Genomic DNA, 57,166 nt, shown 5'->3' on the forward strand with positions numbered 1-57,166 from the left:
GCGGCCTGTAAGCCGTTGTTCCGTGTCAGTGGAGGCGCATTATAGGGAGTTCTCCGACGTTGACAAGCCCTGTTTGCAAAAAACTTTTCAACCGCTCAGTTTGCCATCATCACGGTGATTTTATCCGCTATTTGCTGCTCATTTGTGCGATCTCTCGCGCAAAATTAGCGACCTGCTGCCAATCGGTATAGACCACTTCTTTACTGGTATCCGTTTCACCGCCGGTCATCTTCATAATCAGGCGGATCATTATGCGGTCGTACCAGCTATAGCGCGGATAGCGCAGCGCCCCGGCAAACACCGCGCTACGCTGCGGCTGCCACGGTGAACCGAGCAGAAACTTGCGCGTATAGCTATTGGTTTGCGGAGTACGCTTCTCTGGTTTACGCGCCACGAGGTTAACCGAAAAAAACGCACCGGGCAGCGCGTTCAGCGACTGCAGGTGCTTCTTCACGAAGCGGTCAACCGCAGGATGGAAGTGGCCATAGCGAATAGATGCCCCAATCACCACGCGATCGTAGTCGTGCCATGCAACCGCATCGGCGCGGTTAAGGTTGAGGGTGTCCGCATCGACGCCCAGCTCTTTCAGCTCGGATGCCAGAAAGGAGGCAATTTCACGAGTCTGCCCGTCACGGGTGGAAAATAGAATCAACGTTTTCACAAATACTCCAGCTATTCACGCCAGAAAGTGGGAGTAAACAGCACCAACAGGGTGAATACTTCCAGACGACCAAACAGCATATTAGCAATCAGGATCCATTTTGCGACCGGATTCATCGTCGCAAAGTTATCCGCCACGACGCCCAGGCCCGGCCCCAGGTTATTTAAGGTTGCGACGACCGAAGCAAATGCGGAGAAGTCATCGACGCCGGTAGCAATAATCGCCAGCATACTAATGATAAACACCAGCGCATAGGCGGAGAAGAATCCCCATACTGCTTCGAGGATGCGTTCCGGCAGCGCGCGGTTGCCCAGCTTGATGCTGTACACCGCATTTGGGTGTACCAGGCGTTTCAGCTCGCGGTTCCCCTGCTTAAAGAGCAGCAGGATACGAATAACCTTCAGACCACCGCCCGTCGAACCGGCACAGCCGCCGATAAATGCCGAGCACAGCAGCAGCACCGGAAGGAACAGCGGCCAGCGCGCAATGCTATCGGTGGTGAAGCCTGCCGTCGTGGCCATTGAGACAACCTGGAAGAACGCCTGGTTCAAGGTGGTTAACGCGGAGCTATAGACATCATGCAGCCACAGCACCAGCGTACAAATCACCACCAGCGTCAGCTGTACGCCAATAAACATGCGGAATTCGGGATCACGCCAGTACACCTTCAGGCTTCGTCCGCTGAGTAATGAAAAGTGCAGGCCGTAGTTACAGCCGGAGATCAGCAGGAAGACCGCGATAATCGAGTTAATCGTCGGACTGTCAAAGTAGCCGACGCTGGCGTCATGCGTGGAGAAGCCGCCAATAGCGATGGTCGAAAAGCTGTGACCGATGGCGTCAAACGCCGGCATCCCGGCAAACCACAGCGCCAGCGCGCAGGCGACGGTCAGCAGAACGTAGATGAGCCACAGCGTTTTTGCCGTTTCGGCAATTCGCGGGCGCATTTTGTTATCCTTCAGCGGCCCGGGCATCTCCGCCCGGTACAGCTGCATCCCACCGACGCCGAGTATCGGCAGGATCGCGACCGCCAGCACAATGATCCCCATCCCGCCAAACCACTGCAGCATCTGGCGATAGAAAAGGATGGCATGAGGCAGCGAGTCGAGGCCAACCAGCGTGGTTGCGCCCGTGGTGGTGAGGCCAGAGAAGGATTCAAAAAATGCATCGGTTACCGTCAGGTTTGGCTGCTCGGCGAAGATAAACGGTAGCGCACCGACGCTGCCCAGCACGGTCCAGAAGAGGACGACGATCAGGAAGCCCTCGCGGGATTTCAGCTCACCCTTTTCACGGCGGTTCGGCCACCATAGTAGAGAGCCAATAGCTAAAGCGGCGAAAAAGGTCTGGGTAAACGCCCGCCCGGCACCATCACGGTATATCAGGGCCACTAATCCCGGGAGGATCATGGTCCCCGAAAATAAAATGACCAGCAGTCCAACGATTCGGGTAATCGCGCGAAAATGCATCTCTGGCGCTTCCTTTGATATGCAAAAAATCAGGTGGGGATTATTCGTCAATCTTCAGTAATTGCAACGAGCCACGGCTAAAATCAGCCAGTTTTGCTGAAAATGACGCCACTTCAGCTTGAGGAAGCGCAACACGCAGCTGGACGAACGCCTGATATTCGCTTTCGACAATGTGCCCTGCGAACTGGGCCAACAGCGCTTCAACACCGGCTAATTGCCCGTATTCACACTGCAAAGTATATGCGGTCAGCGGCGTCTTGCGCTGCGTTGTCAGCTGAGCAAGCGCCTGGTGTACGCCACCGCCATAGGCCTTCACCAGACCACCGGTACCCAGCAGAATACCGCCGTAGTAACGCACTACGACGGCAGTTATCTCACCGACACCGTTGCCCATAAGCTGTGCCAGCATCGGTTTACCTGCCGTTCCCGCCGGTTCGCCATCGTCGGAGAAACCCAGCTGCTGTGAATCATTCGGCGGCCCGGCCACCCACGCCACGCAGTGGTGGCGAGCGTCCGGGTGATCCGCTCTTACTGATTCAACAAACGCCTTTGCCGCCATTACGCCATCGGTATGCGCCAGTAGCGTAATAAACCGGCTCTTCTTAATCTCTTCGACAAAGCTCACCGGCGCGGCCGGTATCAACCAGCTGTCCATCAGGCCAGCTTCAGATCACGCGTCATATTTTCGACACTGCTTTCATGGATAACGACGTTATCTTCGATACGAATGCCGCCAAACGGTTTCAGCGCTTCAATTTTCTGCCAGTTGAAGTGCTTGCTGAACTGCCCTTCGCGCCACGGCGCCAGCAGGGATTCAATAAAGTAGATACCCGGCTCGATGGTCAGCACCATACGCGGCTGGATCACGCGCGTGCAGCGCAGGTACGGATATTTAGACGGCGCCGCCAGATGGGTACCGGAATCATCCTGCATAAAGCCGGCGACATCATGCACCTGCAGGCCCAGCGGGTGGCCGATGCCGTGAGGCATAAACGGCCCGGTCAGGTCGTTTTCGACCATCGCCTCTTCGCTCATGTTGGTGACGATCTGATGTTTACGCAGCAGCTTAGCAATGCGCTGATGGAACTGGACGTGGTAATCCACGTAGCTGGTGCCGACTTTCAGCGTGCTAATCAGCGCCAGCTGCTCGTCATTAACGTCCTTAATCAACTGGGCAAAGTCGCTATCGCCGTGCGCGGCCCAGGTGCGCGTGAGATCCGCCGCATAGCCGTTATATTCCGCACCGGCATCGAGCAGGAAGCTGCGCGCTTCCGCCGGCGCGCGGTGATCCAGTTTGGTGTAGTGCAGCACGGAGGCGTGCTCATTGATCGCCACGATGTTGCTGTACGGTACATCGGTATCGCGGTGGCCGGTCGCGGTCAGATAGGCCTGGTTGATATCGAACTCGCTCATTCCGGACAGGAAGGCTTCATGCGCCGCCCGATGACCGTTGATCGCTGATTTCTGCGCTTCGCGCATGCAGGCCAGCTCGTAATCCGTTTTATAGGAGCGGTAGTAGTGCAGATAGTCGATAACCCCTTTCGGGTTGATTTTATCCGCGGCGATCTCTAACCCCAGCGCGCGCTCAGGGACCGGGCCGATATAGCCGATGTTGCCGCGCGCCGCCGGGAGCTGGCTACCGATACCATCCGCCTTCGGCAGCGCAATCACGTCCACCTCTTCGGTCCAGAATGAAGTCGGCAGCGGCTCAACGTTATGCCAGTAATCAACCGGCAGGTAGAACCACAGCTTCGGCTTATTGACGCCATCCACCAGCAGCCAGCAGTTAGGAACCTGCGTGACGGGCACCCACGCTTTAAACTGCGGATTGACCTTGAACGGGTAGGGATGATCGTCAAGAAAAACGTTAACCAGCTCACCGGAGTGAATCAGTAAGGCATCGAGCTTAAAGCGAGATAAAACATCACGGGTACGTTCTTGTAGGGTAGCAATATGGTTTTTATAGAGCACGGCTAGTGATTCCATCTATTTATCCTTTGATTTTATTAGATCGTGACTCTCCGCATCTTAGCACATCGACTTCAGGCAGGGCGATTTCCGCCGGGTGTGATCCGACCAGCATTTATTTAAAGACTTGTTTGCAATTCTTTAACATAAATCCCACACTCCGATTCATCTGGTACGACCAGATCATATTGCTGGATTCAGGAGACTGACATGCTCTACAAAGGCGACAACCTGTACCTCGACTGGCTGGAAGATGGCATTGCCGAACTGGTGTTCGATGCCCCCGGCTCGGTGAACAAGCTCGATACCGCAACCGTAGCCAGCCTCGGCCATGCGCTGGACGTGCTCGAAAAGCAAACAGATCTTAAAGGGCTGCTGCTGCGCTCTGAAAAAGCGGCCTTTATCGTCGGTGCCGATATAACCGAATTTCTCTCCCTGTTCCTGGTCCCGCAGGAGCAGCTGAGCCAATGGCTGCATTTTGCCAATAGCGTTTTCAACCGCCTCGAAGATTTACCGGTGCCCACCGTTTCAGCGGTCAACGGCTATGCGCTGGGCGGCGGCTGCGAGTGCGTGCTGGCAACGGACTATCGTCTGGCCACGCCGGACCTGCGCATCGGCCTGCCGGAAACTAAGCTGGGCATCATGCCGGGCTTCGGCGGTTCAGTGCGTATGCCGCGTCTACTCGGCGCCGATAGCGCGCTGGAAATTATCGCTGCCGGCAAAGACGTCGGTGCGGATCAGGCGCTGAAAATCGGCCTCGTCGACGGCATCGTCAAGCCAGAGAAACTGCGCGACGGCGCGCTCAGCATTTTACGCCAGGCCATTAGCGGCGATCTCGACTGGCAGGCGAAGCGCCAGCCGAAGCTGGAGCCGCTGAAGCTCAGCAAAATCGAAGCAGCCATGAGCTTCACCATTGCGAAAGGCATGGTTGCCCAGACCGCCGGGAAACACTATCCGGCGCCGATGACCGCCGTCAAAACCATCGAAGCTGCCGCCCGACTCGGCCGCGATGAGGCGCTGAAGCTGGAAAATCAAAGCTTCGTCCCGCTGGCGCACACCAAAGAAGCCCGCGCGCTGGTCGGCATCTTCCTCAACGATCAGTACGTCAAAGGCAAAGCGAAGAAGCTCACCAAAGACGTTGAAACCCCGAAACAGGCCGCCGTGCTGGGCGCCGGGATTATGGGCGGCGGTATCGCCTATCAGTCTGCCTGGAAAGGCGTGCCGGTCATCATGAAGGATATTAACGACAAATCGCTGACGCTCGGCATGAATGAAGCCGCCAAGCTGCTTAACAAACAGCTTGAGCGCGGCAAGATTGACGGCCTGAAGCTGGCTGGCGTCATCGGCACCATTCAGCCAACGCTGGACTACTCTGGCTTTGAGCGCGTGGACGTGGTCGTTGAGGCCGTTGTCGAAAACCCGAAAGTGAAAAAAGCGGTGCTGGCTGAGACCGAAGGCAAAGTGCGCCCGGATACGGTGCTGGCTTCCAACACCTCTACGATCCCGATCGGTGAACTGGCGGACGCTCTGCAGCGTCCGGAGAATTTCTGCGGTATGCACTTCTTTAACCCGGTGCACCGTATGCCGCTGGTTGAAGTGATTCGCGGCGAAAAAACCTCGGACGAGACGATTGCCAAAGTGGTGGCCTGGGCCAGCAAGATGGGCAAAACGCCGATCGTGGTTAACGACTGCCCCGGTTTCTTCGTCAACCGCGTGCTGTTCCCCTACTTCGCCGGCTTCAGCCAGCTGCTGCGCGATGGCGCGGACTTCCGCAAGGTCGATAAGGTCATGGAGAAGCTGTTCGGCTGGCCGATGGGCCCGGCGTACCTGCTCGACGTGGTCGGCATCGATACCGCTCACCACGCGCAGGCGGTGATGGCCGCCGGCTTCCCGCAGCGCATGCAGAAAGATTATCGCGATGCGATTGACGCCCTGTTCGACGCAACCCGCTTCGGCCAGAAAAACGGCCTTGGCTTCTGGCGCTATACCCAGGACAGCAAAGGCAAACCGAAGAAAGAAGAGGACGCGGCCGTTGACGGCCTGCTGGCGGACGTAAGCCAGCCGAAGCGCGATTTCAGCGACGAAGAAATTATCGCCCGCATGATGATTCCCATGGTCAACGAAGTGGTGCGTTGCCTGGAAGAAGGCATTATCGCCAGCCCGGCGGAAGCGGATATGGCGCTGGTTTATGGCCTCGGCTTCCCTCCATTCCACGGCGGAGCCTTCCGCTGGCTGGATACGCTGGGTAGCGCAAAATATCTCGATATGGCACAGCAGTATCAGCACCTCGGCCCGCTGTATGAGGTGCCGGAAGGTCTGCGCAGCAAAGCACGCCATAACGAACCGTATTATCCTCCGGTAGAACCAGCCCGCCCGGCGGGTGTTCTGAAAACGGCTTAAGGAGTCACAATGGAACAGGTTGTCATTGTCGATGCAATTCGTACCCCGATGGGCCGTTCAAAAGGCGGCGCGTTTCGCCACGTGCGTGCGGAAGATCTCTCCGCGCACCTGATGCGTAGCCTGCTATCGCGTAATCCAGCGCTCGACGCGACCACGATTGACGATATCTACTGGGGCTGCGTACAGCAAACGCTGGAGCAGGGTTTTAACATCGCACGTAACGCTGCACTGCTGGCGGAGATCCCGCACTCGGTGCCCGCGACAACGGTTAACCGCCTGTGCGGTTCATCGATGCAGGCGCTGCACGATGCGGCGCGCATGATCATGACCGGCGATGCAAGCGTATGCCTGATTGGCGGCGTGGAGCATATGGGCCATGTGCCGATGAGCCACGGCGTCGATTTCCACCCGGGCCTTAGCCGTAACGTCGCCAAAGCGGCCGGCATGATGGGCCTGACGGCAGAGATGCTGGCGCGTCTTCACGGCATCAGTCGCGAAATGCAGGACCAGTTTGCCGCACGCTCCCACGCTCGCGCATGGGCTGCGACGCAATCCGGCGCCTTTAAAAATGAGATTGTCGCCACGGGCGGTCACGACGCCGACGGGGTACTGAAATCATTTAACTATGATGAAGTCATTCGCCCGGAAACCACCGTAGAGGCGCTGGCCGCGCTGCGCCCCGCCTTTGATCCGGTCACCGGCACCGTCACGGCAGGCACCTCTTCCGCCCTCTCCGACGGCGCTGCCGCCATGCTGCTAATGAGCGAGAGCCGCGCCCGGGAGCTGGGGCTGAAACCCCGCGCCCGCGTACGCTCAATGGCCGTTGTTGGCTGCGATCCGTCCATCATGGGCTACGGACCGGTTCCGGCCTCAAAGCTGGCGCTGAAAAAGGCCGGACTGAGCGCCAGCGATATCGACGTTTTTGAAATGAACGAAGCGTTTGCCGCGCAGATCCTGCCGTGCATAAAAGATCTGGGCCTGATGGAGCAGATCGACGAAAAGATCAACCTTAACGGCGGTGCGATCGCCCTGGGCCACCCGTTGGGCTGCTCCGGCGCGCGTATCAGTACCACGTTAATTAATCAGATGGAGCGCAAAGACGCGCAGTTTGGGCTGGCCACCATGTGCATTGGTTTAGGTCAGGGGATTGCGACGGTATTTGAGCGGGTTTGATTAAAGAGTTAATCCCTGAATAATTCCTGCGGCATCGCGGCGGTAACCAGGTAAATCCCCGGCAGCATAGATAACTATGTGACCGGGGTGAACAAGGCCAGCCAACAAAGAGACCGCGTGAATTATGACGGGGAGGGGGTTTAGTTGCCGTTCTTCCCGCCTGTCAGGGGCGGGTTTTTTATTTCTGCAATTCACCATCAGCCGCCCCTTCCCGTAAGAACGGGGCGCCGATAATCAGATAAACGCGAAGGCATCGCCAAACAGGCGATCTTCACGCGCCTGACGCTCGTTACAGAACAGGTCGCGGGCAATTTTAGCCATCTCGAAGCGACCGGCGATGTAGATATCATGCTCCGCCAGGGTGCCGTAATCCTGCAGCACCGCGGTCAGCACGGTTCCGGAACGTCCGCGCCACTCCTCTTCCGGCTGTTCAACAACCGGCTCGATGCGCAGGCCAGGATGCTCAATGCTCAGCGCTTCCAGCTCAGACAGGTCGTAGAGGTGCTTCGCCTCGCGGCCGCCCCAGTAGATGGCAATATCGCGATTCGGATTGCGGGCCAGAGCCGTTAACAAAATGGAACGCACGTATGAAAAACCGGTTCCCCCGGCAATGAGAATGAGCGGACGATCCTCATCTTCACGCAGCCAGGCTTCGCCATGCGGGATATCAACCTCGATCTCACGCTCTTTCAGGATGCGATCCATGACCGCCATCGCATACAGGTTTAGCTCAGAAGCGCCGATATGCAGTTCAATAAACTCCTGTTCCGCTGGCGTAGAGGCCATAGAGAACGGACGCTTATCGCGCTCATCCATTACCACCATCAAATACTGGCCGGCGCGGAAAGAGAAAGCCGCTTCTGGCACTAATCGAACGCGATACACGGTATCGGTAATCGCCTCCACCGAGGTCACTTTACAGCTTAAGGTTGTCATGCGTCCCCTCTGTCGGGTCTATAGAGCAAAACAGCGGCGTTAGCCCCGCTTACTGTTATTTAAAGATAGCCAGCTCGTCCCAGATGGCGTCGACGCGCGCCGTCACCTCAGGATCTTTTTTGATTGGGCGGCCCCATTCTCGCTGGGTCTCGCCTGGCCATTTGTTTGTGGCATCCAGCCCCATTTTTGAACCCAGGCCGGAAACCGGCGAGGCAAAATCCAGATAATCAATTGGCGTATTTTCTACCAGTACCGTATCACGAGCCGGGTCCATCCGGGTAGTAATCGCCCAGATCACATCGTTCCAGTCGCGCGCGTTAACGTCATCATCGCAGACAATAACGAATTTGGTGTACATAAACTGGCGCAGGAAGGACCATACGCCCATCATCACGCGTTTAGCATGTCCGGCGTACTGTTTCTTCATCGTGACGACCGCCAGGCGGTAGGAGCACCCTTCCGGCGGCAGGTAGAAATCGACAATTTCCGGGAACTGCTTTTGCAGAATCGGCACAAAGACTTCGTTTAGCGCCACGCCTAATACGGCAGGCTCGTCGGGCGGTCTTCCGGTGTAGGTCGAATGGTAAATGGCATCTTCGCGTCGGGTGATATGGGTCACCGTAAACACCGGGAAGCTGTCCACTTCGTTGTAATAGCCGGTATGATCGCCATACGGCCCTTCCGGCGCCATTTCACCCGGTTCAATATACCCTTCCAGCACAATTTCAGCGCTGGCGGGTACTTCCAGATCGTTAGAAATACACTTCACGACTTCCGTTTTCGTTCCGCGCAGCAGGCCGGCAAAAGCGTACTCTGAAAGGGTATCGGGAACCGGCGTCACTGCCGCAAGAATGGTCGCCGGGTCGGCGCCGAGCGCCACGGAGACCGGGAAACGCTCTCCCGGATGCGCCGCACACCACTCCTGGAAATCCAGCGCGCCGCCGCGATGGGATAGCCAGCGCATAATCAGCTTATTTTTGCCAATCAGCTGCTGGCGATAGATGCCCAGGTTCTGCCGCTCCTTATGCGGGCCGCGGGTGACCGTCAGCCCCCACGTAATCAGCGGCGCGGCATCATCCGGCCAGCAGGTCATAATCGGGATCTGCGTCAGGTCGACGCTCTCGCCTTCGATAATTTTCTGCTGACAGGGAGCGCCGCGCAGGCGCTTAGTCGGCATGTTCAGTACCTGCTTGAACTGCGGCAGCTTATCGAAGAGATCGCGAAAGCCTTTTGGCGGCTCAGGTTCTTTGAGGAAAGCTAACAGCTTGCCCACCTCCCGCAGCGAGCTAACGTCTTCCTGCCCCATGCCCATCGCCACGCGCTTAGGCGTGCCAAACAGATTACACAGCACCGGCATGGTGTAACCTTTAGGATTTTCGAATAGCAGAGCCGGGCCGCCGGCACGTAAAGTGCGATCGGCAATTTCGGTGATTTCCAGATGAGGATCGACCGGCAGGGATATCCTTTTCAGTTCCCCCTGCTGCTCCAGTAATGTCAGAAAGTCGCGTAGATCGTGGTATTTCATGGAGTTGTTATTGACCTCTATACAGGCGGCTGATTATACGGTGTTCGCCGGTGCCATGCTGTACTTTTGTTAAATTAGCGTGAAAGAATATAGAATTTTAGTTTTCACTTATAATGGCTTTCGCGATCGCTCCAGGCTTTTGTTATGCTTGCTACTAATCGAGTGGAAAGAGTTATTATGCAAGCCTGGTATTTACTGTATTGCAAGCGTGGGCAGCTTCAGCGCGCCCAGGAACATCTCGAACGGCAGGCGGTCAATTGCCTGATGCCGACGATCGCACTGGAAAAAATCGTCCGCGGTAAACGCACTACGGTCAGCGAACCCCTGTTCCCTAACTATCTGTTTATCGAATTCGATCCGGAAGTTATCCATACCACGACCATTAGCGCTACGCGCGGCGTGAACAGCTTCGTTCGTTTTGGCGCCCAGCCGGCTACCGTACCGTCGGCGGTTATCCATCAGCTCTCTATCTATAAACCGGAAGGCATTACGGATCCGGAAACGCCGCATGGCGGCGATAGCGTGCTGATTACCGACGGCGCGTTCGAAGGCCTGCAGGCGATCTTCAGCGAGCCGGATGGCGAAACGCGCTCTATGCTGCTGCTGAACCTGCTTAACAAGCAGGTGCTGCAGAGCGTCAAAAATACCGACTTCCATAAAATCTGACCGCGCGGCTAAAAGCGAACGCCAAAGAGCGTTCTGGCGTTGGCATCCGTCACCGCCTCCAGCCGCTGAGCCTCCTCCCCGCGCCAGCCCGCAACTCGGGTCAGAATGTGTGGCAGGTGCACGGGCTCATTGCGCCGGGAATTGGGTTTAGGGCTCAGGTCTCGCGGCAGTAGATAGGGCGCATCGGTCTCAATCAGCAGGCGATCGGCCGGGATTTCCGTCAGCAGATTGCGCAGCTCGAGGCCGCGACGCTCGTCGCATACCCAGCCGGTGATCCCGATATACAAACCTCTCTTCAGACACGCGCGTACTTCATCACGGCTGCCGGTAAAGCAGTGCAGCACGGCGCCGGGCAGCTTATCCAGCCACGGCGAGAGCAGCGTCAGAAAGAGCTCGTGGGCGTCGCGGCAGTGCAAAAATACCGGCAGCGAAAGCTCGGCCGCCAGCGCCAGCTGGGCGCTAAACGCCGCTTCCTGCTCCGCCGGAGTCGAAAAGTTACGGTTGAAATCGAGACCGCATTCGCCGATTGCCACCACTTCCGGCCTGCGCGCCAGCTCGCCGATCGCCGCCGCGACCGACTCCGTCCAGCAGCTGCTGTCATGCGGGTGCACGCCTGCGGTTGACCAGCAGCGGGAATAGCGCCGCGCCATCTGCTGCGCCTGTTCACTTTCATGGAGATTGGTGCCGGTCAGCAGCATGCCGGTCACGCCGGCTGCCTGAGCGCGGGCAACGACCTCATCACGATCGCGAGAAAACTGTGAACTGGTCAGATTTACGCCAATATCAAACATCGCCCCTCCCATATGACAACCGCCCTGACGGGCGGTTAGTTACTCTTCTTTACTGCCCGCTTCTTCGGCGGCGGCATCTTCATCGCGCGTCAGGCGTTTTCCGGTGTAGAAGCGGGCGAAGAAGACTCCAACTTCAAACAGGCAGTACATCGGAATCGCCAGCAGCGTTTGCGAGAATACGTCCGGCGGCGTCAGCAGCATACCCACAACGAAGGCGCCGACCAGCACATAGGGCCGTTTCTTGCGCAGATCGTCCGGCGTGGTGACGCCCATCCAGCACAGCAGCACGATGGCCACCGGCACTTCAAACGAGACGCCAAAAGCGATAAATAACGCCATGACGAAGTCGAGATAGCTGCGGATATCGGTGGAGACCTGCACGCCTTCCGGCGCCGCGTGCGTCAGGAAGCCAAACGCCAGCGGGAACACCACAAAGTAGGCGAAGGCCATACCGATGTAGAACAGCAGCGTGCTGGAGACCAGCAGCGGCATCACCAGCCGGCGTTCATGCTTATACAAGGCCGGCGCCACAAACGCCCAGACCTGATAAAGAATGACCGGCACCGACAAAATGACCGAGACCATAAATGTCAGCTTGATCGGCGTAAAGAAAGGAGAGGCTACGTCCGTGGCGATCATCGTCGCGCCAACCGGCATCTGCCGGATAAGCGGGGCCGAAACCAGCTGATAGATGTCGTTGGCAAAGTAAACCAACGCCAGAAAAATCACCAGAATCGCGAGAATGCTGTTGATCAGACGCTTACGCAGCTCAATCAGATGCGAAATTAGCGGTTGAGTATCGTCTACGCCCATGTTTACGGTTTATCACTCGATGCGGGGGAGGAATCGGTAGCTTTTACGGCAGCCTTTTCTTTGGCTTCAGGAAGCTCACTCGACGGCGTCAGCGGCTCATCGACAGCGCTGGCTGGCGCATGAACCGGTGCGCTGGCCTGGCGTTCAGCCGTCGCTGGCGTGATGTCCTGGCGCTGTTCTTCGCTGCCTTTCACCACCGGGTTATGGATAGTGTTCGCTTCGTCGCTGGCTTTCTCAGGATCGTGCGCGGAATAGGAGCGTTTCATGGATTCGGCGGCTTCACGCAGCTCGTCCATTGAGGCCTTCAGCTCAGGCGTCAGGTTATCCAGGCTCGCCTTTTCGACTTTCTTCAGGCTCTCCTGAAACTCCTGCAGTTTTAGTTCCTGAGTGATCTCATTTTGCACGGTGGCCGCCAGCGACCGCAGCGTGCGGATCCAGCTAGCCACCGTTTTTACCGCTACAGGCAGTCGCTGTGGCCCCAGTACGATGAGGCCAATCACAAACACCAGCAGTAGTTCACTAAAACCGATATCGAACACGAATTACACCTGCTCTTTGTCGTGGCGTTTTGTCTCGTCTTTTTTCGCATCATCCTGTTTATCAGCGATAGATTTCGCCGCGAAATCCGCGTCCGGAGTCCCGTTTTCAGCTTTTTCATCATCACTCATAGCCTTTTTAAAGCCCTTGATGGATGCGCCTAAATCCGATCCCAGCGAGCTCAGCTTTTTTGTCCCAAAAAGCAGAACGACGATGACGACAACAATTAATAACTGCCAGATACTGATACCACCCATACACATTCCCCTATGACAGATGATGAATTAATGGGACGCATTATACACGTCATCCTGCGGGCTGCCTCTTCGTCAGGCCGCTCGCATGACTTCGCGCAACAACGAATGCGCCGTGATGGAGGCCATACCGCTTAGCGCGTTTTCCGCCAGCCAATCAGCCAGGTCACAACGCCACCGACCATTAGCCAGCCGGGCATCAGGCCCCACTCCGGCCGGTGGATAAATAACAGCGTACCGCTGAGTAATAAAACGGCGCCTATACCAAACAGATAACGGGACTGTCCCTGGCGAGCGTGCCGCACCTGGATGTCGCGGACAATCGTATCAACGCTGTGCTGCAGCTGTTTGCTCTGCTGCAGGCTTTGGTACACCAGCTCCGGTATCTCCGGCATTCTTTCAATCCAGAACGGCGCTTTTTCTTTAAACGCGCGTACCAGCGCCGGAATGCCGACCTGATCTTTAATCCACGACTCAAGGAAAGGCTTCGCCGTTTTCCACAAGTCTAACTGAGGATAGAGCTGGCGGCCTACCCCTTCTACGTAAAGTAATGTCTTCTGTAGCAATACCAGCTGCGGCTGCACTTCCATATTGAAGCGCCGGGCGGTATTGAACAGGTTCAGCAGTACGTGCCCAAAGGAGATTTCAGCCAGCGGCTTTTCGAAGATAGGTTCGCAGACGGTGCGGATGGCAAACTCGAACTCTTCAACGTTTGTATCCGCAGGCACCCAGCCGGAATCGACGTGCAGCTCGGCAACTTTGCGATAGTCACGGTTGAAGAAGGCGATGAAGTTTTCCGCCAGATAGCGCTTATCTTCTTTATTCAGCGAGCCCACGATACCGCAGTCAATGCCGATATATTTCGGGTTCTCCGGATGCTCATAGCTGACAAAAATATTGCCCGGGTGCATGTCCGCATGGAAGAAGCTGTCGCGGAATACCTGGGTGAAAAAGACCTGCACGCCCCGCTCTGCAAGCAGCTGCATGTTGGTACCCTGAGCTTCCAGCGCCTCGACATCGGAAACCGGGATGCCGTAAATCCGCTCCATCACCATCATGCCTTCGCTACAGTAATCGGAGTAAACCTCCGGAACGTAGAGCATCGGGCTATCTTCAAAATTGCGCCGCAGCTGGATGGCGTTTGCCGATTCGCGCAGCAGGTTGAGCTCGTCGAGCAGCGTCTTTTCATACTCGCGCACCACTTCCTGCGGGCGCAGGCGGCGGCCGTCGGGCAGCAGGCGAGGTACCCAGCGCGCCAGGCGATAGATAAGCTTCATATCCGCTTTGATAACCGGCACGATGTCCGGGCGGATAACCTTAATCACAATCTCTTTGCCGTTCTCTTTCAGGCGCGCGGTATGCACCTGAGCAATCGAGGCGGAGGCCAGCGGCTCAATCGAGAAATCATCAAACCAGGCATCAACCGGAAGGCCGCCCATCGCCTGCTCGATCTGCTTTTTAGCCAGCTGGCCATCAAACGGCGCCACGCGATCCTGCAGGAGCGCGAGCTGATCGGCAATTTGCGGCGGAAAGAGGTCGCGACGGGTTGACAGCATCTGGCCAAACTTGATCCACACGGGCCCCAGCTCCTGCAGCGCAAGGCGTAAGCGCTCGCCGAGAGGTTTGTCTTTGTGACGATTTGGCATCCAGAACAGCGTACGCCGCCAGATACGCAGCGGCAGCGTGATACGCATTTTGGGGATCAGCTCATCGAGCCCGTAGCTCAAAAAGGTGCGGATAATAAGATACAGGCGCCGTAATTCTCCTGGCGTCATTTGCCCTCCAGCGTTTCCAGCCGTTTTTCAAGCGCAGCCAGGGCGCGTTCCGCGGCGGCGGTCTCTTCCCCAAACCAGGCCATTTCCAGCGGGCCCGGCGCCAGACGCCACTCTTCGGTGAGCGCCTCAGCAACATACCGCTGCTGGCGCTGCGCGCCGTGCAGCAGGAAGCGAGCGCCGGTGCGGAATACTTTGCTGAGGCCCTCGGCGACAATATCGCCGGTATACGGGGCCAGCAGCTCAGCGGGATCAAACTCCGCCAGATCGCACAGCGTCACCATATTCTGTACCACCTGCAGATCGCCCTGCACCTGCAGGTCACCGCTGCGGATAAGCGCGGTAAGCTGCTGACGATTGCGCAGCTGCGGCAGGACGCTCAGGCGAGTGATGACGGTACAGTCGGCTTCGCCTTCCCACGCGCCGAGCACATCGACCTGGCGCTCGCTAAAGGCCAGAACCACCGGCGTCGCCAGCTCCTGCAGCTCCACGCGCAGCACTTTCCCTGACAGACGCTGACGCGCCGGTTTCAAGGCTTTATCACGCCAGAGAAAGGTATTCAGAACCGTCTCAATACCGGCGGTTACCAGTGGTTTGAAAGGCATAGCGTCCCCCCTGTCAGAACTTATAACCGCGGTGTAACGCCACGATACCTGCCGTCAGGTTGTAGTAGTCGACGCTTTCAAAGCCCGCATCCTGCATCATGCCCTTCAGGGTGTCCTGATCGGGGTGCATGCGAATAGATTCCGCCAGATAGCGATAGCTTTCGCCGTCGCTGGCTACCAGTTCGCCCACGCGCGGCAGGATATGGAAGGAGTAGGCGTCGTACGCTTTGCTCAGCGGTTCAATAATCGGTTTTGAAAACTCCAGCACCAGCAGGCGTCCGCCCGGCTTCAGCACCCGGTACATAGAGCGCAGCGCTTTTTCTTTATCGGTGACGTTACGCAGGCCGAATGAAATAGTGATGCAGTCAAAGGTGTTATCGGCAAACGGCAGCGCTTCGGCATTGGCCTGAACGTACTCAACGTTGCCGACGATGCCGACGTTGCGCAGCTTTTCGCGGCCCATTTTCAGCATTGAATCGTTAATATCGGCGAGCATGACGCGGCCAGATTCACCGACCAGGCGGGAGAATTTTGCCGTCAGGTCGCCGGTGCCGCCGGCCAGATCCAGCACGGTCTGCCCGCGACGCACGCCGCTGCAATCGATGGTGAAACGCTTCCACAAACGATGAATACCGAACGACATCAAATCGTTCATCACATCATATTTCGCGGCCACAGAATGGAATACATGCGCAACCATGTCCGCCTTCTGCTCTTTGGCAACCGTCTGGAAGCCAAAGTGCGTCGTTTCTTGTGAATCCTCAACCATCTCAATGCCTGCTTGCTTATCAAGAAAATGTTCGCCGAGTGTAACAGATTTAGCGCATTTCCCATACGGTTCAACGCGGCTGAGAACCCTCGCCCGACATCGATGCGGCGGAAGATTCGGATGAAAAACCGTTACTTTCCGATGGGTTATCATCGTCGTCCAGCCGGTATTCATCGTCCTGGGCGGTTGCCTGTTCGACTAAGTCCGGATTAATCCCGCGCTTAACCTCCACCCCGAGGCCGCGAAAGGCTTCAGCCTGCACCAGCAGGTTGCCGCGACCGGAGGCCAGCTTTTTCATCGCCTGGCGGTAATTATCCTGCGCTTTGTCGAGGCTCTGGCCTATTGCGGACATGTCATCGACGAACAGCCGCATCTTGTCGTACAGGCGGCCCGCGCGTTCGGCAATTTTCTGCGCATTGCGGCTCTGATGCTCATAGCGCCAGAGGTTGGCTATCGTGCGTAACGCAACCAGCAGCGTGGTGGGGCTGACCAGCATAATATTGTGCTGCAGCGCTTCGCTGATAAGCTCTGGCTGGCGGTCTATCGCCAGCAGAAATGCGGGCTCAACGGGGATAAACATCAGGACGTAGTCGAGCGATCGCAGCCCCGGCAGCTGCTGATAGTCTTTCCTGCCAAGCAGGCGGATATGGCTGCGCACCGAGGCAATGTGCTCCTGCAGCGCCGCCTCGCGGGCGTAATCATCTTCAGCGTTGAAGTAACGCTCATAGGCCACCAGCGTCATTTTGGCATCAATGACCACGTCTTTTCCCTGCGGCAAACGGACGATCACGTCCGGCTGCATCCGCGAGCGGTTTTCCGTTTCAATGCTGACCTGGGTCTGGTATTCGTAGCCTTCCCGCAGCCCGGAAGCCTCCAGCACGCGGGTTAAAACCACTTCCCCCCAGTTGCCCTGGGTTTTGTTATCGCCCTTGAGCGCGCGGGTCAGGTTGAGTGCCTCCTGCGCCATCCGGGTATTCAGCTGCTGCAGATTGCGGATTTCATGGGCCAGAGTGTGGCGCTCTCGCGCCTCCTGGCCGAAGCTGTCCTGTACCTGGCGACGAAAGCCGTCCAGCTGTTCACGCAGCGGCGTCAGCAGGCCGTGCAAGCTTTGTCGATTCTGCTCATCAACCCGGCGGTTGCTGTGCTCGAAAATGCGGTTCGCCAGATTTTCAAACTGCTCGCTGAGGCGCTGTTCGCTGTTCATCATCTGGCGAACTTTCTCTTCCGCATTTAGCCGGGTGGATTCGAGGCGGGTAGTGACTTCACGGAGGTCAGCCTCCAGCGAGCTATTGATATCGCGCAGGCTGCGCAGCTCATTATTCAGCAGCTCGCACTCATCGCGCCAGTGGGCCGCCTGCACCACCTGCTGGCGGGCCGAGCTCAGCTCAATATCCAGCTCGCGCCGCTCTTCGATGAGGTCGGCACGCGTCCGATCGGCAGCGGCCTTCGTCGCCAGCCAGCCGACGACCAGCCCTACGACCAGCGCCGCGATGGCACTTATAATAATTGAGATATCCACAACGCCCCCTGCTACTGCAACCGCCTACGGCACAAAAATAGAATTGTGCTGTACAAACGTCCAGTTTAAAAGGAATTTCCTGCGAGGCGCAGCGCAAAAAAGAGAGGCCGGGCGAGCCGGCCTTCACGATAAGGGGAGGAACTACAGCAGACGGCGGGCCGCTTCAACGACAATTTTCACCGCATGGCTTTCGGTTTGCTTCATGGTTTCGGCGTTAGGAATTTCCTGCTGGGTACGGTTAACGATAACCCCGGCAACCATCCCGGCGCGCAGGCCCTGGCTGGAACACATGGTCAGCAGCGTGGCGGATTCCATTTCGTAGTTCATGACGCCCATCGCCTGCCACTCTGCCATCGAGCCTTTAAAACGGCTCACCACGCGACCGGAAACGGTGTCATAGCGCTCCTGGCCCGGATAGAAGGTGTCGGAAGAGGCGGTCACGCCGATATGGGTCGTTGCGCCGATTGATTTAGCCGCTTCCACCAGCGCGGTGGTGCAGGCAAAGTCAGCGACGGCCGGATATTCCATTGGCGCAAAGTGCAGGCTCGCGCCGTCAAGGCGTACGGATGCCGTGGTCACCAGCACGTCGCCAACGTTGATATTCGGCTGGATGGCACCAGTGGTGCCGATACGCAGGAAGGTATTGATTCCCAGCTGAGCCAGTTCTTCAACGGCAATCGACGTCGACGGACCGCCGATACCGGTAGAGCATACGATCACCGGCTTGCCGTCAAGCTCGGCGCGCCAGGAGGTAAATTCGCGGTGTGATGCCAGCTTGACCGGCTTATCCATCAGCGCGGCGATCTTTTCCACACGCTCCGGATCGCCAGGGACGATAGCCAGCGTAGCCCCTTGTAAATCGTTTTTGGTGAGGCCGAGATGAAAAACATCAGACTTAGACATAAAAAACTCCTCTGTGGGTCGAATTATCAGCAGAAGCAAAACGGTACTTTACAGAAGCCATCCGCTTAATTTTGTGACACCAATCACCATGAATGAAAATCATTGCAACAATATTCCATTAAATAGTGAGTTACGTCACATTAACAAGTTATATTCACCGTGCCTGAACAAAAGATAGCCTGTTTCGGGCACTGTGATTTGTTAACGTCCGGTCTTAAGAGTCTATAGTTATCGATGCGCTAATAAATTAAGGGTACGGAGAATACCATGACCACAACCAAGCAACCCGGCTTTGCACCTGCAGCCACCCCGCACGCTTCTACCGCCGTTTATACGCCGGAAGAGAGCATTACCGCTGGAGAAACCTCGATCCCTTCTCAGGGCGAGAACATGCCGGCGTACCATGCCCGGCCGAAAAATAGCGATGGCCCGCTTCCGGTGGCGATCGTGGTGCAGGAAATTTTCGGCGTCCATGAGCACATCCGCGACGTCTGCCGTCGTCTGGCGCTGGAGGGCTATCTGGCGATCGCCCCAGAGCTGTACTTTCGCCAGGGCGATCCGAACGAGTACACCGATATCCCGACGCTATTCCAGGAGCTGGTCAGCAAAGTCCCGGACTCGCAGGTGCTGGCAGACCTTGATCATGTCGCCAGCTGGGCGGGACGTCACGGGGGCGATGCTCATCGCCTGCTGATCACCGGTTTCTGCTGGGGTGGACGCATTACCTGGCTCTATGCCGCGCATAACCCGCAGCTGAAGGCCGCCGTCGCCTGGTACGGCAAGCTGGTCGGGCAGAAAACGCTGAACTCCGCGAAGCATCCGGTGGACGTCGCCGTCGATCTTAACGCCCCGGTGCTGGGACTCTACGGCGCGAAGGATGACAGCATCCCGCAGGATACGGTTGAAACCATGCGCCAGGCGCTGCGCGCCGCCAACGCAACGGCGGAGATCGTGGTCTACCCGCAGGCCGGCCACGCGTTTAATGCCGACTATCGTGCCAGCTACCATGAAGAGTCGGCGCAGGACGGCTGGCAGCGCATGCTGGCGTGGTTTGCTCAGTATGGCGGGGGAAAGAAGGCTTAAATTTGCGCTCCCGATGAATATAAAAGAGGAGGCATTCGCCTCCTCTTTTTATTACCGCACGATCGATTTCTGCGTTACCTGTTACTGCGTTACCGCTGATTTTTACCGCGGCGGCTCTTTATGCGGATTCACGCAGGTTCTGCGCGGCTTTGACCATGTTCGCCAGCGCCGCACGGGTTTCCGGCCAGCCGCGAGTTTTCAGTCCGCAGTCCGGGTTAACCCACAGACGCTCCGCCGGGATGCGCTGAGCGGCCTTCTCCAGCAGGGCTTCAATCCACTCCACGCTCGGGACGTTAGGCGAGTGGATGTCATACACGCCCGGGCCGATTTCGTTCGGATATTCGAACTCCTCGAACGACTCCAGCAGCTCCATGTCGGAACGCGAGGTCTCAATGGTAATCACGTCCGCATCCAGCGCGGCGATAGAATCCATGATGTCATTGAACTCGCAGTAACACATATGGGTATGGATCTGGGTATCATCCTGCGCCACGGCGGCGTTGATACGGAAGGCTTCCACGCCCCACTGCAGGTATGCATCCCAGTCGCTCCGCTTCAGGGGCAGACCTTCGCGCAGCGCCGGTTCATCAATCTGGATGATACCGATACCGGCCGCTTCCAGATCCGCCACTTCGTCACGCAGCGCCAGCGCAATCTGCTTCGCGATGGTTTCGCGGCTGACGTCTTCCCGCGGGAAGGACCAGCACAGAATCGTCACCGGGCCGGTCAGCATGCCTTTCACCGGCTTGTCGGTAAGAGACTGCGCGTATTTCGCCCACTCAACGGTGATAGCTTCCGGGCGGCTGACGTCGCCGATAACCACCGGCGGCTTGACGCAGCGCGAACCGTAGCTCTGCACCCAGCCGTTTTGCGTAAAGATAAAGCCGTCGAGGTGCTCACCGAAATACTCCACCATGTCGTTACGCTCGGCTTCACCGTGCACCAGCACGTCGAGACCTAAACTCTCCTGCTCAACGATCGCCTGCTTAATATGCTCCGCGATGCCGGTACGGTAGTTATTAGCGTCGAGATTGCCTTTCTTGAAGTCCAGGCGCAGGCCGCGAATTTCGGTGGTCTGCGGGAAAGAGCCGATGGTCGTGGTCGGCCACGCCGGCAGGTTAAAGCGGCTGCGCTGGGCCTGGGCACGCTCTGCGTACGGGCTGTTGCGCTGGCTGTCCCGGGCGGTAATGGCCGCCAGACGCTTTTCCACCGCGGCGTTGTGTACGCGAGTTGAGTGACGGCGGGCCTGAATCGGCGCGCTCCACGCCTCAATGGCGGCGGTATCGCCGCTGTTCAGCGCATCGCGCAGCAGCGCCAGCTCAGCGCATTTTTGCAGGGCGAAGGCAAACCAGCTTTTCACCTCCGCATCCAGGCGGGTTTCCACGCTCAGGTCGATCGGGCTGTGCAGCAGGGAGCAGGAGGAGGCGACCCACAGCTGACGTTTGCCGACGATTTCTTTAATTTGCGCATATTTCTCGGTCAGATCCGCACGCCAGACGTTACGACCGTTGACCAGGCCCGCGGAGAGCAGCCAGTCTGACGGCAGGCGCGCGTGCAGCCCGGCAACATCATCTTTACCGTGAACCAGGTCAACGTGCAGACCCTGTACCGGCAGCGCGGTGATGGCGTCGAGGTTGGCGCTCACCCCTTCAAAATAGGTGGTCAGCAGCAGCTTAACCTGGCCCTGCAGCGCGTCGTATGCCGGCCTGAAGGCATCCAGCCACGCCTGCGGCAGCTCCAGCACCAGCGCCGGCTCATCAATCTGCACCCACTCAACGCCGCGTTTTGCCAGCTCAGCCAGCACCTGCTGATAGACCGGCAGAATGTCATTCAGCAGCGCCAGGCGATCGAACTGCTCGCCCTTCACTTTACCCAGCCACAGATAAGTCACCGGGCCAAGCAGCACGGGCTTCACCTTATGGCCCAGCGCCAGCGCTTCGTCAACTTCGTCCAGCAGCTGGGTCCAGGTCAGTTTGAACGCCTGACCTTTCACAAACTCCGGCACCATGTAGTGATAGTTGGTGTTAAACCATTTGGTCATTTCCGCCGCTGCCGCCGGTTCACCGGTCGGCGCACGGCCGCGGCCAATGCGGAACAGCGTATCGATATCGACGGAGCCGTCTTTGTTCTGATGACGAGCCGGCACGTTGCCCAGAAGCAGGCTGGTGGTCAGAACATGGTCGTACCAGGCGAAATCGCCCACCGGCAGCAGATCGATACCCGCCTGCTGTTGCTGATCCCAGTGGCGAGCCCGCAGCTCACGGCCCGCTGCCAGCAGCTCTTCACGGGTTGCGTTACCCGCCCAGTAGCTCTCTTGCGCTTTTTTCAGCTCGCGGCGAAGACCAACGCGAGGGAAACCGAGGGTGTGATTGATAATTGTCATTTTTTGAGCCTCATGATGTGCAAATCCAAAGGATTTTAAATTCAGAGAAGGCGGCAAACTGGCTCATCTCCGGGAGCTTACTGAAGTAAGAGCCTGGGGTGAGGAAGTGCGGCCAACGCACCATAAATTCGAAAGATAAAGGATTTAGACGTCCAGATGTTTACACATCCATAATTGGCGGTTACTGTATATTCCTCAAGCGCAAATTATTCATGCCGAAGTGAAGGACTTTCATGATCGAAATTAAACACCTGAAAACGCTGCTGGCGTTGCGGAATAGCGGTTCACTGGCGGGCGCTGCGGCGGCCCTGCACCAGACCCAATCCGCCCTGTCCCACCAGTTCAGCGATCTGGAACAGCGCCTTGGCTTCCGTCTGTTTGTGCGTAAAAGTCAGCCTTTGCGCTTCACCGCGCAGGGCGAGATTTTGCTGCAGCTGGCACACCAGGTGCTGCCGCAAATCGCCCGCGCCCTGCAGGACTGTAACGAGCCGCAGCAAACCCGGCTGCGCATTGCCATTGAGTGTCATAGCTGCATTCAGTGGCTGACGCCGGCGCTCGAGAGCTTCCGCGCCAGCTGGCCGCACGTTGAGGTTGATTTCCAGTCCGGGGTGACCTTTGACCCGCAGCCCGCGCTCCAGCAGGGCGAGCTGGATCTGGTGATGACGTCCGATATTCTGCCGCGCAGCGGGCTGCACTATTCGCCGATGTTTGATTTTGAAGTGCGCCTGGTGCTGGCGCCGGATCATCCGCTAGCCTTGAAAACGCGGATTGTGCCGGAAGACCTGGCCGCAGAGCTGCTGCTGATTTACCCGGTGCAACGCAGTCGCCTGGATATCTGGCGCCACTTTCTGCAGCCGGCAGGTATCAGCCCGCAGCTGAAGAGCGTCGATAATACGCTGCTGCTCATTCAGATGGTTGCCGCGCGGATGGGCATCGCGGCGCTGCCGCACTGGGTGGTGGAGAATTTTGAACGCCAGGGTCTGGTGGTCACCAAAACCCTGGGTGAAGGCCTGTGGAGCCGGCTGTACTCCGCCGTGCGCGACGGCGAGCAGCGTCAGCCGGTTACCGAAGCATTTATTCGCTCAGCGCGGAACCACGCTTGCGATCATTTGCCGTTTGTCCGGAGTGCGGAGCGACCCAACGGCGATGGACCCACAGCGAGGCCAGGATCACCAGAGCCCCGATAATAAAGCTCGGCCAGTGGGGCTGTTCCTGCCAGATGGCAAGGTTAACCAGCAGCCCGGCTGGAACATGGACGTTATTCATGATGCCCAGCGTTCCGGCATCCACCTGCGTCGCGCCGTAGTTCCACATAAAGTACCCCAACCCTGAAGCCACCACGCCAAGCCATACCAGAATGCTCCACTGCACCGTGGTCGTCGGCAGCCTGTGCGGGTTGCCCAGCATAAGCCAGGCCGCTACCGCCACCAGCAGCGCCCCCATATAGAACCACGCAAAAGCGTTGTGCTGGGGCATCGGCCGCAGCTCCATCAGGCGTTTGTAGCCCACCATGCCGATGGCAAAGCAGATATTTGACAGCTGAACCAGCAGCAGCCCGGTCCAGAAATGATCGCTCACTTTATCGTAGCGAATAATGGCCGCTCCCAGCACCGCCAGCCCGGCGCTGAGCAGATAGCCCCAGCGCAGCCTGCGCCCGCTGATCAGGTCATAAATCAGGGTGATATAGAGCGGCGTAAACACCGTAAACAGCAGAAATTCGGAGACCGTCAGGTAGAGGTAAGCGCGGAACGCCAGCAGATACATAATGCCAAGCTGCATGGCCCCTACCAGCATATACAGCACGATAGTCCGCGGCGACTGCCCGCGGGTGCGCAAAAACGGCAGGAACACCAGCGCCGCCAGCCCAACGCGCATCAGCACCGAAAAGTAGCTATCAACGCTGCCCGCCAGGTACTCGCCGATCAGGCTAAAGGAGAAGGCCCACAGGATGGTGGTAATAATCAGTAGCGCCACAATGAATGTCTCTCAGGAGGAAGAACGCTCATTGTAGCGAAGAGTCAGGTTGACAACTGGAGAATAAATCGCCAGTCGTCAATCTTTATCAGGAGAGATAGAGCCTGCGCAGATAGTGCGGCACCGCGTCGTCAGCGTTGCTGCCAATCACCTCCAGCTCGGGGTGAAGATCTTTCAGGCGCTGGTGCGCATTCAGCATAATGCAGCCCTTGCCCGCCATCGACAGCATCTCTGCATCGTTCATGCCGTCGCCAAAGGCGATGCAGTCCTTCAGGGCGTAGCCCTGCATTTTGGCAACCGCTTCGAGGGCATGACCTTTCGATACGCCGCCCGCCATCACTTCGAGACAGGTCAGCGTTGAGAAGCTGACGTTCACGCGATCGCCCCAACGGGCGTTGATCGCCTGCTCCAGCGGCAGCAGATGCTGATGATCCTCGCAGGTGAAAAACACCTTGCTGATCCCCTGGGAATCAAGCTCGCCGGGCTCGTACAGCTTGTAGTTAAACACCGCCTCTTTGAAAAAGCGCATCTCTTCCGGGCGGTGGCGGTTCATGTACCACTCGTCGTCGCGATAGACGTTGGTGACGACCAGCGGATCGCTGCGCATCATCTCAAACAGATCGCTGGCAATATCGCGATCGAGGTTATGGGCGAATATCTGATTGCCCTCGCTATCGTGCACGCGCGCGCCGTTGGAGGTGATCATGTAGGACTTAATGCCGAGATTATCGCGAATCTGCCCGACGTCGATGTAATGACGGCCGGTAGCAAAAACAAAGTTGATGCCGCGAGCGGTCAGCAGCTGCAGCGTCTCTTTCGCGTAGGGGTTTAGGGTGTGATCGGGGGAAAGCAGCGTGCCATCTAAGTCAGACGCAACAACCTGGTACATAAAAATTTTAACCTCTAAGCAGGGCGACGAGTGTCTTCGTCGGATTAAGGGCCTATCCCATCAGGCTATTTTATTTGCCATTTCGGACCCGGGCAGCACTCACCATCCTCACGTACGGCCTGTACGTTTCGGTGGTTTCGCGCTGTCCATGCCCCACAGGCGGCAACAATTTACACCTGCCGGGAAAGGCTCTAATTGTGTCGAGTGAAAAAATCGACGATGGCATTTAGCGCGACTGAGCGCATGGCGTCCTTTTCAAAAAGGATCTCATGGTATGCCCCTTCTATAACAAGCGGCTTATTACCTTCGCAGGGGTGGCCCGCCGCAGCCCGCAGTTCGCAGTAGCGCTCGTGCATACGGTTGTCGACCACGCGTTCTTCTTCAGCCTGCAACAACAGCGTGGGGGTAATATCTTTTTCTACGCCAGCCAGCGCCTCTTCGCCCGCGAGGATCCCCTCGCGCACCCAGTGGTACGTTGGCCCGCCCACCCGCAGCTGGGGTTCGTCCGCATAAAAGCGCAGGTTGCGCCGGTAGCGCTGGCGGCTATGCGTCAGGACGTTGACCGAGAAGGGCAGCGCCCGCCAGCGGCCGGTGCCAATGGCGTACTCTTCTCGAATGCGCTGATAGCCCTCAGCCCAGTCGAGAATATGGCGCACCATCCAGTCCGGAAAGCGCATAACTATCCCGAACATCGGCGCGCACAGCGCGATGGCATCACAATGCTGCTGGTGGCGTTGCAAAAATAAGGTCGCGATTGCGCCGCCCATAGAGTGAGCCAGTATAAAGCGTTTTCGCCAGTGGCCTGGCGCAACTTCCTGCAGCCAAAGCGCAGCAAGATCGTCAACATAATCGCTAAAGTTAACGACGTGGCCACGGTGGCTGTCGGTTAATATGCGCCCCGATCGCCCCTGTCCGCGATGATCGATAATCATCACATCGAAACCGCTGTGGAACAGATCGTAGGCCAGCTCGGCGTACTTCACGTAGCTTTCGATACGCCCAGGGCAGATAACCACCACCCGGTCGTGTTGTTTGGCGCAGAAGCGAACAAAGCGGACCGGGATGCTGTCGACGCCCGTAAATTCCGCTTCTTCCCGCTGTCGCCAGAAATCGGTCAGAGGCCCCATAGTGAAAGCCGCAAACGCGTTTTCTCGTGTGTCCCAATCCTTTTGCTGCCAAAACATCGGGTTTACACCCCTGTTAACCGCCAGAAATCGTTTTTTTACCGTGTATCACACAAGGCTTACACAATAGCGTATTGTGGCATAAAAACAGACAACCAGGGAGTTTCTCATGACGTTCGAGTGGTGGTTCGCCTATCTGCTGACATCGATTATTCTCAGCCTGTCCCCGGGCTCAGGGGCGATTAATACCATGACCACCTCAATCAGCCACGGCTACCGCGGGGCAACGGCCTCGATTGCCGGCCTGCAGACCGGGCTGGCGATTCACATCGTTCTGGTGGGTATTGGCCTGGGAACGCTGTTTTCCCGCTCGGTGCTGGCCTTTGAAGTATTGAAATGGGCGGGTGCGGCCTATCTTATCTGGCTGGGCATTCAGCAGTGGCGGGCCGCGGGGGCAATCAACTTGACCACCCTGGCCCGGGCGCAGACCCAGGGGAAATTATACCAGCGGGCGGTTTTCGTTAATCTGACCAACCCGAAGAGCATCGTGTTCCTCGCGGCCCTGTTCCCGCAGTTTATCGTGCCGCATCAGCCCCAGGTGATGCAGTATCTGGTTCTGGGGGTCACTACCATTGTGGTCGATATCATCGTGATGATCGGCTATGCCACCCTGGCGCAGCGCATTGCGGCATGGATTAAGGGGCCGAAGCAGATGACGGCGTTGAACAAGGTCTTTGGATCGCTGTTTATGCTGGTTGGCGCGCTGCTGGCTTCGGCACGCCACGCCTGAGGTGAATAACTCCGCCAGGCACAGCCTGGCGGGTCTTCGGACTTAGCGTGAAATAATCAGGTGAATGCCAAACCCGGTGAAAAGCGCGCCGGCCACACCGTCAATCCACTTCGCCATCCGCTGGTAGCCGCGGCGCATCGCCGGCAGCGCAAACAGGCTGGCCACGACCGCAAACCACGCCAGCGTTTCCAGGACGATCAGCAGGAAAATACCCCAGCGCTCGCCCGCGCCGACGCCATCGCCAACAAACAGCGAGAAAACCGAGCCGAAGTAGATAATCGCTTTCGGGTTAGCCAGGTTGGTGAGCAGCCCTTTGAGGAAACTACGCCCGCTGCGGGCCAGTTCAACCTGCGGCTCTGCGGCGGGTGCCTCGCTCTTTTTCAGCGCGCCGCGCAGCATCTGATAGCCCATCCAGCAGAGATAGAGCCCGCCGCCGACCATAATAATGGTGTGCAGCCAGGCCATTTTTTCAATAATCAGGTGCAGACCGAGCAGCGCCACGCCCGCCCAGACCATGACCCCGCAGGTGATCCCGAGTACGCCCATCATCGCCTCTTTGCGCGAGCGGCTGACGGCAGTTTGCGAAACGAAGAAGAAGTCCGGGCCCGGACTCATCAGCGCGATGATGTGCACCAGCGCGACGGTAAGAAAAAGCATCAGCATAGTTAACCCACTGGAATAGAGTGATCAAGATGCGTCAGGGTGACAAATGAGGACATTCCCAGGCGCGAAAAACAGCCGGCGACGAGGGTGAGTGAGCGCAGTCAACGCAGAGCAGCTTGAAGGATGAAGAGAACATCCTGGCACCTTTTCGCCCGCCTGACTACTCCTCTTCACCATCAACATGCGCGCGGATCAGCGCCATAAACTCTTTACCGAAGCGCTCCAGCTTGCGCGTACCGACGCCGTTGACGCTGAGCATCTCGCCGGCGGTAATCGGCGATTGCTCGGCCATTTCGATCAGCGTCGCATCGTTAAAGACGACATAGGGCGGGATATTCTCTTCGTCGGCAATGGCTTTACGCAGCTTGCGCAGCTTGGCAAACAGCTTGCGGTCGTAGTTGCCGCCGAATGATTTTTGCATCGCTTTCGGCTTCAGCGCCACGATGCGCGGCACCGCCAGCTGTAGCGGAACTTCGCCGCGCAGCACCGGGCGAGCGGCTTCGGTAAGCTGCAGAGCCGAGTGCTGGGCGATATTCTGCGTCACCAGCCCGAGGTGGATCAGCTGGCGAATCACGCTCACCCAGTGCTCGTGGCTCTGATCGCGACCAATACCGTAAACCGGCAGCTTATCGTGGGCCATATCGCGAATACGCTGGTTATTGGCGCCGCGCAGAACCTCCACCACGTAGCCCATCCCGAACCGCTGGTTGACGCGATAAATCGTCGACAGCGCCTTGCGCGCATCCATTAACGCGTCGTACTGCTTCGGCGGGTCAAGGCAGATATCGCAGTTGCCGCACGGCTCCTGACGCCCTTCGCCAAAGTAGTTCAGCAGCACCAGGCGGCGGCAGGTTTGCGCCTCGGCAAAGGCCCCCATGGCGTTCAGCTTATGGCGTTCAATATCCAGCAGCGGTCCGGCGGGCTTCTCCTCAAGGCAGCGGCGCAGCCACGCCATATCGGCCGGATCGTAAAACAGCATTGCCTCCGCCGGCAGGCCATCGCGCCCGGCGCGGCCGGTTTCCTGATAGTAGGACTCAATATTGCGGGGAATATCAAAGTGCACCACAAAGCGGACGTTCGGCTTATTGATGCCCATTCCGAAGGCCACCGTCGCCACCACGATTTGTAGGTCATCGCGCTGGAACTTCTCCTGCACATCGGCACGGACCTGATGCTCCAGCCCGGCGTGGTAGGCCGCCGCGCTGATGCCGCGGCTTTGCAGGCGCGCGGCGGTATCTTCTACTTTCGAGCGGCTGTTGCAGTAAATAATGCCCGACTTGCCCCGCTGGTCCTGCACGTAGCGCATCAGCTGGTCCAGCGGCTTAAATTTTTCCATCAGCATATAGCGGATGTTGGGGCGATCGAAGCTGCTGACCTGAATCAGCGGGTCGTTCAGCCCCAGCAGGCGAACGATATCGCGACGGGTAGTGTCATCGGCGGTGGCGGTCAGCGCCATAAACGGGATTTGCGGCATCCGCTGACGCAGCTGCCCCAGGGCGGCGTATTCCGGACGGAAATCATGCCCCCACTGGGAAATGCAGTGCGCCTCATCCACCGCCAGCATCGACAAGTTCCAGTGGCTGAGATGCTCGAGGAAATTATCCAGCATCAGGCGTTCAGGGGCGATGTAGAGCAGGCGAATCTGTCCGCTGCGGCAGCCGGCCATGACCTCCTGCTGCTGCTCGCGGCTCTGGGTTGAGTTCAGGCAGGCCGCCGACACGCCGTTCGCCAGCAGCTGATCGACCTGATCTTTCATCAGCGAGATCAGCGGCGATACCACCACCGTCAGGCCGCCCAGCACCAGCGCCGGCACCTGATAGCACAGCGATTTGCCGCCGCCGGTTGGCATCACGACCAGGCAATCACGCCCTTCCAGCGCCGTGTCGATAATGGTTTCCTGACCCGGGCGGAACTGCTGGTAGCCGAAGGTTTCCTGTAAAACCTGCTTTGCCAGCAATGTTTGATTCAATACTTCCGCCTGTGCCACATTGACCCCGTCTGCCTGAAAAGAAAAACAGGCGCTATTTTCAGCGCCCGTGAGCCAGAGTGCAACGATTAAAACAGATCGTTGAGCGTCACGCCGACACCGACGCGCGTCTGGTTAAAGTTATAGTCGATGAGCGACTCGCCATAGCCGCTGTAGACTTGGGTATAAAAACGCACGTGGCGGGTAATCGGATAGCTGACGCCAACCTCTGCGCCGCCGTAGCCGGTATTCCAGTTATATTGCCCCTGCGCGCTGAGGATGGCATCGCCTAGCTGATAGCCAACTTTCAGCCGGTAATAGCCCATATATTTGGTGATGTCCGGATTATCATCGGTGCTGCCGATAACGTACCAGGGCTTCACTTCCACCAGCCAGTTGCCGTTTTGCGCCATCAGGCGGGTATACAGGCGATTCCAGCTGCGGGAGGTGGGATCGGAGCGGCCGTTGGAGTCGTGGTTATAGCCTACTTCAATATCGCGCAGCGTCCAGCCGGCAAGCCGATAATCCGTCGCAAAGCCGAGGAACAGCTGCGGCTCATAGTTCGTTTCGCGAAACGGTGCAGACTCCTTGCTGTTTGAGAGCTGCCACCAGGATTTCTGCGTATAGGAGGCACCGAGCAGCGAATTATCACCGAGGATCCCCCGCCACAGCGGGAAGGCGAGGCTGAGCTGGAATTTCACCTCATCCTTGCGGGCATTTTCGGCCCAGTCATAGCTGGAGATCGCTTCCTTGTTGATATCGCTGCTCCACGTATAGAGCAAATAGTTGCTCTCATAGGGATAGAGCAGGAACGGATTATCATGATCCTGCAGCAGGTTAGCGATAATGCTGCCGCGCACCGCGGGCGTATCGTGAACCTGATGAGCAACCGGCGCGTCCTGCGCCAAAACGCCGGCCGGGAGCGCAACCAGCGCCAGCAGCCAGGCCAAAGAGATACGCATTACTGTTCTCCTGAAAGAGTGATTTTTATTTCTATTTTACACCGGGCTCATTTTACCTGTTTATGGACTCCCTGCTCGGTTATCCGTTCCGAAAGTGGAAATCAATATTTTAGAGGCATAAAATCAACATCTCATTAACGAATGGATACACCCGCTATGTCTGAACTCACTTCCGAAGCCGCCCTAAAGCTGGTGGGAGAAATTTTTGTCAACCATATGCCGTTTAACCGCGCCTTAGGCCTGAAGCTGGAGCGTTACGAAAAAGAGTTCGCCCAGCTGAGCTTTAAAAACCAGCCTATGATGGTCGGCAACTGGGCGCAAAGCATTCTGCACGGCGGCGTGATTGCCTCAGCGCTGGACGTTGCCGCCGGCCTGGTGTGCGTCGGCAGTACGCTGACCCGCCATGAGACCATCAACGAAGAAGAGCTGCGCCAGCGCCTGTCGCGTATGGGCACCATCGATCTGCGCGTCGACTACCTGCGGCCGGGCCGCGGAGAGCACTTCACCGCCACCAGCAGCCTGCTGCGCGCCGGGAATAAAGTGGCGGTCGCCCGCGTAGAATTACATAACGAAGATCAGGTTTATATCGCCAGCGCCACGGCGACGTATATGGTGGGTTGATCGGCGTAAATCGAGTAACATCGCTGTTTTGGCGTAACGGATTTTACCGATGGATGCAAAACAAACGCGGCTTGGCGTTATTCTGGCTCTTGCCGCCTATTTTATCTGGGGTATTGCACCCGCATATTTCAAGCTTATCTACTACGTTCCCGCAGATGAAATTCTGACTCACCGCGTGATCTGGTCCTTCTTCTTTATGCTGGCGCTTATCAGCCTTAGCCGCCAGTGGCCGCAGGTGAGAAAGCTGCTGCAGACGCCAAAAAAGGTGCTCCTGCTGGCGCTGTCGGCGGTGCTGATTGGCGGCAACTGGCTGCTCTTCATCTGGTCGGTGAATAACCACCATATGCTGGAAGCCAGCCTGGGCTACTTTATTAACCCGCTGGTCAACATTGTGCTGGGGATGCTTTTCCTCGGCGAACGTTTTCGCCGCATGCAGTGGCTGGCGGTATTGCTGGCGTTCTGCGGGGTGCTGGTGCAGCTATGGACCTTTGGCTCGCTGCCGATAATTGCCCTCGGACTGGCGTTTAGCTTTGCTTTCTACGGGCTGGTGCGCAAGAAGATTGCCGTTGATGCCCAAACCGGGATGCTGTTTGAAACCCTGTGGCTGCTGCCGGTTGCCGCCCTTTACCTGTTCGGTATTGCCGATAGCCCCACCAGCCATATGGGCCAAAACCCGTGGTCGCTGAACCTGCTGCTGATGGCTGCCGGCGTCGTGACCACTATCCCGCTGCTGTGCTTTACCGGCGCGGCCACCCGCCTGCGCCTCTCCACGCTGGGCTTTTTCCAGTACATTGGCCCAACGCTGATGTTTCTGCTGGCGGTGCTGTTTTACGGGGAAGTTCCGGGGGCAGATAAGATGGTCACCTTCGCCTTTATCTGGGTCGCGCTGGCGGTGTTTATCGTCGACGCGCTGTACACCCAGCGCCGGCTGCGTCGGGCTTAGCGCCGTCGCGTCCGCCTCACGCGCCGGCCTCTCATCCACAGAGGCCGGCGCGTTATTTTTACTGCTCGGTGAGCTCCAGCTCGGCAATCAGGGGTAAATGATCGCTGGCGGATGACCAGGCAAAGGCCGGCGAGTTATGCGGCACCTCGATTTTTTTCACATTCCATTTTTGCCCCTTGAAGGTAAAAATATGGTCAATATCGATTGCCGGGTTAACCGCGGGCCAGGTGCGGTAATCCGTCCCCTGCTTCATTACGGGGTTAAAGAAATAACCCACCTCTTTTAACGGCTGCTCATCGTGCGTGGAGTTAAAATCACCCGCCAGGATTTTGATCGATGAGGCGATATCTTTAAAGTCGGATGGGGCATCGCCGATGCTCACGTCCAGAAGATGGCGAACCTGCTCCACGCGCATCGTCGGATCCTTCTGCCAGTCGAGATGGGTCACCATCACCAGCACCGGGCTGTCAAAGCCGGGAACGGCGATTTGCGCCAGCAGCGCGATTCGCTGCTCGGCATCCCCCGACGGCAGCTTAATCACCTGGGTATGGTCAATTTTATATTTGGACAGAATACCGACGCCATATTCTCCGCCGTCGAAATCCAGCGCCTTGCCGAAGGCATAGTGATAGTGGTTGGCGTCCGCGATAGTTTTTAGCTGATCGATCTTTTGGCTTCTGGCGGTTTTATTATCGACCTCCGGAACCGCAATAATATCGGCGCCGATGTGCTTAATCGCTAAATTGAGTGAGGTAAAATCCGCCACGTTATCGGACGCTTCATTCTTGCCGATGTTATAGGTCGCAATCTTCAGCTGAGGATAATTCTCGGCGTAGACCTTATCCGCAACGCCGCCTTTTTGAACCGCAAGAATCTCATTACCAGCAAGTTTTTCAACAGCTTGTGCATTAACGGAGAGGCAGGCCAGGGCCAGGAAGGGTAGTGTAAAGATACTTTTCATTCTAAAATTTCACCTTTGTTTATCGGGAATATTGCGATGGTAACAATTATCCCTCAGCCGTTATGTGACTTATTGCCCACACTTATGATGCGCAGAGAATTAAGTCACTCGCGATAATCAAAGCCTGTTTCCGTTCTCCGGCGCGGCGGCTGACATAAAGGTGAAAAAAAACGGCCACCTTATAAGGCAGCCGGTTTTGATATAATTTATTGTTTTAAAGCCAGTTTTTACGCTTAAAGTAGAGGTATGGCGCCAGCCCGGCCAGCATCATAAAGACGATCGCCCCCGGATAACCAAAGCTCCAGTGCAGCTCGGGCATAAACTCAAAGTTCATCCCATAGCTTGATGCCACCAGGGTTGGCGGCAGGAAGACCACGGAGACCACCGAGAAGATCTTGATGATGCGGTTCTGCTCGATGTTGATAAAGCCCATCGCCGCCTGCATCAGGAAGTTCACCTTCTGGAACAGCGATTCGTTATGCGGCAGCAGCGATTCGATATCTCGCAGGATCTCACGCGCCTGCTCCAGCTGGCCCGCCGGCAAGCGCGCCTTGCGCACGAGGAAGTTCAGCGCCCGCTGGGTATCCATCAGGCACAGGCGCACCTTCCAGCCGATATCTTCCTGTTCCGCCAGGGTAGAGAGCGCGTCATCGTACTCGTCGCCCTGGCGACCTTCCATAATCACCCGGCTCAGCTTTTCCAGGTCGCTGTAGATATTTTCAATTTCATCCGCCAGCTGTTCGATTTTTGTTTCGAACAGATCGAGCAGCAGCTCGTAGGCGTTACCATCAACCATTGACTGGTTGCGCACGCGCATGCGGTAGAGACGGAATGCGGGTAGCTCACGCTCGCGCAGGGTAAAAAGGCGCCCTTCGCGGATGGTAAACGCCACCGTGGAGTTGCCGGCGTGATCCTCTGCATCTTCAAAGAAGAAAAATGAGTGAATGTGTAAACCGTCTTCATCTTCGAAGAAACGCGCCGACGCTTCGATATCTTCCAGCTCCGGACGGGTTGCCAGGTTCTGACCCAGTTCCGTCTGCACGCGGCTACGTTCTTCATCGTCAGGCTCGACCAGATCGACCCACACCGAGCTGGCAAGGTGCTTGATCTCGTCGGCTTCCAGGCGCGTCAGACGATTATTTTCCAGTTGAAATGCGCTCAGCATGACCGGGACTCCCAATGCAAAAAAATTATCGGACAGTTCGGTGGGCACACAGAAACAAAAGGGGTTTCAGACCATTAAGCCTGACTCAGAGCGACGGGAATGACGGGTCGCTGACAACCGCTAAGGCTATCAGCATAAGAGGATAGCCTTAGGAGTTGTTCCTGACGGACAGGAAGTTGAGCCAGCATCTACTGGGTGTGTCCAAGGCGAATGTCCTCTTAGCGTAATCGTGCGCGCATGTTACGCCAGCGCAAAAACGGCGTCAACACGCAACGAAACGCTAAAGAGCAAATCCTGCCCTTTAGCATATAAGGCTAGCAGATTATTACAAAAAAACGATATTTTTCTTACTGTTACACTGTTTCCAGCCGCGCATAGGCTGCCACCAGCCATTTGATGCCCTGCCCCTGGAAAGCCACCTGCAGACGGCTATGCTCGCCGCTGCCTTCCAGATTCACGATGGTGCCTTCACCGAATTTCGGATGGCGCACGCGCTGACCCAGTTTGTAGCCGGTATCGTTCTCCGCCATCGGCGTGCCCATGCGCTGATGGCTCACCGGACGGCTCACCGTGGCGCGCAGGCGCACCTCTTCCACGCACGTCTCCGGCAGCTCGCCGATGAAGCGCGACGGACGATGGTAAACCTCTTTGCCGTACAGGCGACGGGTTTCGGCGTAGGTCAGCGTGAGCTTCTGCATCGCGCGGGTTACGCCCACGTAGGCAAGGCGGCGCTCCTCTTCCAGGCGCCCGCCCTCGTCGAGCGCCATCTGGCTCGGGAACATCCCCTCCTCCACGCCGACGATAAACACCTGCGGGAACTCCAGACCTTTCGCCGAGTGCAGGGTCATCAACTGGACCGCATCCTGCCAGGTATCAGCCTGCCCTTCGCCCGCCTCCAGCGCGGCATGAGAAAGGAACGCCTGCAGCGGCATTAAATCCTCATCTTCATCGTTGTAGCTGAACTGGCGCGTTGCCGTCACCAGCTCTTCTAAGTTCTCGATACGCGTCTGGCCTTTTTCGCCCTTCTCCTGCTCGTACATGATGCGCAGGCCGGAATCTTTAATCACCCGGTCGGTCTGGACGTGCAGCGGCATATCCGCCGTCTCCTGCGCCAGGGCGTCGATCAGCTCCATAAAGCGCTGCAGGGCGCTGGCGGCGCGGCCCGCAAGGGCTTTATCTTTCAGCAGCTCGCGGCACGCCTGCCACAGCGTCAGCTGGCGGTCGCGCGACGTTTGGCGCACCACGTCCAGGGTGCGATCGCCGATGCCGCGGGTCGGCGTATTGACCACGCGCTCAAACGCGGCGTCATCGTTGCGATTAGCAATCAGGCGCAGGTAGGAGAGCGCATCTTTGATCTCCTGACGTTCGAAGAAGCGCATGCCGCCGTAAATACGGTACGGCATGCTGGCCTGCAGCAGCGCCTCTTCCATCACGCGCGACTGGGCGTTGCTGCGGTAAAGGATGGCGCACTGCTCCAGCGCCCCGCCGTTTTCCTGCCAGGTTTTAATCCGGTTAACCACGAAACGCGCTTCGTCGAGATCGTTAAAGGCGCAGTACAGGGAGATCGGTTCGCCGTCGGCGCCGTCGGTCCACAGCTTCTTGCCCAGACGTCCGCTGTTATTTTCAATCAGGGCGTTGGCGGCGCTGAGGATATTGTTGGTTGAGCGGTAGTTCTGCTCCAGGCGAATGGTCTCGGCGCCGGGGAAATCGGTCAGGAAGCGCTGGATATTCTCAACCTGCGCGCCGCGCCAGCCGTAGATCGACTGGTCATCATCGCCGACGATCATCACCTTGCCGCTATCGCCCGCCAGCAGACGGATCCAGGCATACTGAATATTGTTGGTATCCTGGAATTCGTCGACGAGGATATTGGTAAAGCGTTCGCGGTAGTGCTGAAGAATATGCGGCTTGTTGAGCCACAGCTCGTGCGCGCGCAGCAGCAGCTCGGCAAAATCCACCAGCCCTGCGCGATCGCAGGCTTCCTGGTAGGCCTGATACACCTTCTGCCAGGTCTGCTCCACCGGATTGCCGTAGCTCTGGATATGGTGCGGGCGCAGCCCCTCATCTTTTTGGCTGTTGATGTACCACATCGCCTGACGCGGCGGCCACTGCTTCTCGTCGAGGTTCATCGCTTTGATCAGCCGCTTCAGCAGGCGCAGCTGATCTTCGCTATCGAGGATCTGGAAATCCTGCGGCAGGTTGGCATCAAGATGGTGGGCGCGCAGCAGACGGTGCGCCAGGCCGTGGAAGGTGCCTACCCACATGCCGCCCTGGGTGGTGCCCATCAGCTGGCCGATACGGTGGCGCATTTCCGCCGCCGCTTTGTTGGTAAAGGTCACCGCCATAATGGAGTAGGGCGAACAGTTTTCTACGCTGATAAGCCAGGCAATGCGATGCACCAGTACGCGGGTCTTACCGCTGCCCGCTCCAGCCAGAACCAGCATATTGGTGCGCGAGGCCGCGACGGCTTCACGCTGTTTATCATTAAGGCTGTCGAGCAGGTAAGAAACGTCCATTGGCACCGCCGGAAATGAGCAGCCCGGCAGCGCTTGGCCTGGCGGGCATACTGTTAATATATACAGAACTAATGGTGATTATATCAGCGAGGTCAGAGATGCCAACCGCGAAATTTCAATGTGCGGCAGCAGCCGGCTGTCGGTGGTGTGCATCAGGTCGGCGCCCTGCGGCTTAATCCAGCAGGCCTGCATGCCGCAGCGGATAGCGCCCGCCACGTCGGTGGTCAGGTCATCGCCGACGTGGAGTATCTGCCCCAGCGGCAGCGCCAGACGCTCCGCCGCCAGATGATACATATCGGCAAACGGCTTAGAACGCCCGTCCGGCCCGGCGCGCAGCACAAAGCGGAAATAGTCGCTCAGGCCGAACAGTTCCGGCTGCGCATTGCCGTTAGTCACCGCCACCAGCGGCCACTTCTCCGCCAGCGCGGCCAGGGTATCGTGGGTTTCCTGCGGTACGTCAATCAGGCTGCGCCAGTGGGCAAAGTTCGCCATCGCCGCATCGGCGCCGGATTCGGCCTGCGCGGCAGAGAGTCCGGCGTTCATCATCCCCAGCACCAGAGCACGCCGTCGCCATTCGGTCACGTCGTGGTAAATATCCGGCTCGGTCTCCAGCAGCGTCTGGCGCAGCTGCTGCAGGTGATGGGCATCGAACTGGCTCAGCGAAGGGTGGTAGCTGCGCACGAAGGCCAGCGACTCGTGCAGCGTCCGGTCGATGACCGGGCGGTTGTCGTAAAGGGTATCGTCCAGGTCAAACGTCAGTGCTGAAATCTGGCCCAGAGGTCGGTAAAAACGCATTATTTCCCCCGTTTGGCGCGCGGATGCGCCGCATCGTACACCGAGGCAAGGTGTTGAAAGTCAAGATGGGTATAGATTTGAGTGGTGGAGAGATTGGCATGGCCCAACAGCTCCTGCACGCCGCGCAGATCGCCGCTCGATTCCAGCATATGCGTGGCAAAGGAGTGGCGCAGCTTGTGCGGATGAACGTGGCTGTTCAGCCCCTGCTTAATTCCCCACTCGGCAAAACGCTTTTGAACATTGCGCGCGGAGATGCGTTTGCCAAGCTTCGACAAAAACAGCGCATCGTCATCGGTGCCGAAGAGGCCGCGGAGATCCAGCCAGTGCTCAATCCACGCCACCGCGCTGCGGCCAATCGGCAGGCGGCGCTCTTTGCTGCCTTTCCCCATCACCCACACCTCTCCTGACTCCAGGTCGAGGTGCTTAATGTCGAGGTTCACCAGCTCAGAAAGACGCAGGCCCGCGCCGTACATCACTTCCAGCATCGCCCGGTCGCGTACCGCCAGCGGATCGTTCAGATCGATATCCAGCAGCCGGTTAACGTCGTCGACGTCGATATTTTTCGGTAAATGGCGCGGTATTTTAGGCGCCGAAATTCCCTTTGCCGGGTTGGCGCTCAGCTCACCCTGCGCCACCAGCCAGTCAAAGAAGCTGCGCAACGCCGAGAGGCGCAGCGCCAGGCTTGCCGGGCCCAGCCCCTGTTTTCGACTCCGCACCGCCAGACCGCGCACCTGAGCCGCATCGCACTGCTGCCAGCTTTTTAAGCCGGCGTTTTCAGCCAGCGCCACCAGCGCATCAAGCTGGCGTCGGTAGTTAAGCAGCGTAATCGGGCTAAGCTGACGCTCCACGCCAAGATAGCGCAGGAAGCGGGCAACGGCGGTAAACAGCGGAGAGTCGGTCATGCGCGTTCAACCCAGCGCTCCAGCAGGCCTGGCAGCATCAGGGCAATTTCCTGAAGCAGCTGTGTGCCCTGCCCCTGCTGATAGTGCTGCGCATCGCGGCTACTGAACAGCATAACGCCGGGCGCATCATCGCCGCCCAGCAGCGACATCGCCACCGAGCCGATGGCTTTCGCCTCCGGCAGCACCACCAGCAGCTCCGGTCCGTTCAGCGGACCGAGGTAGTGGCGTTCCTGCCTGAGACGCTGAATGCGCACGGGTTCAAAGGCCTGGCGGGTCAACGCAAGGTGGGTGAATTTTGAGGGCGCGCCGAGCCGCCAGCTGTCGGGGAACAGACGCACCGTTGCGCCGGCCAGGCCGAGCTCGCGGGCCCAGCGATGAAAGCGATTGAGCATCTCATCGAGGCTTTCTGCCGCCGCCAGCCGCGTCTGCAGATGGAGGAGCCGCTGAAACAGGCTTTCGTTGGCCGTCGCCTGCTCCATCAGCAGCGACATGTTCTCTTCCAGCACGTTGATATGATTACGTGCGCGAGCCATGTGCCACTCGACCAGCGAAACGGTCCCCCGAACCGGGTGAGGAACCTGCATGTGCTCCACAAGAGCGGCATTACGAATAAAGAATTCAGGATGTTGCAACAGATAGTCCACCACCGCACGGTCATCCAGCGCGCCGATCGTATCCTGCTGTTCTTCCCCGAGTTGTTTCATAAATGAATAAATCCGTCGTAGACGTGTGCCGCCGGGCCAGTCATAAACAACGGTTGACCCGGGCCTTTCCAGGCGATATCAAGACGCCCGCCTGGTAATTCCACGCGTACTTCCTCGGCCAGCAGCCCCTGTTGGATACCGACCGCGACCGCCGCACAGGCGCCGCTGCCGCAGGCCTGGGTCTCGCCCGCGCCGCGTTCAAAGACCCGCAGGCGAATGCGATGACGCTCGACTATCTGCATAAAACCGATGTTCGCGCGTTCCGGGAAGCGTTCGTGGCTTTCCATCACCGGGCCAAGCGTTTCCACCGCCGCGGTTTCCACATCATCGACCTGGATGACGCAGTGCGGGTTCCCCATTGAGACCACGCCGCACAATACTGTCTGCTCAGCGACGCGCATAATATAGGTCTTTTCCGCTTTGTTCGCGCGGAACGGGACCTGGGACGGCTCAAAGTTCGGCTCGCCCATATTCACGCGCACCAGATCGTCTTCCGTTACGCTTAATACCATACGACCGTTCGCCGTGCTGACGCGGATATCACGTTTATTGGTCAGGCCTTTCAGACGTACAAACCGCGCAAAGCAACGCGCGCCGTTGCCGCACTGCGACACTTCGCTGCCGTCAGCGTTAAAGATGCGGTAATGAAAATCCAGATCCGGATCGTAGGGCGGCTCGACAACCAGCAGCTGATCGAAGCCCACGCCAAGATGCCGGTCTGCCAGCCGGCGAATCAGCTCCGGAGAGAAAAAAACATTCTGTGTTACCGCGTCAACGACCATAAAGTCGTTACCCAGGCCATGCATTTTAGAAAACTGCATCATCTGTACTCTAACTAATTTGCGTTTCAGGAGGACGGCAGGCCGTTCGTCCCGGGGAGTAGCGTCAGTAGTCTACCTGGGTCGGGCCACCGCTATCGCCGCGATCGTTACGATCTGGCGTCGCGCTCTGGATACCGCTATCGACCGGTTTGGTCGGCGGCGGCGCCGTTTTATCCGCCGGTGGGAAATAGAGCGGCCCCTTCAGACCACAGCCGGTGAGGCTGAAGATCGCCAGCAGAACGGCAAGCGTAGGAAAAGCGTTTTTCATTGATAGTTGCCCGTGAGTCATTCTTTCTGCTTTCTATCATCGCAGGAGAAGACGTAAAAGCAAGCGTTTAGCATCCGACTGCGCGCGCTTTTGTTTCGCGCTATACTGCCGCCATCTTCAAAAAAGCAGGGTAGAACCATGAATGACAGTGAATTCCATCGCCTGGCCGACAGCCTGTGGATGACTATCGAAGAGCGCCTGGACGAGTGGGACGGCGATAGCGATATCGATTGTGAAATTAACGGCGGCGTGCTGACCATTAGCTTTGAAAACGGCAGCAAAATCATTATTAACCGTCAGGAACCGCTGCATCAGGTCTGGCTGGCGACCAAGCAGGGCGGCTACCATTTTGACCTCAAAGGCGACGAGTGGATCTGCGATCGCAGCGGCGAAACCTTCTGGGATCTGCTGGAGCAGGCGGCAACGCATCAGGCAGGCGAAGCGGTGAGCTTTCGTTAAAGCGGGCTAGCTGGCTACGCTCATCGGTATCCCCGGTACGCTGCGCGCAGCCGGGGAACACTTCGCGATATCAGGACGCGATATCAGGAGTAGTGCTGCTGGAGCATCGGCGACGCCGCGGCATCCTGATTGACCGGTGCCGTCACGGCGCCGATGGCCTGGCTACGGAAGGGAATGACCTGCGGCCGGCCGTCAACGTCAACGATCTGGTAGAACTGCGGCAGGTTGAAGTTGATAAAGCTGGAGCCGTAGGTGAACCGGTCGTGCGACGAGGAGTAGAAGCGGCTAACGTCGCGCACCAGCTCCTCTTTACTGCCTTCACAGTGATGGTAAACCTCGGCGCGGTTGCTCTCGTCGAGAATGTAGATATTAAACCCGCTGTCGTTATCCGCCTCTTCAAAGAAGAACTGAATAATCCCTTCGCTGGCAAAGCCATCCACCACCTGCGGCAGCCTGACGTGGTTGGTTTCTACCTGAACCGACAAACCATGCAGCTTGTTGTGCGAGATAGCGCCATAGAATTCAATGGCATTTTCCAGCTTCTGCACCGAGACGTTAAGACGTTCGAAGAACAGGCCCCACGTCTGCCCTGAGACGCGCAGCGCCTTGAAGCGGCCGGTGTCCTGACGGGTACTGGAGAGGCGTAGCTCAACGCACTCGGAGACCAGCTGCTGCACGCGAGTGCGGATGAGCCCGCGCAGATGCTGGCTGTAGCAGAACACTTCAACGCTATCCGGCGGCGCCGCGTCCTGGTGCATTTTGCCCAGAATGGTCTTCAGCGCTTCGATCATCGCCTGCTCGCCGTTGAAGTGCAGGGTTCGCACTTCGTTCCACGAGTTGCGATACAGCAGGTCCACGCTGCCTATCAGGCACTTCTGCTCTTCGCCAAAGCTAAATACGTCCAGCTTGCGGAAGTCAAAATGCACCACCTGATTGCGGAACGCGGCGGTCGGATCGTATTCAAGGTTAACGATAATCGCCAGATGGCGGATTTCGCAGGGGCTATACAGCGCTTTCGGCGTAGGCGAAGGCAGACGCAGCGGGAAGTGGTGAGAAACATCGGCTACCATCTCCTGCAGCTTCGCCAGGTCGACAATGCCGTTGCCCTTAATAAACAAGCGGGTGCGCGACGTCAGCAGGCCGTTAAACCACGCCCATGCCACCAGCTTGTTCAGATAGCGGTTATATTCCAGCGGCTGATGGCTAACGATCGATTCCATATCCGGCGCGCGGTTATAGACATACCATCCGGTGCGGTTAGCGCGGCCCGGCGGCACGTGGATAAAGGTCAGATTCGGTTCGGAGAGATCCGGCGATATCTGCGGGTTCACCAGGGTCACTTTCCCCGGCAGCGCTTCAAACGCCGCGTACAGCTTGCGGGTCAGCACGCCAATATCCTGCGGGCTGGCGGAAACACTGAGGTTGTTGCGACGCGCAAACCGAATCAGGTTGCGGTAGCTCTGCATCATCGCATCAAGCAGTTCGTTGTGCGCTTTGCGTACTTCGTCGATCTTCCAGTTGGCCCGGTTGTCCAGCATCGCCAGACGCTTTTCATCCCAGCCCCACTCTTTCACCAGGTGGCTCACCACCTCGCGACGCCAGCCCACGCAGGCGCGCTCGCGGCTCAGCTTTTCGCACACTTTCAGGTAGAAACAGCGGCGTACCAGGTCGAGGCGCGTCTCATCCTCAATGGCCTGCAGGTAGATCGTGACGCGTTCCAGCATCATGCAGTAGGGATCGAGACCGAATGAAACGATCTCGCCGTCGTGCAGGCGCTGTTTAATATCTTTCGCCAGCAGGCGGTTATTGGGGTATTCCCAGGAATAGGCTTCCAGCAGCAGCGTTTTCAGCACCGCTTTATAAGGCGAATCAATGCTTTTATACAGCTGCCACAGGCTGGCGCCGAAGTACTCTTCCGCCGACAGCGAGCTCAGGCCGCCGAGATCCAGCCATTCGTTCGGCGTCAGCACGCCCTGCGCGTAGAGGCTCATGACGTAATCGTCATAGTGCTCTTCTTCGTCGCACGGCACCATGTTCCACAGAATACGCTTGCCGGCAAGGCGCACGGCGGTGCGGTAGAATTCGTCCAGCAGCAGGATATGCTGAGTAGAGCCACAGTCTTCGCCGCCCAGGCTGCCGCTTTCGTTATGGCGGAAGCGGTTTTCATCGATCAGGAAGAAGCTGACTTCCACGCCAAGCGATGCCGCCCAGCTCTCCAGCAGGCTGCATTTACGCTGCAGCAGCTGGCGCTCGTCGGTATCGAGCCAGGCCTGGTGGCAAACCCAGATATCAAGGTCGGAAGAGCAGCTTTGGCCGACGGATGAGGTGCTACCCATGGAGTAAACGCCGGTAATCGGCAGCTCGCCTTTCGGCGGCTCCTGCGTCAGCATTCCGCGGTTTAGCTCAAGCTCGTCAAGGTAGTGGCGTTGGGTTTCATCAGGCGTGTAAAGGCAAATGCCTCGGGGAACGTTACCGTCAAGGTAACCCGGCATCAACGGGTGATGATAATGTAGTAATGTCGGCAGTAGACTGTAAACCTGCTGAAAAGCGGGTCCCATGGCAGCAAGCGCGCGATCTACGCGCAGTTGGTTGATGGCATCCAGTCTCTGTTTCAGTGTCTCAATATAGAGGTACAAGACATATCGCCTGATGTTCAAAAACCCGACGTACCATAGCCAGTACCGGGTTTCAGTATTTCAACAAAAACCGTCACCATTCGTCGTCGGTGTGGTTGTGATGAACTGCTGACGGACAAATGGTTTAAAACGTGATCAATCTAACACCTTGCTGATTGACCGTAAAGAAAGATGCGCTACATACAAGTGTAGCACCGTTTACTGCGTGTAAATTCCTCTCTACGGTTCGGCAACCGGTATGCGCATAAAAGGCCAATAAAGAGATGGCCGAGGCCCTGACCCACAAAACTAACATCCATAAGACAACAATGTTAGGATGGTTTGTGGTCGACAATGACGGTAACAAGCATGTTAGACAAAGTTTTGAAAATTGCCACAAGGCAAAGCCCACTTGCGCTATGGCAGGCGCATTATGTGAAAGAGCGCCTTGAGTCCTGCCATCCGCAGCTCAAGGTTGAACTGGTACCCATGGTCACTCGCGGCGACGTGCTCCTTGATACACCCCTCGCAAAAGTGGGTGGCAAGGGCCTGTTTGTCAAAGAGTTAGAGCTTGCCATTATGGAAGGGCGCGCCGATATCGCCGTCCATTCTATGAAGGATGTTCCCGTCGAGTTTCCCGAGGGCCTCGGGCTGGTAACGATTTGTGAGCGAGAAGATCCGCGCGACGCTTTTGTCTCAAATCACTATGCCTCTATTGACGCGCTGCCTCAGGGCAGCATCGTTGGCACGTCAAGTTTACGCCGCCAGTGTCAGCTGGCCGCACGGCGCCCGGATCTGCAGATTCGTTCCCTGCGCGGTAACGTCGGTACCCGTTTGGGCAAACTGGATAGCGGTGAGTATGACGCGATTATTCTCGCCGCGGCGGGGCTGCTACGCCTCGGGCTCGAAGCGAGAATTCGCCAGCCGTTAAGCCCTGAACAATCTCTCCCTGCCGTCGGGCAGGGCGCAGTCGGCATTGAGTGCCGTCTTGACGACGAGTGGACGCAGGCGCTGCTGGCACCGCTGAACCATACGCCTACGGCGATACGGGTTCGCGCCGAGCGGGCGATGAACACCCGCCTTGAGGGCGGCTGTCAGGTGCCGATCGGCAGCTACGCCGAGCTTATTGACGGCGAGCTGTGGCTACGCGCGCTGGTCGGCGCGCCGGACGGTTCCCAGCTGGTTCACGGCGAACGCCGCGGGCGCCCTGAAGACGCCGAGCGCCTTGGCGTCTCTCTGGCGGAAGAACTGCTGGATAACGGTGCCCGGGAGATCCTGACCGCCGTTTATGCCGGAGAAGCGCCACGATGAGTATCCTGGTCACCCGTCCGCTGCCGCAGGGCGAAGAGCTGGTCAGCCGCCTGCGCGGGCTGGGACGCGTGGCCTGGAGCTTTCCACTGATTGAATTTACGCCCGGCCGCGAGCTGCACACGCTCGGCGACCGGCTGGCGGCTCTCTCCGCGGGCGATCTATTGTTCGCCCTCTCGCAGCATGCCGTGGAGTTTGCCCACGCTCGCCTGCAGCAGCAGGCCCTGCGCTGGCCGCTGGCTCCCGGCTATTTCGCCATTGGCCGCACCACGGCGCTGGCCCTGCATAAGGTCAGCAGCCAGAATATTCGCTACCCATTAGATCGGGAAATCAGCGAAGTCTTGCTACAATTACCTGAATTACAAAACATTGCTGGTAAGAAGGCCCTCCTGCTTCGCGGCAACGGCGGCCGGGAACTACTCGGCGAAACGCTCCGCGAGCGCGGCGCTGATGTCACTTTTTGTGAGTGCTATCAACGTTGTGCAAAGCATTATGATGGTGCAGAAGAAGCAATGCGCTGGCAGTCTCGCGGCGTCTCGACGCTGGTCATCACCAGCGGTGAGATGCTGCAACAGCTTTGGACGCTGATCCCGCAATGGTATCGAGAACGGTGGCTCCTCCGCTGTCGCATTTTAGTTGTCAGCGAGCGCCTGGCCCAGCAGGCACGGGAATTGGGCTGGCAGGATATCCAGGTTGCCGAAAGCGCCGACAACGATACGCTGCTACGCGCATTACAATAACTCTCAACATTGGAAGCCATAATGACGGAACAACAAAATCAATCCGCCGTGGTTGAAGAGACCAGGGAGGCCGTGGAAAAGACGCCACAGCCAGAGAAAACCGGGAAGGAAAAGGGCGGGAATAAAACCAGTCTTGTTTTGAGCGCGGTCGCTATCGCTATTGCCCTCGCCGCCGGCGTGGGTCTTTACAGCGTGCACAAGCAGCAGCTATCCCGACAGAACGCGGCCAGCTCAGCATTAGCCGCGCAGATTGCGGCCCTGCAGAAATCGCAGGAAGGCCAAAAAACCGAACTCGAAGGCATCATCAGGCAGCAGGCTGACCAGCTGACCGCAGCCAAAAGTCAGCAGGATGCGCTGGCGAAGCAGCTGGAAGAAGTGCAGCAGAAAGTGGCCGTTATCTCCGGCAGCGACGCTAAAACCTGGCTGCTGGCGCAGGCTGATTTCCTGGTGAAAGTTGCCGGACGCAAGCTGTGGAGCGATCAGGACGTCACCACCGCCGCCGCGCTGCTCAAAAGCGCCGATGCCAGCCTCGCCGACATGAACGACCCCAGCCTGATTGGCGCCCGCCGCGCCATCACCGACGATATCGCCTCGCTCTCGGCGGTAAGCCAGGTCGACTACGACGGCATCATTCTTAAAGTGAATCAGCTCGCTAATCAGATAGACAACCTGCGTCTGGCGGATAATAACGACGACGACTCCCCGATGGATTCCGACAGCGAAGAGCTGTCCAGCTCCATCGGCGAGTGGCGCATTAACCTGCAGAAGAGCTGGCAGAGCTTTATGGACAGCTTTATCACCATCCGCCGCCGCGATGAAACGGCAGTGCCGCTGCTGGCGCCAAACCAGGACGTCTACCTGCGCGAGAATATTCGCTCCCGCCTGCTGGTCGCCGCGCAGGCGGTTCCGCGCCATCAGGAAGAGACCTACAAGCAGGCCCTGGAAAACGTATCGACCTGGGTTCGCGCCTATTACGACACTGACGATGCCACCACCAAAGCCTTCCTTGAGGAGGTCGATAAGCTGAGCCAGCAGAGCATCACCATGAGCGTACCGGAAAATCTGCAGAGTCAGGCCATACTCGAGAAGCTGATGCAGACGCGAGTACGTAACCTGATGGCACAACCCGCCGTCGCACAGAGCGGTGCTCCGGCTCCTGCCCCGACGCCAGCCGTGCCGGCACCAGCCCCTGCGCCACAAGGAGAGTAACGCATGTTGAAAATTCTCTTACTCTTCGCACTGCTGATCGCCGGGATCGTTATCGGTCCGATCATTTCCGGCCATCAGGGCTACGTGCTGATCCAAACCGATAACTACAACATTGAAACCAGCGTCACCGGCCTGGCGATCGTACTGATCCTCACAATGGTGGTGCTGTTTGCCATCGAATGGCTGCTGCGGCGTATTTTTCGCACCAGCGCCCATACCCGCGGCTGGTTCGTAGGGCGTAAACGCCGCCGCGCGCGCAAGCAAACCGAGCAGGCGCTGCTAAAACTGGCGGAAGGCGACTACCAGCAGGTTGAAAAGCTGATGGCCAAAAATGCCGATCACGCCGAGCAGCCGGTGGTTAACTATCTTCTGGCGGCGGAAGCAGCCCAGCAGCGCGGCGATGAAGCCCGCGCCAATCAGCATCTTGAGCGCGCAACGGAGCTCGCCGGGGACGATCTGATCCCGGTAGAGATTGCCCGCGTGCGCCTGCAGCTGGCGCGCAATGAAAATCATGCGGCGCGCCACGGTATTGATAAGCTGCTGGAAATCACTCCCCGCCATCCTGAAGTCCTGCGTCTCGCGGAGCAGGCCTACACCCGCACCGGCGCCTGGCACTCGCTGCTGGACATCATCCCGTCGATGGCCAAAGCCAACGTCAGCGATGAAGAGCATCGCGCCGCGCTGGAGCAGCAGGCGTGGATTGGTTTAATGGATAAGACGCTGGCCGATCGGGGCAGCGAAGGCCTGCGCGAATGGTGGAAAAACCAAAGCCGCAAAACGCGTGGCCAGGTCGCGCTGCAGGTGGCGATGGCCAATCTGCTCATTGAGAGCGATGACCACGATACCGCGCAGCAGATTATTATCGATGGTCTGAAAAAGCAGTATGACGATCGCCTGGTGATGCTTATCCCGCGCCTGAAGACCAACAATCCGGAACAGTTGGAAAAAGTGCTGCGCCAGCAGATCAAAGCCGTCGGCGATCGTCCGCTGCTGTGGAGTACGCTGGGGCAATCGCTGATGCGCCATGGCGAATGGCAGGAGGCCAGCATCGCGTTCCGCGCCGCCCTGAAGCAGCGCCCGGATGCGTTTGACTACGCCTGGCTGGCCGATACGCTCGACCGGCTGCACCAGCCGGAAGAGGCCGCCACTCTGCGCCGCGATGGCCTGCTGTTAACCCTGAAGAACAATACGCCGCAGTAGCCGTCCCTGCCGCTGTCGCCTCATCAGGGGCGACAGCGCTCTTCTCTCTGCGCGCCGCCTTCTCCGTTTATCCCCTGCCCTTTTCTTACCAGCCCCTGAAAGAAAAAAACGCCCGCACTGATAATCAGGGCGGGCGTTAAAACAGGTCTGTTTGACAACAAATTGGGTGCTTCACTCAACGTCGTGTCCATGGTGTTTGATGAGACCAGATAATGGCGACATCTGTCAGTGGACGATAAGCACCGTAAACGGCTCTGCGTCATTCCTGAGTTTATGAGGCCCTAAGGCGAACATAAGAGATGGAATGAGCATCTACCCGTTTATTATCGCACAGGTTCTGTGGAGATGACATCTCCCCTGATGGTGAATTGGGAGTTTTCTGGACAAATAATGGTGGTAGAAGCAAGGAGGTTTTATTTTTCAAATCAGGGAGATACGAGGATTTTTTGCGATATCAGAAAACAAAAAACCCCGCCGAAGCGGGGTTCAAAATTGGTCGGCGAGAGAGGATTCGAACCTCCGACCCACTGGTCCCAAACCAGTTGCGCTACCAAGCTGCGCTACTCGCCGATATACTGCTTTTTGAATTTTTAGTTCAATTCTTTAAAGTCGTGGTGCGAGGGGGGGGACTCGAACCCCCACATCCTAAGGACACTAACACCTGAAGCTAGCGCGTCTACCAATTCCGCCACCTTCGCAATTCACAACTCTATCAAATAATGGGGTGGCTAATGGGATTCGAACCCACGACAACTGGAATCACAATCCAGGGCTCTACCAACTGAGCTATAGCCACCACTACAAATCTTTTCACGCGGCACTGTCTTAAACAGTCCACCGCAGCTCAAGCACCGGGTTAAATGGTGCGCCCGACAGGATTCGAACCTGAGACCTCTGCCTCCGGAGGGCAGCGCTCTATCCAGCTGAGCTACGGGCGCTTAGCGCCGTTGCGGGGTCGGATATTACGGACTTCCCCCCCCGCTGTCTAGTGCCTTTTTAAATAAAATTTCCGTTTGCTCACACTTTATGCGCTTTGCTGCTTATTCAGCCGCTTTATCGACATTTCCATGCCGCCCGAGGCCAAAAACCTTATAAATAAGGGTAACCAGGGCCAGAAAAAGAATTCCGACAAACAGCGACATCCGGGTATCTTCGTTAAAACCCATGCCGATCAGCACGCAAACCAGAAACGCCATCGTAATATAGTTCGCCCATGGGAAGAGCAGCGAGCGGAACGGGTGGCTGGCCATCGCCTCCTGATGCGCGCGGCGAAAACGCAGCTGGCTAATCAGGATCACAAACCACGGCACCATACCCGGCAGCACGCTCGCGCTGTAGACGTAGACGAACACCCGCTGCGGGTTGGGAATGATATAGTTCAGGCAGGAGCCCACCAGCAGGATCAGGATCGACAGCGCGACGCCGACCGCCGGTACGCCGTTGCGGGAGACCTTGCCGACTGCCGCCGGCAGCTGGCGGTTTTTTGCCAGCGCGTAGAGCATGCGGCCACAGCTGTACATTCCGCTATTGCAGCCGGAAAGCGCGGCCGTGAGAACCACAAAGTTGATAATGCCCGCTGCGGCGGTGATGCCAATCTTCGCGAAGGTCAGCACGAACGGGCTGCCGCCGGAGCCAATCTGATTCCACGGGAAGATAGTCACAATGACGAAAATGGCGCCTACGTAAAAAATAAGGATACGCCACAGAACTTTGCCGACCGCGCTGCGCAGGGTCACCTGCGGATTCTTCGCTTCTCCGGCGGTAATACCGATAAGCTCAACGCCCTGGTAGGAGGCAACGACAATACAGAGCGCGGTCAGGAAGCCCTTCCAGCCGCCGGCAAAGAAGCCGCCGTGTTCGGTCAGGTTGCCAAAGCCGATGGAGTGCCCGCCGTTACCAAAGCCAAAGAAAATCACCCCCAGCCCGACCACAATCATCACGATGATGGTCGTGACCTTAATCATCGCAAACCAGAACTCGATCTCACCGTACAGGCGCACCGCCGCCAGGTTCGCCAACGCCACCAGCCCAACGGCAATCAGGGCCGGTATCCACTGCACCATATCGGGGAACCAGAACTGGACGTAAACCCCGATGGCCGTAATCTCCGATATCCCTACCGCCATCCACATAAACCAGTAGGACCAGGCGGTCAGATAGCCGAAGAACGGGCTCATATAGCGGTGAGCGTAAACGGCGAACGAGCCGGTTACCGGTTCGAGGAACAGCATCTCCCCCATCGAGCGCATGATAAAGAAGACAAATAAGCCCGCAATAATATACGCCAGCAGGACCGACGGGCCGGCCCACTTCAGCGTACTCGCCGATCCCATAAATAAACCGACGCCAATCGTACCGCCAAGGGCGATTAGCTCAATGTGCCTGGCCTCCAGCCCGCGCTGAAGTTCCGCTTTTTTCTCAGTCATATACCCTCTTGTGTTTGCCCTGCTCCGGGTTTTACTCGTTCCCCGCCGAACGGCCTCGCTATTGGCAGCACGCACCCGTCCCTCCGTCATCATGATGGATGTCGGAAAGTCAGCTGATAAGCCGCCCTGATGCCCTTCTGAAGGTCCCGCGCATATACCGGTTATTTTTATAAATGTGTGAAAGGAAATAGCCCTGCCAGCACGCCGGCAAAGCGTGCCGGCGCGCATTAAGCATGCGAATGGTTAATTAATTTTGCCGAAATGGCAAATAAAGTATCAGCCAGGTGAATGGATTACACAGAATATGGGTGAAAACTCGCCAGTTTGCAGTGGAATATTAGAGCTGGCCGGTATAATACCAACGTAAATATCGCAGCAGCCTGATCTGTCTTTTAATCCGGCTGGGCTGTGATATCAAACGATAGAACCACTCCAGCCCCATGTTCTGCCAGAACCTGGGGGCCCGGTGAACGTGGCCGGTAAAGACGTCGTAGGTGCCGCCCACGCCCATATAGAGCGCCTGCGGATAAACCTGCCGACAGTCGCGCATCAGGATCTCCTGGCGCGGTGAACCCATCGCCACGGTGACAATTTTGGCCCCGCTGTCGCGGACGCGCTCAAACAGCGCCTGACGGTGGTCGGCGGAGAAATAGCCGTCCTGGCTGCCGACGATGTTAACGTTCCAGCGCTGGCACAGCTGCGTACAGGTCTGGGCCAGCACCTCCGGCTTGCCGCCGATCAGAAAGACCGGCGTGCCCTGGGCTCCGGCGCGCTCCATCAGGGCCTCCCACAGGTCGGCCCCCGCCACGCGCGATACCTGGGCCTGAGGATATTTTTTACGTAATGAACGCACCACGCTAATACCGTCGGCATATTTAAATTCGGCCGCTTCAATCAGCGCCCGAACCTCAGGATCGTCCTCGACTGCCAGCATCTTTTCGGCGTTGATAGCCACCAGCGTACCCTGACGAATTGCGCCGTCAGCGTAGAGAAAATCCAGTGCGTGCTGCATGTCGCGCCACCCGATGAGCTGTAAACCTCTCAGCAGGTACAACGGCGCGGAAGTACTCTCAGACATGTTAATCCTTATCAGACCTGAGGTTGCGAAAGCGGTTTGGTCCGCTTATGAATCAGCCCTACGCTATCCAGGAACCAGTACAACAACTTCGCCGCCAGCAGGCAGATACCAAAGATCACGAGGAAAAACACCACGCGAGAGCCGAAAGAGTCCAGCCCTTCGCGTGCCAGCACGATCATATTGAAGATAGCGCCAAAACAGAAACTATGCAGAATGGCCGCCTTGTAGCGGTTACTCTCCCGGTTGCCAAGCTCATACAGCCAGTCAAACCACTTAATAATCAGCCCGACCACGACCGCCCCCAGCGGAACAAACCACACCCCGCCCATCACCACCAGCGAACCAATCAGCGTCGGGGAGATGGCCAGCCCGGAGTGATTATTCAGCACTTCCCAGGTGAAGTAGTTGGCGGTATTGAGGACCATCGACGGTCGACCATGCCACATCCAGCTGGGAATAAAGACGTAGAAATCCCTGATCATCGGCGCCAGCCCCTGGAACGCTATCTTATCGTAGTTCTGCAGCAGTAGCGCCAGGTTCTCCCACGGCGAGAAGGTATCGCGGGTCAGGTACAGGAAGGTATAAAACGCCTCATCGCCGCTGACGTTCATCCCGTAGCGCTTCAGGGCCAGCCAGAACATACCGACGATCCCCAGCACGCCGGCCGCAGCCAGCATCCACAGGCTTATCCAGCCGCGAATAATGCCGATAAACAGGAAGATGGCGAAGGCGATAATGATGTTCGCCCGCGTGCCGCCGACGATAGCGTAGGTCAGCAGGCCAAAGGCGGTGGTGCTGATAAGGAAGAAAATCCACGCCTTATAGTCCTGGCGCAGGAAGTAGACCACCAGCATCGCCGGAATAAAGAAATAGAAAAAGCGCTTCAGCGCCACGCCGGACACTTCGCTGGAAAAGATCTGGCTATAGGAGTTGAGCCTGAACAGCAGGAATCCGTTGTGGGCAAAGAAAATGCCGACGCACAGCAGCGCAACGGCCAGCAGAATCATCCATGCCAGATGGGTCTCCACGCGGTTCATGGTGAACAGCGGGCGGCGCTGGCTATCGTGAGCGGACGAACGCAGCCGCGTTTTGTAGGTGACGTAATACACCGCGTAAAAGCACACCGACACCAGCAGAGTTTCCAGCAGCACTTCCGGCGGCGCAACGCTGACGTCAAAGCGGAAGACCAGAATGCTGGTCAGCGGGAAGCCGAAGAAGAAAGTCAGCAGAAACAGCAGTGAAAAGAAGACGTTGAAGTTAAAGCGCACCCGGCGAAACTCAAAGTACGTGGCGGTGGCAATAAACAGCGACGACAGCAGCCAGACCACCAGCAGCCCGCTAAATTGCATTAATGTCATGCGCTCACCCCCGAGGCAATCTGCAATGCCCGCTGCCAGCCCGTCAGGTAGTTTGGCCGGAAGAAAGCAATCTGGTTCTTATCAACGTTCGCCAGCTGACGTTGGGCCTCGCGTACCACGGCAACATCCAGGGTATCGCCGGTAAACAGTACCGGAATATTCTGCTCCGTCATATCCTGCCAGAACGGATTCTCCCGATTCAGTACGCAGGGAATACCCGCCTGAATCAGCAGGCACAGCGTACCGATCCCCTGCTGGCGGGCAAAGAGGAAATAACCCAGATCGCAGCGGCGCAGCAGCGCCAGGTAATCGTTGAATTCCAGCCTGTCGCTGAGCACCTGTAAATTCCCGGCGCTAAACAACGCCGCCCCCGCCGCGCGCACTTCGTTAATATATTCCGCATTGTTGGCCGGATAGCCCATCGGGACGATCACCTTTACCGTATCGCCAAACTGCTGATGAATAGCGCGCAGCGCCGCAATATGTTCATTGCTGCGATCGCCGGAGTTGCCCACCAGAATGGTCAGCGCGTCGGTGCGCGGGGCGCTATCCGCCAGCGTATTCAGCGCCGGATCCATCCGGGTCGGGAAATAGAGCAGCTCTCCCGCAACCTTAGGGTGGCGGCGGGCAAACCAGCTCAGGTCGCCGCGGGTGGCAAAAACGCGCCCCACGCGCCCCTGCGCCATACGGCGCAGCGGATAGAAAAGCCGGAACTTCAGGCTGGACGAATTCTCATACAGATCGGCGCCCCAGATATGCCAGTTGAACTGGGAAGGGCGAATTCCGCCGCCGAGCAGCGCCAGCCACAGGCCGGTATTGAACTGACCGTGGAAGAAAAAGCGCTGGCGCCGATCCGCTTTCGCCGCGGAGATGACCGCCTGCGCCAGCGATTTCTTTCCGGGATAGCAGGTGATGGATAGCGCCGGATACGCCTCGCGGACGCCCGCTGCGTCACCGACCACCATAAACGTGCGCGCCCGCGCGTCGCCGGCGGCCAGCTGGTCATTAAAGAACCGCAGAACGGTCTGATTGTGGTGCGGAATATCCGATCCCAGTACGTGTATCAGTGCTGTCATGCCCGTTTACGCCAAAGTAAAAACACGCCGCTACAAAGGGCGAAATAAACAATATACGTAGCCATATACGCCTGCGCTGCGCCAACTGCACCGTGCGCCGGGATAAGCCAGTGTGAGAAGGCGGTCAACAGCGTGAACTGGCTGATTTCCGTCAGAATATAAAAACGCAGTGACGCTTTGGCGATCACCAGGTAGCCATAGACATAGGCCCCGACCTTAAGGACGTCACCCACCAGCTGCCAGGCAAACAGGTCACGCATCGCCGTAAAGCGTTCGGAAAACAGCAGCCAGATGGCAAAGTCGCGGAGTAGCCAGACGGTCAGGCTTGCCGCCGCCACCGCCGGCAGAACAAATTTTAGCGATTTGCCGATCTCGCGGGTAATATCCGCTTTGGCGGTTAGCCGGGAGAGCGTAGGCAGCAAATAGACGCTGAACGACGCGGTGATGAACTGCAGATAGGCGTCGGAAATACTGCTCACCCCCTGCCAGATCCCCACCGCCTCCCAGCCGTAATGCTCCGCCAGCAGGTTACGCATCATCACGTAAGCGACCGGCAGCGTTACCGAGGTAATCAGCGCCATCAGGGTAAATTTTGACAGCTGCCCGGCGAAGCCGTTATCCCAGCGCGGGCGCAGCGCGCTAAGCGGGATACTCCCCCGCCGCCACAACACGATAGCCGCCGGAACCACCACCAGCGCGGGAACCAGCGCCAGCCCTAGCAGCGCGCCCTGGTAGCCGCCGAAATGGTAACAGGCATAGTATGCCACCACGCCGATCAGGCTACCGGCAATCAGCGATACCGCGTTCCCCGCCGCATCGCGGAAGCCTTTTATCAGCGCCAGCAGGAAGTTAGCCCAGGCAATGCCCATCTGCACCAGCGCTACCAGCCGCACCAGCCCCTGGTACTGCGTATGACCAAACAGCCCCTGGCTAATCGGCGCCGCGGCGAGTAAAAAGATAATCGCCAGCAGCGTCGAGAAGCCCAGCACCATCGAAGAGGAGGTGCCGACTACCTTATCCAACTGCTGGCTATCGTCATAATGCTGCGCCACCAGCTTGGTTACGCCGTTGAAAATACCGGCCCCGGCGAGAACGCCAAGCACGGTGACCATCTGGCGAAAGTTACCGGCCTGGCCTACGCCCGCCGGCCCGAAGGAGACGGCCAGCAGCTTAACCACCAGCAGTCCGGCGCCGATTTTGACCAGGGTGGACGCCGCGGTCCACAGGGAAGCTTTTGCCAGCGACATATCAGGAGAAGTAGCTCAGCAGCGAGTTAATCACCGTCCGCTGGTTAACCGCCGACAGATTGTAGAACAGGGGCAGGCGCAGCAGGCGCTCGCTCTCCTGAGTGGTAAAGCGGTCTTCGCCGCGGAACTCGCCGAAGTTCTCCCCTGCCGGGCAGCTGTGCAGCGGGATATAGTGGAAGACGGCGAGAATTTCGGCCTCTTTCAGCCACGCGATCAGCCTGCTGCGGTCGTCGATATCCCGCAGCTTGATATAGAACATATGCGCGTTGTGCCCGCAGTCGGCAGGGACAATCGGCAGCTCGATGCGCCCGGCGCGCGCCAGCGGCAGCAGCGCGTCGTAATAGCTCTGCCACAGCGTCAGGCGCTGCTGGTTAATTTTCTCCGCCGCTTCCAGCTGCGCCCACAGATAGGCGGCCTGCAGGTCGGACATCAGATAGCTGGAGCCGATATCGCGCCAGGTGTACTTATCCACCAGACCGCGGAAGAACTGGCTGCGGTTGGTGCCTTTCTCGCGAATGATTTCCGCGCGCTCGACCAGCTGGCGATCGTTGATCAGCGTCGCCCCGCCTTCGCCGCCGGCGGTATAGTTTTTGGTTTCATGGAAGCTAAAGCAGCCGATGTGCCCGATGGTGCCCAGCGCGCGCCCTTTGTAGGTCGACATGACGCCCTGCGCGGCATCCTCCACCACGAACAGGTTATGCCTGCTGGCAATGGCCATGATGGTGTCCATCTCGCAGGCAACGCCGGCATAGTGAACCGGCACAATCGCCCGGGTCTTCTCAGTGATGGCGGCTTCGATCAGCGTTTCGTCGATATTCAGGGTATCGCGGCGGATATCGACAAAGACAATTTTGGCTCCGCGCAGCACAAAGGCGTTGGCGGTAGAAACGAAGGTATAGCTCGGCATAATGACTTCGTCGCCCGGCTGGATATCCAGCAGCAGCGCCGCCATCTCCAGCGAAGCGGTACAGGACGGGGTCAGCAGCGCTTTTACCGTGCCGAAGCGCTGCTCCATCCACTGCTGGCAGCGGCGGGTAAATCCGCCGTCGCCGCACAGCTTGCCGCTGCCCATCGCAGACTGCATATAATCAAGCTCGGTTCCCACCACCGGCGGCGCGTTAAATGGAATCATCATGTCACCTGTATAACCAGTACGCGGTGTTTTCCACATTCGCACCGCTGAGAATATAACGTTTAAGCGCGGCGGTATTACCCATCTGGGTCGCCACCCGCAGTGTAGAGAGCCCGCGCGATCCGGCCCAGCTTCGCGCCGCCTGCATCAGCTCAGCGCCGGCGCCGCGACCGGCCAGCAGGCCGATCCGGGCATCCGAAGCGTTGAGCTGACGCAGGGAGACAAAAGCGCGGATATCGCCGTCGGAGGTGCGAAAAATCAGGCACTGGTTATCAAAGGTCCCCAGCACCGCATTTTCAATCCATTGGGCGTAGAAACGGCCGCTGGCATCAGCGGCATACCACGGCGCGCGAAAGCGGCTGAGGGCAAACGCCTGCGCCGCCAGCTCCCGCAGGCGCGGGATGTCCGCGGCGGTGGCGATTTCGCACCCGAGATCGTCGGCCGTCCCGGCCGGCAGCGCCAGATCGACTTCCCCTTCAACTAGCTGGAAGCCCAGCTGCTGTAAGGCATCCAGCCGTTCGGTATCGTCCGCCGCAATCTTCGCCTGCAGCCGCGACCAGCCGGCCAGCGCCTGGCTCGTCAGCGGCGGGGCATCGTGGCGAAAGCGCACGATCGCGCTGTTAACGCCAAAGAAGCGATTTTCCCACTCCAGGGGTTCAATACTGGCGCGGACGGACACGGACGAGATCCAGTAAGTATTGGCCATAGCCGAAGCCAGGGATCGGGCCCTGGCTCATACCGGTGACCAGAATCGTTCTCACCGCCATACCCCTTTGGTATCGACGATAAATGCCTGGGTTACGCTGTCGCCGCCTACCGCTTTAAACTCATGGTGATCGACCAGCATCACCAGCACATCGGAGTTTGCCAGCGCATCGCTCAGCGATGCCAGGGTGCACAGACCCTCGAGCTTCTTCGGCAGCTGGTGAATATTGGGTTCAACAACCAGCGTTTCGCCGCTGTGCCAGGCCGCAATTTGCATGGCGATAGCCATCGCCGGGCTTTCGCGCAGATCGTCGATGTTCGGCTTGAA

Annotated in this window: 53 protein-coding genes and 4 tRNA genes (1 of these 57 cut by a window edge); 13 read left to right on the plus strand and 44 right to left on the minus strand. The window is 57.9% G+C overall.

Annotated elements, in window-relative coordinates:
* Positions 1–127: 127 nt before the first annotated feature.
* The 4 genes from hemG to pepQ are packed head-to-tail and all read right to left on the minus strand — an operon-like array spanning position 128 to position 4,110.
* Entirely contained in the window at positions 128–661 is a 534-nt protein-coding gene (gene hemG, locus M2416_RS24890) for a menaquinone-dependent protoporphyrinogen IX dehydrogenase (RefSeq protein WP_259227414.1), read from the minus strand.
* Positions 662–672: 11 nt separating this feature from the next.
* A complete protein-coding gene (gene trkH / locus M2416_RS24895; protein WP_076948014.1) occupies positions 673–2,124 on the minus strand; it encodes a Trk system potassium transporter TrkH in 1,452 nt (483 codons plus the stop codon).
* A 40-nt stretch (positions 2,125–2,164) separates the two neighbouring features.
* Positions 2,165–2,779, minus strand: a complete 615-nt coding sequence (locus M2416_RS24900; protein ID WP_076948013.1) for an IMPACT family protein — start codon at positions 2,777–2,779, stop codon at positions 2,165–2,167.
* Positions 2,779–4,110: a Xaa-Pro dipeptidase gene (gene pepQ / locus M2416_RS24905; protein ID WP_259227415.1), complete on the minus strand. Its 1,332-nt coding sequence runs from the start codon at positions 4,108–4,110 to the stop codon at positions 2,779–2,781. The genes M2416_RS24900 and pepQ overlap by 1 nt, the downstream gene beginning before the upstream one ends.
* A 192-nt stretch (positions 4,111–4,302) precedes the next feature.
* Between pepQ and fadB the strand changes: the two genes are divergently transcribed.
* Positions 4,303–6,492, plus strand: coding sequence for a fatty acid oxidation complex subunit alpha FadB (gene fadB / locus M2416_RS24910; RefSeq protein ID WP_259227416.1), 2,190 nt, complete (start codon positions 4,303–4,305; stop codon positions 6,490–6,492).
* Positions 6,493–6,501: 9 nt separating this feature from the next.
* Positions 6,502–7,665 (plus strand): acetyl-CoA C-acyltransferase FadA, encoded by a 1,164-nt coding sequence (gene fadA / locus M2416_RS24915; RefSeq protein ID WP_041143527.1) that lies wholly within the window; start codon positions 6,502–6,504, stop codon positions 7,663–7,665.
* A gap of 234 nt (positions 7,666–7,899) precedes the next feature.
* Here fadA and fre read toward each other — a convergent pair whose 3' ends face one another.
* Both fre and ubiD read right to left on the minus strand, forming a co-directional pair.
* Positions 7,900–8,601 (minus strand): NAD(P)H-flavin reductase, encoded by a 702-nt coding sequence (fre, locus tag M2416_RS24920; protein ID WP_041143526.1) that lies wholly within the window; start codon positions 8,599–8,601, stop codon positions 7,900–7,902.
* Between the two features lie 55 nt (positions 8,602–8,656).
* The gene (gene ubiD / locus M2416_RS24925; protein WP_041143525.1) at positions 8,657–10,126 is read right to left on the minus strand and encodes a 4-hydroxy-3-polyprenylbenzoate decarboxylase; all 1,470 of its coding nucleotides are present in this window, start codon (positions 10,124–10,126) and stop codon (positions 8,657–8,659) included.
* A 177-nt stretch (positions 10,127–10,303) separates the two neighbouring features.
* Here ubiD and rfaH point away from each other — a divergent pair, with 177 nt between their 5' ends.
* A complete protein-coding gene (gene rfaH, locus M2416_RS24930) occupies positions 10,304–10,792 on the plus strand; it encodes a transcription/translation regulatory transformer protein RfaH (RefSeq protein ID WP_041143524.1) in 489 nt (162 codons plus the stop codon).
* 8 nt (positions 10,793–10,800) lie between these two features.
* Here the strand turns inward: rfaH and tatD are convergent, their stop codons facing one another.
* The 9 genes from tatD to udp form a co-directional block, all read right to left on the minus strand.
* On the minus strand, positions 10,801–11,595 hold the full coding sequence (gene tatD, locus M2416_RS24935) for a 3'-5' ssDNA/RNA exonuclease TatD (protein WP_259227417.1): 795 nt from the start codon (positions 11,593–11,595) through the stop codon (positions 10,801–10,803).
* A gap of 27 nt (positions 11,596–11,622) precedes the next feature.
* Positions 11,623–12,396 carry a Sec-independent protein translocase subunit TatC gene (tatC, locus tag M2416_RS24940; RefSeq protein ID WP_041143522.1) on the minus strand — a complete coding sequence of 258 codons (774 nt, stop codon included), beginning with the start codon at positions 12,394–12,396 and terminating at the stop codon, positions 11,623–11,625.
* Between the two features lie 2 nt (positions 12,397–12,398).
* Entirely contained in the window at positions 12,399–12,935 is a 537-nt protein-coding gene (gene tatB, locus M2416_RS24945) for a Sec-independent protein translocase protein TatB (protein ID WP_259227418.1), read from the minus strand.
* Between the two features lie 3 nt (positions 12,936–12,938).
* Positions 12,939–13,190: a Sec-independent protein translocase subunit TatA gene (tatA, locus tag M2416_RS24950; protein WP_259227419.1), complete on the minus strand. Its 252-nt coding sequence runs from the start codon at positions 13,188–13,190 to the stop codon at positions 12,939–12,941.
* A gap of 131 nt (positions 13,191–13,321) precedes the next feature.
* Entirely contained in the window at positions 13,322–14,962 is a 1,641-nt protein-coding gene (gene ubiB / locus M2416_RS24955; protein WP_259227420.1) for a ubiquinone biosynthesis regulatory protein kinase UbiB, read from the minus strand.
* Complete coding sequence (ubiJ, locus tag M2416_RS24960) at positions 14,959–15,564, minus strand: ubiquinone biosynthesis protein UbiJ (protein WP_259227421.1); 606 nt, start codon at positions 15,562–15,564, stop codon at positions 14,959–14,961. The genes ubiB and ubiJ overlap by 4 nt, the downstream gene beginning before the upstream one ends.
* Before the next feature lie 13 nt (positions 15,565–15,577).
* The gene (gene ubiE / locus M2416_RS24965; protein ID WP_041143517.1) at positions 15,578–16,333 is read right to left on the minus strand and encodes a bifunctional demethylmenaquinone methyltransferase/2-methoxy-6-polyprenyl-1,4-benzoquinol methylase UbiE; all 756 of its coding nucleotides are present in this window, start codon (positions 16,331–16,333) and stop codon (positions 15,578–15,580) included.
* A 70-nt stretch (positions 16,334–16,403) separates the two neighbouring features.
* Complete coding sequence (gene rmuC / locus M2416_RS24970) at positions 16,404–17,852, minus strand: DNA recombination protein RmuC (RefSeq protein ID WP_259227422.1); 1,449 nt, start codon at positions 17,850–17,852, stop codon at positions 16,404–16,406.
* A gap of 141 nt (positions 17,853–17,993) precedes the next feature.
* Positions 17,994–18,755 (minus strand): uridine phosphorylase, encoded by a 762-nt coding sequence (udp, locus tag M2416_RS24975; RefSeq protein WP_041143515.1) that lies wholly within the window; start codon positions 18,753–18,755, stop codon positions 17,994–17,996.
* Between the two features lie 267 nt (positions 18,756–19,022).
* Between udp and M2416_RS24980 the strand changes: the two genes are divergently transcribed.
* A complete protein-coding gene (locus M2416_RS24980) occupies positions 19,023–19,838 on the plus strand; it encodes a dienelactone hydrolase family protein (RefSeq protein WP_259227423.1) in 816 nt (271 codons plus the stop codon).
* A gap of 118 nt (positions 19,839–19,956) precedes the next feature.
* On the opposite strand, the gene metE is transcribed toward M2416_RS24980, so the two are convergent.
* Entirely contained in the window at positions 19,957–22,221 is a 2,265-nt protein-coding gene (gene metE / locus M2416_RS24985) for a 5-methyltetrahydropteroyltriglutamate--homocysteine S-methyltransferase (protein ID WP_259227424.1), read from the minus strand.
* Between the two features lie 233 nt (positions 22,222–22,454).
* Between metE and metR the strand changes: the two genes are divergently transcribed.
* Positions 22,455–23,408 (plus strand): HTH-type transcriptional regulator MetR, encoded by a 954-nt coding sequence (gene metR / locus M2416_RS24990; protein WP_259227425.1) that lies wholly within the window; start codon positions 22,455–22,457, stop codon positions 23,406–23,408.
* Here metR and M2416_RS24995 read toward each other — a convergent pair.
* From M2416_RS24995 to pldB, 3 genes are all read right to left on the minus strand, one after another.
* Entirely contained in the window at positions 23,296–24,195 is a 900-nt protein-coding gene (locus tag M2416_RS24995; protein ID WP_041143506.1) for a carboxylate/amino acid/amine transporter, read from the minus strand. The two genes, metR and M2416_RS24995, sit on opposite strands and share 113 nt — an antisense overlap.
* A gap of 88 nt (positions 24,196–24,283) precedes the next feature.
* Entirely contained in the window at positions 24,284–25,084 is an 801-nt protein-coding gene (yigL, locus tag M2416_RS25000; protein WP_076948001.1) for a sugar/pyridoxal phosphate phosphatase YigL, read from the minus strand.
* Positions 25,085–25,275: 191 nt separating this feature from the next.
* Entirely contained in the window at positions 25,276–26,268 is a 993-nt protein-coding gene (pldB, locus tag M2416_RS25005) for a lysophospholipase L2 (protein WP_076948000.1), read from the minus strand.
* Between the two features lie 109 nt (positions 26,269–26,377).
* Between pldB and rhtB the strand changes: the two genes are divergently transcribed.
* Entirely contained in the window at positions 26,378–26,998 is a 621-nt protein-coding gene (rhtB, locus tag M2416_RS25010; RefSeq protein WP_076947999.1) for a homoserine/homoserine lactone efflux protein, read from the plus strand.
* Positions 26,999–27,040: 42 nt separating this feature from the next.
* Here the strand turns inward: rhtB and rhtC are convergent, their stop codons facing one another.
* The 3 genes from rhtC to pldA form a co-directional block, all read right to left on the minus strand.
* A complete protein-coding gene (rhtC, locus tag M2416_RS25015; RefSeq protein ID WP_076947998.1) occupies positions 27,041–27,661 on the minus strand; it encodes a threonine export protein RhtC in 621 nt (206 codons plus the stop codon).
* Positions 27,662–27,821: 160 nt separating this feature from the next.
* On the minus strand, positions 27,822–29,648 hold the full coding sequence (gene recQ / locus M2416_RS25020; protein ID WP_259227427.1) for an ATP-dependent DNA helicase RecQ: 1,827 nt from the start codon (positions 29,646–29,648) through the stop codon (positions 27,822–27,824).
* Positions 29,649–29,716: 68 nt separating this feature from the next.
* Complete coding sequence (gene pldA, locus M2416_RS25025; RefSeq protein ID WP_045853600.1) at positions 29,717–30,589, minus strand: phospholipase A; 873 nt, start codon at positions 30,587–30,589, stop codon at positions 29,717–29,719.
* Between the two features lie 156 nt (positions 30,590–30,745).
* On the opposite strand from pldA, the gene yigI reads away from it, so the two are divergent.
* Both yigI and rarD read left to right on the plus strand, forming a co-directional pair.
* Positions 30,746–31,210, plus strand: coding sequence for an acyl-CoA thioesterase YigI (gene yigI, locus M2416_RS25030; protein ID WP_041143499.1), 465 nt, complete (start codon positions 30,746–30,748; stop codon positions 31,208–31,210).
* A gap of 49 nt (positions 31,211–31,259) precedes the next feature.
* The gene (rarD, locus tag M2416_RS25035; protein ID WP_041143498.1) at positions 31,260–32,153 is read left to right on the plus strand and encodes an EamA family transporter RarD; all 894 of its coding nucleotides are present in this window, start codon (positions 31,260–31,262) and stop codon (positions 32,151–32,153) included.
* Positions 32,154–32,211: 58 nt separating this feature from the next.
* Here the strand turns inward: rarD and M2416_RS25040 are convergent, their stop codons facing one another.
* The 9 genes from M2416_RS25040 to lptM all read right to left on the minus strand — a co-directional run bounded on the left by M2416_RS25040 (position 32,212) and on the right by lptM (position 40,285).
* On the minus strand, positions 32,212–33,114 hold the full coding sequence (locus tag M2416_RS25040; RefSeq protein WP_259227428.1) for an endonuclease/exonuclease/phosphatase family protein: 903 nt from the start codon (positions 33,112–33,114) through the stop codon (positions 32,212–32,214).
* Between the two features lie 214 nt (positions 33,115–33,328).
* Positions 33,329–34,279, minus strand: coding sequence for a magnesium/cobalt transporter CorA (corA, locus tag M2416_RS25045; protein WP_041143496.1), 951 nt, complete (start codon positions 34,277–34,279; stop codon positions 33,329–33,331).
* 148 nt (positions 34,280–34,427) lie between these two features.
* The gene (ysgD, locus tag M2416_RS27015) at positions 34,428–34,484 is read right to left on the minus strand and encodes a YsgD/CorL family protein (protein WP_350028775.1); all 57 of its coding nucleotides are present in this window, start codon (positions 34,482–34,484) and stop codon (positions 34,428–34,430) included.
* 148 nt (positions 34,485–34,632) lie between these two features.
* Positions 34,633–36,795, minus strand: coding sequence for a DNA helicase II (uvrD, locus tag M2416_RS25050; protein WP_259227430.1), 2,163 nt, complete (start codon positions 36,793–36,795; stop codon positions 34,633–34,635).
* A gap of 78 nt (positions 36,796–36,873) precedes the next feature.
* Positions 36,874–37,590: a 5-amino-6-(5-phospho-D-ribitylamino)uracil phosphatase YigB gene (yigB, locus tag M2416_RS25055; protein WP_041143494.1), complete on the minus strand. Its 717-nt coding sequence runs from the start codon at positions 37,588–37,590 to the stop codon at positions 36,874–36,876.
* A complete protein-coding gene (gene xerC, locus M2416_RS25060; protein ID WP_259227431.1) occupies positions 37,590–38,492 on the minus strand; it encodes a tyrosine recombinase XerC in 903 nt (300 codons plus the stop codon). Before xerC ends, yigB begins: the two co-directional genes overlap by 1 nt.
* Positions 38,489–39,196, minus strand: a complete 708-nt coding sequence (locus M2416_RS25065; protein WP_041143492.1) for a DUF484 domain-containing protein — start codon at positions 39,194–39,196, stop codon at positions 38,489–38,491. Before M2416_RS25065 ends, xerC begins: the two co-directional genes overlap by 4 nt.
* On the minus strand, positions 39,193–40,017 hold the full coding sequence (dapF, locus tag M2416_RS25070; protein ID WP_041147498.1) for a diaminopimelate epimerase: 825 nt from the start codon (positions 40,015–40,017) through the stop codon (positions 39,193–39,195). Before dapF ends, M2416_RS25065 begins: the two co-directional genes overlap by 4 nt.
* Positions 40,018–40,081: 64 nt before the next feature.
* Complete coding sequence (lptM, locus tag M2416_RS25075; protein WP_045853606.1) at positions 40,082–40,285, minus strand: LPS translocon maturation chaperone LptM; 204 nt, start codon at positions 40,283–40,285, stop codon at positions 40,082–40,084.
* A 138-nt stretch (positions 40,286–40,423) separates the two neighbouring features.
* Between lptM and cyaY the strand changes: the two genes are divergently transcribed.
* On the plus strand, positions 40,424–40,744 hold the full coding sequence (gene cyaY, locus M2416_RS25080) for an iron donor protein CyaY (protein ID WP_041143490.1): 321 nt from the start codon (positions 40,424–40,426) through the stop codon (positions 40,742–40,744).
* An 83-nt stretch (positions 40,745–40,827) separates the two neighbouring features.
* On the opposite strand, the gene cyaA is transcribed toward cyaY, so the two are convergent.
* Positions 40,828–43,380: a class I adenylate cyclase gene (cyaA, locus tag M2416_RS25085; protein WP_045853607.1), complete on the minus strand. Its 2,553-nt coding sequence runs from the start codon at positions 43,378–43,380 to the stop codon at positions 40,828–40,830.
* A gap of 348 nt (positions 43,381–43,728) precedes the next feature.
* Between cyaA and hemC the strand changes: the two genes are divergently transcribed.
* Genes hemC through hemY form a run of 4 tightly spaced genes read left to right on the plus strand, consistent with a single transcriptional unit; the run spans position 43,729 to position 47,816 of the window.
* Positions 43,729–44,670, plus strand: a complete 942-nt coding sequence (gene hemC / locus M2416_RS25090; RefSeq protein WP_045853608.1) for a hydroxymethylbilane synthase — start codon at positions 43,729–43,731, stop codon at positions 44,668–44,670.
* Positions 44,667–45,407 carry a uroporphyrinogen-III synthase gene (gene hemD, locus M2416_RS25095; protein WP_076947993.1) on the plus strand — a complete coding sequence of 247 codons (741 nt, stop codon included), beginning with the start codon at positions 44,667–44,669 and terminating at the stop codon, positions 45,405–45,407. Before hemC ends, hemD begins: the two co-directional genes overlap by 4 nt.
* Positions 45,408–45,428: 21 nt before the next feature.
* Entirely contained in the window at positions 45,429–46,616 is a 1,188-nt protein-coding gene (gene hemX / locus M2416_RS25100) for a uroporphyrinogen-III C-methyltransferase (RefSeq protein WP_133601426.1), read from the plus strand.
* A gap of 3 nt (positions 46,617–46,619) precedes the next feature.
* Positions 46,620–47,816, plus strand: coding sequence for a protoheme IX biogenesis protein HemY (gene hemY, locus M2416_RS25105; RefSeq protein ID WP_259227432.1), 1,197 nt, complete (start codon positions 46,620–46,622; stop codon positions 47,814–47,816).
* Positions 47,817–48,309: 493 nt separating this feature from the next.
* Here the strand turns inward: hemY and M2416_RS25110 are convergent.
* From M2416_RS25110 to wecC, 12 genes are all read right to left on the minus strand, one after another.
* Positions 48,310–48,386, minus strand: a tRNA-Pro gene (locus M2416_RS25110).
* A 42-nt stretch (positions 48,387–48,428) separates the two neighbouring features.
* Positions 48,429–48,514, minus strand: a tRNA-Leu gene (locus tag M2416_RS25115).
* Between the two features lie 22 nt (positions 48,515–48,536).
* Positions 48,537–48,612 (minus strand) — tRNA-His (locus M2416_RS25120).
* 65 nt (positions 48,613–48,677) lie between these two features.
* Positions 48,678–48,754: transfer RNA gene (locus M2416_RS25125), tRNA-Arg, on the minus strand.
* A 102-nt stretch (positions 48,755–48,856) separates the two neighbouring features.
* Positions 48,857–50,242, minus strand: a complete 1,386-nt coding sequence (gene thrP / locus M2416_RS25130) for a bifunctional threonine/serine APC transporter ThrP (protein WP_076947991.1) — start codon at positions 50,240–50,242, stop codon at positions 48,857–48,859.
* A 337-nt stretch (positions 50,243–50,579) separates the two neighbouring features.
* Positions 50,580–51,320 (minus strand): lipopolysaccharide N-acetylmannosaminouronosyltransferase, encoded by a 741-nt coding sequence (gene wecG / locus M2416_RS25135; protein ID WP_259227434.1) that lies wholly within the window; start codon positions 51,318–51,320, stop codon positions 50,580–50,582.
* Positions 51,321–51,331: 11 nt separating this feature from the next.
* Complete coding sequence (gene wzyE / locus M2416_RS25140; RefSeq protein WP_143717696.1) at positions 51,332–52,678, minus strand: ECA oligosaccharide polymerase; 1,347 nt, start codon at positions 52,676–52,678, stop codon at positions 51,332–51,334.
* Positions 52,675–53,754 carry a TDP-N-acetylfucosamine:lipid II N-acetylfucosaminyltransferase gene (locus M2416_RS25145; RefSeq protein WP_259227436.1) on the minus strand — a complete coding sequence of 360 codons (1,080 nt, stop codon included), beginning with the start codon at positions 53,752–53,754 and terminating at the stop codon, positions 52,675–52,677. Before M2416_RS25145 ends, wzyE begins: the two co-directional genes overlap by 4 nt.
* Positions 53,751–55,001: a lipid III flippase WzxE gene (wzxE, locus tag M2416_RS25150; RefSeq protein ID WP_076947987.1), complete on the minus strand. Its 1,251-nt coding sequence runs from the start codon at positions 54,999–55,001 to the stop codon at positions 53,751–53,753. Before wzxE ends, M2416_RS25145 begins: the two co-directional genes overlap by 4 nt.
* 1 nt (position 55,002) lies before the next feature.
* Positions 55,003–56,133, minus strand: a complete 1,131-nt coding sequence (rffA, locus tag M2416_RS25155) for a dTDP-4-amino-4,6-dideoxygalactose transaminase (protein WP_115194034.1) — start codon at positions 56,131–56,133, stop codon at positions 55,003–55,005.
* 4 nt (positions 56,134–56,137) lie between these two features.
* Complete coding sequence (gene rffC / locus M2416_RS25160; RefSeq protein ID WP_259227444.1) at positions 56,138–56,812, minus strand: dTDP-4-amino-4,6-dideoxy-D-galactose acyltransferase; 675 nt, start codon at positions 56,810–56,812, stop codon at positions 56,138–56,140.
* A gap of 78 nt (positions 56,813–56,890) precedes the next feature.
* On the minus strand, positions 56,891–57,166 hold the 3' end of the coding sequence (gene wecC / locus M2416_RS25165; protein WP_259227437.1) for a UDP-N-acetyl-D-mannosamine dehydrogenase. The gene runs 987 nt beyond the window's last position; the window shows 276 of its 1,263 coding nt (coding positions 988–1,263); its start codon lies off the right edge, out of view; its stop codon occupies positions 56,891–56,893.

Source organism: Klebsiella sp. BIGb0132, assembly GCF_024810075.1.
GTDB classification, from domain to species: domain Bacteria; phylum Pseudomonadota; class Gammaproteobacteria; order Enterobacterales; family Enterobacteriaceae; genus Klebsiella; species Klebsiella terrigena.

Excerpts from the sequence above, each read along its gene's own strand:
- hemY (WP_259227432.1), top strand. The coding sequence starts at position 46,620 with ATGTTGAAAATTCTCTTACTCTTCGCACTGCTGATCGCCGGGATCGTT.
- fre (WP_041143526.1), bottom strand. The coding sequence starts at position 8,601 with ATGACAACCTTAAGCTGTAAAGTGACCTCGGTGGAGGCGATTACCGAT.
- udp (WP_041143515.1), bottom strand. The coding sequence starts at position 18,755 with ATGTCTAAGTCTGATGTTTTTCATCTCGGCCTCACCAAAAACGATTTA.
- ubiJ (WP_259227421.1), bottom strand. The coding sequence starts at position 15,564 with ATGCCTTTCAAACCACTGGTAACCGCCGGTATTGAGACGGTTCTGAAT.
- rfaH (WP_041143524.1), top strand. The coding sequence starts at position 10,304 with ATGCAAGCCTGGTATTTACTGTATTGCAAGCGTGGGCAGCTTCAGCGC.
- fadA (WP_041143527.1), top strand. The coding sequence starts at position 6,502 with ATGGAACAGGTTGTCATTGTCGATGCAATTCGTACCCCGATGGGCCGT.
- yigI (WP_041143499.1), top strand. The coding sequence starts at position 30,746 with ATGTCTGAACTCACTTCCGAAGCCGCCCTAAAGCTGGTGGGAGAAATT.
- M2416_RS24980 (WP_259227423.1), top strand. The coding sequence starts at position 19,023 with ATGACCACAACCAAGCAACCCGGCTTTGCACCTGCAGCCACCCCGCAC.
- wecG (WP_259227434.1), bottom strand. The coding sequence starts at position 51,320 with ATGTCTGAGAGTACTTCCGCGCCGTTGTACCTGCTGAGAGGTTTACAG.
- uvrD (WP_259227430.1), bottom strand. The coding sequence starts at position 36,795 with ATGGACGTTTCTTACCTGCTCGACAGCCTTAATGATAAACAGCGTGAA.
- dapF (WP_041147498.1), bottom strand. The coding sequence starts at position 40,017 with ATGCAGTTTTCTAAAATGCATGGCCTGGGTAACGACTTTATGGTCGTT.
- cyaY (WP_041143490.1), top strand. The coding sequence starts at position 40,424 with ATGAATGACAGTGAATTCCATCGCCTGGCCGACAGCCTGTGGATGACT.
- wzyE (WP_143717696.1), bottom strand. The coding sequence starts at position 52,678 with ATGACATTAATGCAATTTAGCGGGCTGCTGGTGGTCTGGCTGCTGTCG.
- M2416_RS25145 (WP_259227436.1), bottom strand. The coding sequence starts at position 53,754 with ATGACAGCACTGATACACGTACTGGGATCGGATATTCCGCACCACAAT.
- rarD (WP_041143498.1), top strand. The coding sequence starts at position 31,260 with ATGGATGCAAAACAAACGCGGCTTGGCGTTATTCTGGCTCTTGCCGCC.
- ubiE (WP_041143517.1), bottom strand. The coding sequence starts at position 16,333 with ATGGTTGAGGATTCACAAGAAACGACGCACTTTGGCTTCCAGACGGTT.
- M2416_RS25065 (WP_041143492.1), bottom strand. The coding sequence starts at position 39,196 with ATGAAACAACTCGGGGAAGAACAGCAGGATACGATCGGCGCGCTGGAT.
- hemC (WP_045853608.1), top strand. The coding sequence starts at position 43,729 with ATGTTAGACAAAGTTTTGAAAATTGCCACAAGGCAAAGCCCACTTGCG.
- yigB (WP_041143494.1), bottom strand. The coding sequence starts at position 37,590 with ATGCGTTTTTACCGACCTCTGGGCCAGATTTCAGCACTGACGTTTGAC.
- fadB (WP_259227416.1), top strand. The coding sequence starts at position 4,303 with ATGCTCTACAAAGGCGACAACCTGTACCTCGACTGGCTGGAAGATGGC.
- pldA (WP_045853600.1), bottom strand. The coding sequence starts at position 30,589 with ATGCGTATCTCTTTGGCCTGGCTGCTGGCGCTGGTTGCGCTCCCGGCC.
- rhtB (WP_076947999.1), top strand. The coding sequence starts at position 26,378 with ATGACGTTCGAGTGGTGGTTCGCCTATCTGCTGACATCGATTATTCTC.
- tatA (WP_259227419.1), bottom strand. The coding sequence starts at position 13,190 with ATGGGTGGTATCAGTATCTGGCAGTTATTAATTGTTGTCGTCATCGTC.
- wzxE (WP_076947987.1), bottom strand. The coding sequence starts at position 55,001 with ATGTCGCTGGCAAAAGCTTCCCTGTGGACCGCGGCGTCCACCCTGGTC.
- xerC (WP_259227431.1), bottom strand. The coding sequence starts at position 38,492 with ATGACCGACTCTCCGCTGTTTACCGCCGTTGCCCGCTTCCTGCGCTAT.
- metR (WP_259227425.1), top strand. The coding sequence starts at position 22,455 with ATGATCGAAATTAAACACCTGAAAACGCTGCTGGCGTTGCGGAATAGC.
- lptM (WP_045853606.1), bottom strand. The coding sequence starts at position 40,285 with ATGAAAAACGCTTTTCCTACGCTTGCCGTTCTGCTGGCGATCTTCAGC.
- hemD (WP_076947993.1), top strand. The coding sequence starts at position 44,667 with ATGAGTATCCTGGTCACCCGTCCGCTGCCGCAGGGCGAAGAGCTGGTC.
- hemX (WP_133601426.1), top strand. The coding sequence starts at position 45,429 with ATGACGGAACAACAAAATCAATCCGCCGTGGTTGAAGAGACCAGGGAG.
- thrP (WP_076947991.1), bottom strand. The coding sequence starts at position 50,242 with ATGACTGAGAAAAAAGCGGAACTTCAGCGCGGGCTGGAGGCCAGGCAC.
- tatC (WP_041143522.1), bottom strand. The coding sequence starts at position 12,396 with ATGGGCGTAGACGATACTCAACCGCTAATTTCGCATCTGATTGAGCTG.
- metE (WP_259227424.1), bottom strand. The coding sequence starts at position 22,221 with ATGACAATTATCAATCACACCCTCGGTTTCCCTCGCGTTGGTCTTCGC.
- pldB (WP_076948000.1), bottom strand. The coding sequence starts at position 26,268 with ATGTTTTGGCAGCAAAAGGATTGGGACACACGAGAAAACGCGTTTGCG.
- rffA (WP_115194034.1), bottom strand. The coding sequence starts at position 56,133 with ATGATTCCATTTAACGCGCCGCCGGTGGTGGGAACCGAGCTTGATTAT.
- trkH (WP_076948014.1), bottom strand. The coding sequence starts at position 2,124 with ATGCATTTTCGCGCGATTACCCGAATCGTTGGACTGCTGGTCATTTTA.
- rhtC (WP_076947998.1), bottom strand. The coding sequence starts at position 27,661 with ATGCTGATGCTTTTTCTTACCGTCGCGCTGGTGCACATCATCGCGCTG.
- corA (WP_041143496.1), bottom strand. The coding sequence starts at position 34,279 with ATGCTGAGCGCATTTCAACTGGAAAATAATCGTCTGACGCGCCTGGAA.
- tatD (WP_259227417.1), bottom strand. The coding sequence starts at position 11,595 with ATGGGAGGGGCGATGTTTGATATTGGCGTAAATCTGACCAGTTCACAG.
- ubiB (WP_259227420.1), bottom strand. The coding sequence starts at position 14,962 with ATGACGCCAGGAGAATTACGGCGCCTGTATCTTATTATCCGCACCTTT.
- pepQ (WP_259227415.1), bottom strand. The coding sequence starts at position 4,110 with ATGGAATCACTAGCCGTGCTCTATAAAAACCATATTGCTACCCTACAA.
- yigL (WP_076948001.1), bottom strand. The coding sequence starts at position 25,084 with ATGTACCAGGTTGTTGCGTCTGACTTAGATGGCACGCTGCTTTCCCCC.
- ubiD (WP_041143525.1), bottom strand. The coding sequence starts at position 10,126 with ATGAAATACCACGATCTACGCGACTTTCTGACATTACTGGAGCAGCAG.
- M2416_RS24900 (WP_076948013.1), bottom strand. The coding sequence starts at position 2,779 with ATGGACAGCTGGTTGATACCGGCCGCGCCGGTGAGCTTTGTCGAAGAG.
- M2416_RS25040 (WP_259227428.1), bottom strand. The coding sequence starts at position 33,114 with ATGAAAAGTATCTTTACACTACCCTTCCTGGCCCTGGCCTGCCTCTCC.